Genomic DNA, 53,367 nt, shown 5'->3' with positions numbered 1-53,367 from the left:
TGTCGTGTTTTTGACCCATGCTTCTAGAACCATGCCAGCATCCCATTCCGATTTCTCGCGGACACGAATGGGCAGGGGGGCTTCAGCTTGCTCTGGCTCAGGCGTAGATACCAACGCTGCTATCTCCAGTTCAGGAAACATCTTGCTCAACGCTGACTCCATGTGTCGCGCCTGCCCTTCGCTATCGAAGCGAGCCAGCTGTTCGCTCCCTGTACGCTGAACGTCGTTCACTTCCAAGATATCCATGTCGCTCTCCTTTCGTTAGGCAGGAAAACCGCCCGCAGGCGGCATGGTCTGGTTCTGGTTTACTTCCGGTGCCTGGACCCTCACGGACCCAGCTTGGTTGCAGCACCCACGGCGCTCCACATTAGCGTTTAACGCCGATGGCTGTAGGTGCCTGGCGCGTTGCCGTGTGCTTAAGCGATAGCGAACTAGTAGCCATAGGTGGCTTGGGCTTCGACGTATCGCAATTTGTACGCCGGCCATGCTGCCTGGCCACTGATACCTCTAGATATGACGAAGCCGCCCGAGGGCGGCTACATAAGAAGTGCTTTTGTTCTCAGAAGGGGGTATTCGACTAGCTCGGTCCGCCCCATCCCTCGCGCTCTTGCATGGATTCCTGCTTGAGCTGCTGTTGAAGAGACATCACGGACTCGTTTGGATTCTCGCTGTTTTCCTGCTTTAGCGCTACGAATGACACTGCCGCTCCTGCGATCAAGGCACCGAACAAAACTATACGCATCGAGATTCCCTTCCCTGCGTTTTTTCTGAATGTGTATGTACAGCCTATAACTACAATGAGAAATATGCAGTCACAATTTCTCATACTTTTGGGTTAGTTGCTAAGGGGCTTCCATTGCGCCTTGAGCTTGGCAACCGAGTCAGTCTTAGCAGTTTGAGTCGCCGTGGGCCTATTGGCGTCATCAGGTGCCTTAAGGTCCAATAGCCAAGGCAAGATGTATTGGCCCGCTCCTTCCCAAGAGCAGTTGCGGGCCATGATGATTATTCTTAGAATAAGCCGCCTCAAAGGCGGCTATGGGGTCTAAATCCTGTACTGAGCTATTCGGGTTTCATCAGGTCCAGCCATTCGCTGTACGCACGGGCATAAAGCTGTCCTTCGACTAGCTGGTTCTTAGCATCAACGGCTTGGTAGAAGACTACCTTGTCTCCGTTCAGGGTGCCTACGCCTTCGGCGATGCCCATGACTTTGAAACGGCCTCCGCTGGAACGGTGTCGCCATATCTTGTTTCTGAATTCCAGCACCTTCCCCATAGGCGAGACTCCGGTAGCAGCGTCAGCTCTCTCTTAGTTCCGCAATGAATTGAGGAAGCTCATCTGGAGGCAGCGAGGGTGGGGCGCCTGCCGCGTCCCTGATTTGGCTGATAAGCGCTATCAGCGCATAGCCATCTCGCTGCTCAAGCTGTGACTTCATTTCATCCATGCGATAACGCCAATCACGTACGGTTTCTGGAGTGACCTTTAAACCATCAACTACCAAGAATTCCCGTTCCATATGTGCCTCCTATTGTTATGCATTATCGGCTGGAGTCATTAGAAGATAAGCCAGACAGGAGTGGGCGAAGAGCAACGTGACCATTTCGTGACAAAGAAACCGTCTCTGGGCAGAGAAACATCAGCTTATGAAGCATTAGCTCATTCAGTAATTGTTATCGTCAACGTGATGCTTCGATATTCATGCCACGGCGCTCAGCTGCGGCACCTCACCACCCAGCTCCTCGATCAGCATATCGATTACGCACCCAAGGCGATGGCCATCAGCGTAAAATCCATCTCAAGCCTCAGGACAGGATCTTCGCCATCGTCGGCCTGGCTGGCCTCATCGAGGAGGGCATCGGCAAAGCGCAGGCTCTTCAGAGCCAGGTCATCTCTCAGGTCCAGCGACACCTGCTCGTCGATGTTATTGCTCAGTTCTCCAGTGCTTATTCAAGTTAAACAAGAGTATATGAAGCGCCACGTCTGCCGGGCTTGGCAGGCCAAGGAGGGGCGGTGCCATCAGATACATGGCAATGGTCGGTTCGCCCTGCGAATTGCTAGTCGAAAGGCAGGATAGTTTCACCTAAACGTCTTGCCTTATCTGGAAATAAACAACAAATCAGCAAGGGCTAAGCGTTTCGTTGGGTTCGTGCGCACGGGAACCCGAACGTTTGAAGACCATTATAATAACGATGGTGGCGCAGTAATCAGATTTACCGAGGAATGTTCGTCCCCCGAATACCCCCGAATACCAGTAACAGCGGCGCACCGAGCGCACCTGATTTATTCTGCAAGTCATACCTGTCTGCCTCGGTAGCTTGGCGCTTTCCCGACCGGCATCCGATTGCGGCGTGTCGAGCAGGGGACAGTTCGACACAAAGCGGGCAGCTTATAAATGAGTCGCAAGGTTTAATGAAATAAAATCTTGCTAAAGCAACCTTTATTTCAATAACCAAAAGCTATGCTAAGAATCGACATAAATTTGACATTGAAGTGTCATGCTATAGAAATTCTATCGCAAGTATACAGCCCTGCCACTACTGCATGGAATGTTTAGATATGGCCAGCCATATCGAATAATAAGAAAATATGGTATTTCTAATAACAATGTAATTAGACGCTATACAAAGAGTGAGCAGGCATGGCACAGAGCAGTCTTGAGCAGCGGTTATCGACTGGCGTCCGAGGCGTCGATGACATTCTTGGGGGAGGGTTGATCGAGAACCGAAGCTACCTGGTTCGCGGCGGCCCGGGGTCAGGCAAAACGACGCTTGGCTTGCATTTCCTGACTGCCGCCAATCAAGATGAGCCGGTGCTGTTTATTGGTTTTCAGGAGCCGGAAGCACAGATCGAAGCCAATGCCACGTCAGTGGGGCTGGATGTTACGAACGTCAATTTCCTGAGCCTGATTCCCGACGAGCACTTTTTCACCGATCAGCAGGGCTACGATATTTTTTCTTCCGGGGATGTCGAGCAGGAACCGCTGGTGGACGCCATCGTTCAAGCGGTGAATGAGCTTGCCCCCAAACGGGTATTTGTCGACTCCTTGACCCAGCTGCGCTTTCTTTCTGCAGACGCCTACCAGTACCGCAAGCAGGTCATGTCTTTTCTGCGCTTCCTCACTCAACGTGGGGCGACCGTTCTTTTCTCGTCCGAGAGCAGCCAGGACATGCCCGACGATGATCTGCAGTTCATGGCCGATGGCGTGCTCAATTTCGACACCGGCCAGGCCGGCTCCATTATTCGAGTGACGAAGTTCCGGGGCTCGGGGTTCGTCCAGGGACGGCATCACATGCGCCTTGGCACGACGGGGATGCAAGTCTTCCCCAGGTTGGTTCCTCCTCTAACCCGGACCCCCAGCGATGAAGACAAGCTTTGGGGCAGCGGCGCTTCGAGGATCGACGCCATTCTGCATGGGGGATTCGAAGCCGGTACCATTTCGATGATCACCGGGCCGGCCGGCGTGGGCAAGTCGACATTGGCCGCTCAGTTTGCGGCCGCCGCTGCACGCAAAGGAGCGGCCAGCGCCCTGTTCCTGTTTGAGGAAGACGCCACCATTTTCCTGCGCCGCACCCAGAGCCTTGGGTTGGGGCTGCACCAGGCGGTACGCGAGGGGACCGTGGCTATCGAGCCGGTCGAGCCCATGCGCTATCTGGCCGACGAATTCACGTCTGAGGTTCTCCAGCAGGTCACTCAACGGGGCGTTGAGCTAGTCATTCTCGACAGTGTTGCCGGGTTTGGTCTCACGCTGGGCGGTGAGGAAATCGAAGAACGCCTGCACACGTTCGCCAAGACATTGGCGAGAATGGGCGTGACCGTCATCCTGGTCAATGAAACTCAGGCCGTCACCGGCCAGGAGTTCCAGGCGACCGAGAAGGGCTTCAGTTACCTTTCCGATAACCTGGTTTTTCTGCGCTATATGGAATCGGCGGGGGAGATGAAAAAGGCCTTAGGGGTGCTCAAAAAACGCTTGAGCGGCTTTGATACTGCCCTGCACACCTATGATATCGGCGAAGGTGGGCTGATCGTGCATGAGCCGATAGAAGGTTTGCATAGTGTGCTGTCGGGCATGCCTTCCCAAGACCTTGGCTGACCGGAGCGGGAACGATGGCAACCGTCCTACTCGTGATGAAACGGCCGGGCAATGCGCGGGTGATGGCAGATGCCCTGGAGGCGACCGGTCATACCGCGATCAGTGCGTCGAACCATGAGGCCCTGACGGCGGCGATAACCCAATCTGGCGACCGCCGTATCGCGCTCGTGGACATTTCAGGCTTTGGCCCGGCTGACTGGCGGATGTGTCAGACCCTGAATAGCCATGAGGTGCGCTTTATCGTGCTCTGCACCGCGCAGGAAACCCGCCAGGGAGGGCAGGCGCTACGCTACGGTGCGGCCAGTTTTCTACAAAAGCCAGTGAAAAAGCCCGTGCTCCTGGGGGTACTTTCGGACCTGGCCGGTGAGACCCCAGCGATGCAGTCAGTCGGGAACGGATATCCATGAAAACAAGCAGCAGCAATCAAGCGGTCTTCTGGCGCGGCATAGCGGAGGAAGACAGCAACCCAGTATCATCCGTCGCTCATCGGGAGCGGATCCTGGTGATGGTGGGGGCCAGTGGCAACCGCAAACAGCTGATAGAACACTTGAAAACGCGTTATCACGTGCTCATCCCTGACGAGACTGGCGCTGTAGACGATATCGGGCAGGGTAGCCCAACAGAGGCTTCGTTCGACCTTGCCATCCTCGATCCAGCGGGCGCGGTACGCTGGCGTCAGGTGCTCGCTGAAGCGAGAAGCCATGCGCAACCCGTCTTCCTGCCAGCCATGTTGATTGCCTCACGCAAAGACCTTTCCCGGGCATTGCAGGCCTGTGGCTCGCTCATCGATGAGTTCCTGCTCACCCCGATTGACCCGAGTGAGCTGACACAGCGGGTTGACATGCTGCTACGAGCGAGACGCCAGGCACTCACCCAGAGCACACGGCTTGCCTATCTCACCAGTCATGATCAGGGATCAGGATTGCCTAACAAGACGCTATTCCTGGATCGCTTGAGCCAGGCCATCCAGGATGGGACGGTGCTGGGGCGGCAAGTGTTTGCCATGGTCATCCATATTCCCCTAACGCCGGTTTTAAAATCCCTGGGCAACCGGGCATTGGAAGAGGCGGGTCTCGTTTGCAGCGAGCGCCTCAAGGCCCTCCTGGGCGACAACTATTCCCTGGCGCGGCTCTCTACCGACGAGTGGGCCCTGATGCTGCGTGCCGGTGCCTCTACCAGCGATGCACTTGAGGTGTTTCAAACCCTTCAACAGCTTGCAGCCAGCCCCCTCGATGTCAGGGGGGAGCGCGTGCATATCACCCCCGCCGTGGGCATTGCCGGTTACCCTGACGACGCCGCAAACGCCGCTTCCTTGCTGGACTGCGCGGGCTCGGCGCTGACCCGCACTGAACGGATGCAGCATCCGACATTTTATTCGCCTACTGTGCAGCGCCAGGCGCTGGCACAGATACGAACCGAGGCAGGGCTACACGAAGCCCTGGCGCTTGACCAGTTCGAACTGTGGTTCCAGCCAAAGGTGAATTTGAAGGATCGATCATTGACCAGCGTGGAGGCGCTGATTCGGTGGCGCCTGTCGAGCGGTGACCTGGTGCCGCCAAATAAGTTTATTCCGATAGCCGAGGGCAACGGCCTGATTACCCAGATTGACCGATGGGTACTCGAGAAAGCCTGCGAGTCCATGCGGACTTGGCAGGCCCAAGGCGGTCCAGCCCGGGTGGCGGTCAACATTTCTGCCCAGCATCTGGAGCAGGATGATTTCGTCACGACCGTCGAGCAGACCCTGTCACATTTCAGCATCTCCCCGGCGGCCCTTGAGCTCGAGCTCACCGAAACCGCCCTGGCAGACCTGAACCAGGACAATATTGATAAACTTCGAGCACTGCGAAACAGGGGAGTGGGCATTGCGCTTGACGATTTCGGTACCGGCTACTGCTCACTGAGCTACATTCATCAATTGCCCATTACCACGCTCAAGATCGACAAGTGCTTTATCGACAATATCGTCACCGAAAGGGCGGATGCGGCAGTCACCCAGACCATCGTATCGCTGGCTAAAAATTTTCATCTCAAGCTGGTTGCCGAGGGCGTCGAGACCGAAGAGCAATGCCAATGCCTGGTTAGCCTCGAGGTTGAAACGGGACAGGGCTACCTGTTTGCTCGCCCCATGCCTTTCGCTGAATTGCAGCAATGGATAGAGCATGGCAATTGATAGGGCTACGCTTGCCCTTATAGGTCGGGAACATCCTGCTGCGAACCGTGAAGTGGGGCAAGGTGCAGCCAACCGATATAACGGAGACAAGCGACTGCAGGCATCATTATTAATCGCCAGAATCGCGGGTTAGGTGATGACCTGCTTCACGCTGGCAGGGCTATACTCGGGGCCGACGCGGACGGGAAATGATGTTTGCTTCTGGGTAACCCCTGCTCTGCTAGTGAATGACGTGGAGCGGCACTCGCATTGTGTGGCCTGGAACACAATCCACCCTTTCATTGCGTGTAGCTTACGCGTCCCCCAGCTGGAAGTACCGAGTTATTGTAATAAAAATGACTTAATATTTAGTATTGCTAATACCTAATATATGACATTTTTCATATCGATACCCGCTATCTACCTTGCTATTCTCCTATGGTAGTGCATGGAAGTACTGTGATTAAACGCATGGAGGTAGTAATGTTTGAGAAATATGAAGTTGTTCCTTGCCTTGCTGAAGATTGCGTTGATGAGTCCCCAGGCAAGAGGTTAAAGAGTTTTTCATTATCCGGGATAAGACATTGGATACTTTCCTACCTGGAAGATATGAATCTTTATCCGAAGCTGCAGATTGTTGCTATCAACTGAATAACGATCGTCCCTAGGGAACTTAATCAATGCCGACCCATGTGGTCGGGCTCTCCTTACCGCATGCTCTCTTGCTCGATAAGATAGACCGACGGACACGCTTATCAATAAGCGAGGGTAGTGGGGCGTTGAAATGCAGCTTGGACAACGTTCACGTAGCTTCAATGTATGGTGGGACAGGGTATTCTTGAATACTGGGAAAAGCCTCTATCACGCTTGGCGAGCCTGTAACGACATAACTTCATCATCCATCTCGACACAACGTCCGGCTTCGAGCGCCTCACGGCGCTTGCGGGTCTTACCAGCCCGTGACGGAGGCTGACAGATGCCACAGATAAAGTTGCGTGATGGCGTGTGCGCATGAGCCACAAACTGGCCACTACAACTGGTACATTTATTGAGTTCGAGCATGCCACTTTCGAAGAAACGTACCAAGGTCCAGGCACGCGTCAATCCAAGCACCGGTTCGGCGCCTTCAAGAGCCAACTGCTCCAGATAGAGCCGAAATGCCCTGACGAATGCGCCCATGCGGTTACAACCGTGATCTTCCACCAGCCGCACATAGATATTGAAGAACAGCGAGGAATGGATGTTCGGCAACCAGGTAACAAACCAGTCGGTGGAGAACGGTAGCATGCCCTTGGGGGGCGACATGCCGCGGACTTCCTTATAAAGCTTGATAAGGCGCGCACGGCTCAAATCGGTTTCGGTCTCGAGAACCTGCAGCCTGGCACCGAGTTCAATCAACTCGATGGCCATCTGAACCTGCTGCATTTCAATGACCAGACTCTTATCGGCCATGTCGGCTTACCCCGCCTGAACGTTAGAGCGAGTCGACACCGAGGCCATCAGAAGCGCGGCATGCGTCTGGCCCAGCCCCTGCTCACGCGTATCGGTGGTCAGCTTCAAGAGCTGCTCGGGATCATCGAAACACAGACGGCACAGTAACTGGTTGGTCCGTGATAACTGGCCCAGCTGCTTGACGGAAAGCGACGCCAGCATGTCTGCCATGGGCTCGCTGATCTTGAGGCGGAACATGGCAGTGGCGCGATCTTCATTTATGAGACGCTGCACCAGCAACAGGTACGAGAGATTAATGTCCTGAATGTCATTCAGGAGGCTATCAATCAGCATGTTGGTCATTCCCTGCGTTTGCGTAAACGATGACCTAAGGCCATTCGGTTATTTTCAGATGTCTACAAAAGGTGACATCCATGTTTCGTTGTGTATCTATTATGAGACATATCTGTGAGGATGCGCAACACATAACACGCGAGAAGTAGTGAATATTCTAATGTTATTGACGAAACGCAAGGTTTTTAGCGTATCTTGCTGTTTTTGTTGCCTCTTCCCATCAAGCTAGGGACTGCCATGGCAGGCGTTACGAAATTCCGATCATGCTTGGGCATTGATTGAAGTTATCGCTTCGCCTGACACGCTCGCTGGGCGCTGGGCGCTGGGCGCTGGGCGCTGGGCGCTGGGCGCTGGGCGCTGGGCGCTGGGCGCTGGGCGCTGGGCGCCACGGCGCGATGACCGTTAGCTGCTCAACGGCTTTTCTGGATTCTTTGCTCGGGCACTGAATGGCGGGCTTTGCCCGAACGCTTCGGCCCTTAAACGCTTCAATGCTTAGAAGGCGGCCTAACAGCGCTCGACAGTGGCGAGATAATGGCGCACTCGAACGCATCCTGTCACGGGATTCGGTGTTGCTAGTACTATTCTTAACTAATAACTGCAGCCATTAAGATCCGGACCGCCATCGAAGGTGAAATCGCAGCCGTAGTAGAAGGTCATATCCCGATCGAAGCAAGTCTCTGCTTCAGCGATGCGCTTGGCTGCGGTGAATGAAGCTGGCGGAGCAGACAGGGCTGGGACAGCAAATGTAAAGAGCAATGTAGCGACGATTGGCAGGCGCATGGAGTCCCCGCGTGGCAGTAAAAGACAAATTGTATCGGAAAGTGAAGAAACGGGACACGCTGCCGATAGGAGCTGATAGGCCTGCTACGACCCAAAGCGGCCATCTCGACAAAGATAGCAAGTACCCCGGCCCGGTTATGCCTCATGCACTATGATTGGTGTTATACCGTCTAGTTATACTTAACATTACGGCAGGAGACGGAGTAGTATATTTCAAAAAACCAATTGTATGGTTGGAGGAAAGATGAACAAGGCGAGAAATATTTCTAATTTGATTGGGCGTGCTATTTACGGGCTCATCAGCTTGAGCCTGGGTATTATCAGCCTCACGATGATGGGCGTTGCCCTATGGGATATATGGGTTTCGGTACATGAAAGAACCTTGCTTATTGCAGCTCTTCTTAATGCCATCGGCTTGATCGTGATTGGAATGGCTGTCTTTGATGTATCAAAGTTTTTTTTGGAAGAAGAAGTGTTTAGCAGCAGCGCTACAAAGTCGCCCGCAAAACAGAGAGAGGCTTTATTAAAATTTTTTGTCATAATTGCCATTGCCATAAGCCTGGAATCCCTAGTCTTCGTGTTTAAAGCAGGGACAGAAGATATTACCACATTGATCTACCCCACTTTCTTGTTGATTTCAGCTATTCTGGTGGTAGTCGGTCTTGGTGTATACCAAAGGTTGACTCGTGATGATGATAAATAAGTGAAAACGCAAACCGGCTATTCCTCGTTATTGGAGATTTTCCTGATTCAGCGTAAGGCCCACCAAGCGCGCTTGATGTCCCTTACGCTGAACGCTAAAGCGGACTCTGCATAGCCGGCCTCTGACAGGGGAGGAGCTAATCTTTTGTCTTGCTCGCTGCCTTCTAATAATGCTTTTAATGTTACCTATGATAACCCGATTATACCCAATTTTAGCGCTGGCCAGGCTGTCCTTAAAATATCGAGCAGAGTCGTTATGATTACACCCCCCAGTTCGTATGACTAACTGTGTGGTCCCGAGGAGTAATGATCCGGCCTTCATTAATACGGAACGTGGTTATTCCAATGCAGGCCGTATGCTTCGGATAGGCATAACAAAATGCGCAGCGCACGCATACAAACAACATAGCTCAAGGTCGAGTGGTATATAGCATGTCCTTTGATGGCTATACTCCGTTATCGATTTTCCACCTTGGGGCCGTTGAGGCCTACGGGGCAAGCATCACTATATAGGTATCGGGATGCATGTGTAATATGTGTAATTCCTGATTTCCCCCTTGGCTAGTTTATATAGAATGACTGTTTTTGAAGAAGACTTGATATGAACTGTACTATGGCCCGAAGGCTGTCTTCAAGCCAGCATAGGATGTCGCTGAGGCGGTATCAGATCAGATCATGCGCCCTCGTCGAACAAGCATTGGTGCTCGACGGCCGCCAAGTAACCCGGTAACGCGGCTTTTCGGACAGTAGCCGGTGAGAAAGTAATCAATTGGGGAAACACGGCTTTTTTTGGGAAGTTAAATAAATTCTGGGCATGCCCCCCTTGTTTATATAGGTGTAGTGCATTTTGCACAATGGTTAAATAGTTATCGTTTGGCATGTCGGGATTGTATTGGCTTAGTTTCGTGCCATCATAGTGCCTTTTTTGAGTTCCGAGAGCTTTGCAATTAAAGAAATTATGTATTTAGGCGAAGATGTAACATATCAATTTCTTTGAGTTTGAAATCAAATTGCTACTATCAGCAGCAATGGGCATCACGATAAGACAGTCATCAAGACGCGGGATCCATGGCAAGGCAAACTGTTTCGGTGAAAGAGAAACGTGCCGCTATATCCAGATCTAACAAGATGTGATCCTCACCTGATCGTGTCTGCATCAATGCAGCCGCCCGAAAACTTGATATTCGTATTCAACAGACTAGGTCAGCAACTTCACGTCGGGAACCTACCCAGATACAGGCCAGCCAGAGCTGGGGAATTACCAACACCGGGCTGTGTAGGCTTAAGAGCGCCTTACGAACTCTTACTCCATAGTGGTTCGCCAACCGATAGCTGAACCAGTTTCCAGCCCACCGATACCACACAGATATCGCTCGAAGTCGGCGACCAGGTGCTACGGCTCACTTTCAAGGGCGGCTCTCAGGATCTGGTCTCGTTCAGCTTGGAACGAGACAAACAGCAAGTCCTCAACGAGGGGGAAACCCTGGTTTGTGGAAGCTAAGGATAGCTTGACCCTTGTTGCGGCGCCGTCCCGAAGGGGCCTCGGAACGGCTTGGCGGTGAAAGTCCTCTCTCCTGTTTGATTGTTCGCGTCTTGACTTTTATCCTGATCGGCTCACTATACCATCCATATGGATGGTAATGAGATGTCTATGGGATGGTGAAGACGACAAGGATGGTTCCCCTATTAGTTCAACGAGGCATAACACATGAGCGTGCATGAGCTGCGCCGCAAGACCGGCGACTCCAGCGAGAAGATCACCATTAACCTGGGGGTCGTCGATCTGGGGCAGATCGATCTGCTGGTCCAGGAAGGGTTCTATTCCAATCGCACTGATCTGATCCGTACGGCCATCCGCAACCAGCTGGCGACCCACGCCGAGGTGGTCAGGGAGACCGTGACCCGCAAGGCCTTCGTGCTGGGGTTGGAACATTACAGTCGCGAGGATCTAGAAGCACGACAGTCGGCGGGCGAGATGTTGCAGATTCAGGTCTTGGGCATGGCCAGCATTGCCGACGACGTATCACCGGAGCTTGCCCGCGCCACCATCGAGTCGGTGGTCGTGTTGGGCGCCCTGCATGCCAGCGCGGCGGTCAAGGCCGCCCTGGCAGATCGAATCCACTGAATCATAGATAGGGAAATTGACGATGATTGACGCCACCATGACGAAGCGAATGGAAGAAGCGACGCGGCTGACCCGCGCCGGGAAGCTGCACGAGGCCATGGCCGTCCTGCAGGGCGCGACACCCGGGGAGAACCAGGGCACGAGGGGTGAGGAGACGCCGAATAAATCGTACCGCAAAGGCAATATCTTCGAGGGGAGCTGCCAGGTCCTCGGCGAGGAGATGGCGGCGTCCAGGCCAGCATCTGCTGAGGCGGCATCTGACCGGACAGGTGAATCGACAGCGCGAGCGACGCCTTTTTCCACGTTTGACCAGGCCAGACAGCCTTACACCGGGAGTTTCCCGAACGGCGATATTGGGGTGCCTGCAGCATGGCGCGACAAGTGGCTCAGATTTCGAGGCGCCGGAGCGCAGTCCGAGCATGCTCGGGGCACCACCGAGGAGCTACTGCCCGGCACATTCACGGCCGGTCGCTTTACCAACCGGATCGGCACGCGCGATTACAAGCTGTACATCCCCAGCGGCCATCACGGTCAGGCACTGCCGCTGGTGGTCATGCTGCATGGCTGCACGCAGAATCCTGATGACTTCGCTGCCGGAACCAACATGAACCGACTGGCCGAAGAGCAGCTGTGTTGCGTGCTCTATCCGGCCCAGCCGATGACCGCCAACAGCTCGAAGTGCTGGAACTGGTTCAAGGCCGAAGACCAGCAGCGTGAGGGTGGTGAGCCAGCGATCCTTGCCGGCATGACCCGTCAGATCATCGACACGCACGGGCTCGATGCGGGTCGGGTCTATGTCGCCGGGCTCTCGGCAGGTGGGGCCATGGCGACGACCCTGGCAATGACCTATCCGGATCTGTTTGCGGCGGTGGGCGTGCACTCCGGGCTGCCCCACGGCGTGGCCCAGAGCCTCCCCGATGCCCTGGGGGCGATGCAGGGCGGCACGGGTCCCCTGGGAGGCGGTGCTGCAGCGCGAGAATCCGGGTGGGTGTCGGAGGTGCCCGCCATCATCTTTCATGGCGATCGTGACACGACCGTGCACCCCAGCAATGCGGATCGCGTTGCCGCCCAGTACGCCGCCATGCGTAAAAAGGGCGAAACGGCGAGCGAGCAAGAGGGCAACGCCAGGGTCACAGTGGAACAGGGGCGGGTAACCAATGGCCATGCCTATACGCGTACCTCGCATCATGATGCCAAGGGCGAGCCGCGTCTGGAGCAGTGGCGGATACACGGTGCGGGCCACGCCTGGGCGGGAGGGAGTGCAAGGGGAAGCTATACCGACCCCAAGGGCCCCGACGCCGCGAAGGAAATGCTGCGCTTCTTCTATCGGCATCGGCAGGGCGAGCGTGGCGCGAGCTAAGGCATCACGGACTCGCCAACAGCGGGCCCATGGCGACCATCATCGACGAAACCCACTGATATCGAGTAGGGGGCCATGCTTGATATACCGTTATCTTAGGGCTTACAACTTCTTCTAATAAAAATGTTTCGCTTCAGCTTGGATATCAGCTGCGAAGGTCAGAAACCAAGCTCCAAACTGCTGGAACCTATTTGGAACCTGGAATTTCTGTTTGCCGGTGAAACGAAAAAACCGCCACCCGGCATGATCCGGAAGTGGCGGTTTTTCTTGGTAATTCTGGTCGGAGCGACAGGATTCGAACCTGCGACCTCTGCAACCCCATTTTGACGACGTTAGTAGTCTAAGCCTTTGATGCGGTTAGGAAACTAGCCGTTTTGAGGCGAGACAGAAACGGCCATTTCGCTCTATATAAATCAATGAGTTCTAGCTGGGTTTTGGGACAGCTAACAGGGCGCCCATGTTGTACACGTTACCCTTGGCTTGCTGCCAGCGAGTGCCATGCCCATCGAGATAGTGCTGGGTCATCTCTTCATCGGCATGTCCCATCAATACCTGGATGTCACTGACCGGCACACCCTTGAGTTCAAGCAATCGAGAGCCCAGCGACCTGATCTCATGAAAGGTCGGCTGAGCTACAGCGGGCAGGGCGGTAATACTGGCTACCTTTGCGCGTAACTTGGCGAACTCTCGCGAGATCATATCAGGCGTTATGCTGCTCCAATGCTCTCTCTTTTTGGCCTCGGCCGAGATGCGTTTCGGTGAGCGGTGCACGATGAAAGGCGACACTGGTGGCAATCGTCGGCTGCGCTGAATCAGGTCTTCTAGGGCGGGCGTCATGGTAATTGCTACGAAGGCTGTCTTGGATCGTTCGCGCGTTTTCTGGCGCACATAGTGCAGTGCACCTTCATAGATATGATCGTAACGAGCCGCGACCACTTCGGCGCGACCGAACAGGCAAGTCAGGGCCAATTCCATGGCAATCTTGAACCAGTCCGGCGCCATGGCGTGAATGGCCTGGTACTGCTCGACAGTGAGGCGTACACGCTGCTTGGTGTAGGCTTCATCGCTTTTACGTGTCGGGGCGACGGGGTTGTTGTTCATCCAGCCTTTCGTCTGGGCAAAGGTGAATATCTGCGACAGCACTGAACGATACTGGATGTAGGGATCGCCCTTGTAATTCTCGTCTAGGTATTCGGCGCACCACCTGGTGTCGATCTGGTCGAGGCGAGTGTCGCCTCGATCCTTCACTATTCTGCGAGTGCGATAGTGCTTGTTTTGCTTTGAGCTGGCGCTCAGCTTGGGATGGGCGTCGACTCGCTCCTCTAGAAAAACCTTTGCGGCATGCTTCAGCGTGACGCCTTCAGTCCCCATGACCCGGGCGACCAGGTCGGTATCGTGAGCTAAGCGAGCATTCAGCACGCGTGCTGCCGCCTGCGCTTTAGCCTTGTCCGACCCCATGCCATGCCAAGTGCCAGTCGCTGGGTTCCTGTACGTATAGAATCCCCGGCTTTCGTACAGGTTGGGCTCTAGGCTCCGCTTACGGCGAGTCCGCGGGCGTGCTGCCATCAGGATACCCTCATGCTCTTGAGCACATCATCGGCCAGTTCGTTGCCGGTCTGCATGCGCTCAGCATCAAGATCGATATACCAGCTCCCCCCGATCTTCTTGGCAGGGATCACCCCGTCGCGGCACCACCGCCGCACTGTTGTCATACCTGGTGGCGTACCGGCAAAGCGGGCGCGGCGCCATTGATCGGGGTCCATCAATTTACCTGTGGCCATCTTTCTTTAATCTCCAGAATACTTTCCCATGCCGTAGCCCATGGCCTGGTCATGCGCTTTCGCGCGCTGACGCTCGGCGTGAGCTTCGGCCGCTTCTCGGACCCCAGGGGTATGCAGTAGCTGGTAGTAGCGCTGGCGCCATTCGTTGCGCCGGGCACTGATCATCGCGATTAGGTCCTCAAGCGGCAGTGCCTCGCCATCCTTGGTGGCGTAGCCGGTGCCGTGGCAGTGGGAACATGGCCCCGAGTGGAACATGCCTCGATATTCGCCAGATCCATCGCACTGGGGGCATGGTCCATACGGTGGCGGCATCCAAGTAGGCGATTTTGATTTGGCCATGAGTCAGGCAATCACCTCGACAACAGATCAGAGCGTGGCAATCAGGCAGAGCGGGGCGTTGTTACCATCATCACGAACGACAAATGCATGCGTTGGCGCTGCCGGCGTAGTCTCGCCGCCCAGGCCCTCGACCAGACGCTCGATGACGCCACTCAGTGCGCCGGCTAGGGGGACGAAGCCGGTTTCGAGTCACTGGACAGGGGCGTCGAGTCGCTGGGAGGGGCGTCACGGACGCGGTAGAGGTGTAGGTTCTTGAACCACATAGAGGGTCTCCGGGAAAGAGGCCCGACCGGAGCCGGGCAAGGAACGGGAAGAGCTAACTAGCTGAGGTGCGACCAGCGCACCGGTCAGCCTTGGCATGGCTCACCGCTGCGATGAATTAGGAGTCAGTAATGCTTGGTAAGGAAAATCGGTAAGAAGAATTTGCAGAATGCAAAGCGGACTTAGGTTTAATTCCTGCGCCATAAACCAGGTGGTAAGTTACGGGTCTATAACAATGACGAAAGGCAGGAGGCCTAATGTTCAATCGTTCCAGGAGGGTCATTTGCCCTCAGTGTTCCGGCGATAATTTCTGGAAGGGGAACCCAGCCCCAGACGATGTTCTCTCCTGCCGGTACTGTGATTCTCCGATCACTACCTATGACGACTACATAAAGAGCTTTGTCCGTGCTGAAGCGGCACGTGTGCTTGCGCAGTTCATGGAAACGGACTCAGAAGAGAAACTGTCCATAATTAGGGCCGATTTGGCCAGGCCACGGCTTGCTAGGACGCCGAGGCCGCGCTCGCTATTCAGGCACTAACGTACAAAGGTTATTTAAAAAGCCCCGGCATGGCCGGGGGAGGTACGCAGGGAACTGAAGGGTGCTGCATCGCGATGAAAGCAGCGGGCTGGCGCCGAGGCGGCGACACTCCGCTGATCTCGAAAAAGGCCCCGGCAAGGGGAGCCAGGGCAATCGACTATGCGAGAGATGCTCGGGCGAGCGTCGGAAATGGCTAGCCGGCAGTGTCTAGCTTCATCCGGCTCCCATGCCTGACTGTTGCGCGCATTCAGCCATTTCCGATGGCCCGGTTTTCTCAGCCCCGAGCGAGGGCATTATTGATGAGCTGCATGCCGGGGCTCAGATAGCCACGGCATGAAAGGGCTCATGTGGCCACTCCATCCTCCAGTTGAAGGTAGAGCGGATCGAACCCGCCGGCCTGCTTCAGCTTTTCCAAATCAAGGACATGCACTTGCTTTCCCTGGGTCTCAATCAGGCCATCGGCACGCAGGGCCTGGAGTACCCGGTTCATGTGAACTGAGCTGATGCCGGTCGCGTCCGCCAGCTCACTCTGGGTGACCGGCAGATGAAAGGTGTCATTCTCAACCAGCCCCACTGCAGACAGGCGCATCAGGAGTTCGCAGAGAAGATGGGCCAGCCGGGCATAGGCCGCCCGTTGACCGTTGTTGAGCAGCCACTCCCGGTGGATCGAGGCGTGTACCAGCGTCTCACGCCATAAGACGGCAGTAAGGCGAGGATAGCGCTCGTACAGGCGGCGCAGGTCCTCATGCTGGATGAACCCGACCGTGCAGGGGAAGATCGGGGCGAGGCTGATGTCCACGACCTTCAGGTGCAGGCTTTGCAGGTCGGGGATGTCTCCGGGCACATGCAGCGCCAGGATCTGGCGCTGGCCCTCGAGGGTCAGCTTGTAGACATAAGTGAAGCCCTCCAGCACCAGGCAGCACTGAGATGGTTGATCGCCGGCACGCACGATGTCTTGATCTCTCTCGAGGGGCACGACCTGCATGGGTAGGTCATGGAGCGCCTGCTTCTCCTCGTCGGAGAGGGAAAAGATGCTGCTCAGCTTGCGGACCATAAAGGTGCCGGGAGAGGAAGAGTTTGCAGGCATATAATCTAGGCTCCATATCGGTAGCAGGAGTGAAGTCTTGGCCACAATATCACTACTGAATTGACGTACAGTTAGTGTGTCAGACTTGGTTCAGGACTCACACCCCGCTGGACGGGCCCAGCACCTTGCTCACTCAATAGCTAACTACGAGGCATCCGAAAGCCCTCTCCACCTTCATAGCAGTGAAGCTCCAGTGGTCCCGACAGAAACATGAGTGTCGGCTCATGCCAGAGGGCTTACCGATGGCCAGCAGATAACGCGCTGCTGGCGCCGCGGGGGTCCGAATTGTTAAAGAGCTACTGCATCAGGCAGCGCCCGGTAGGCGCTCTCGGATACAGGCCGCCATGCGCTGGTGGCTGCGAGGTCACACGGTGTGGACTTCAATGCCGGGTATCAGTCCGTGGCGCTCGTAACGCCAGCGGCGGTCCTCGTGGCGCTCCGCTCGGCGCTTGGCACGATCGGCAAGGTAGTCGGCTGTCTTGCCCTTCGGGTAAACGGTTTCGGTGTCACCTTCTCCGTCGTAGAAGTAGATACAGCCCCGGCCTACTTCGATCAGCTGCTTAACCATGCTGGCTCTCCTCCATGCGGACTTGCCCACGGTTGACGACTAGTTGCCAGTCGTAGCGCTCAGCGATCTGTCGAACGGCACGCAGGCCGGTCTGGTAGCGCAGCCGCTTCTTGCCGCGTGGGGTCTCGATGACGATTAGTTGCTTCATGCCTAAGCTCCTTCCAGCAGGTCCTTGAGGCGACGCAGTGCAGCGGCCAACTCATCAGTAGCGTCCGGTTCGGGGCGGCCAGCCTTGGGCAAGTAAATCGTTGTGCGCCATAGCGATTTTTCTCCGCCCGCGGGGTAGGCGCGCACGTCGAGCTGCTGGCAATGGCCGTAGTAGTCGACCCAAGCGTCGTAACGACTGGTCTCGCTGACATCGATAGCAAGTTCTTGGATTTTCATGACCAGCGCTTTCTGCGCGCTGGTGACGTAGCGGTGCTGGGTCATGCCATTACCCCGGACTCGGTGCGCACCTGGCGAACGATGCGAACCGGCATACGGGTACGCTGTACCGGCTGGGGCTGGGTACTCTGGAAGAAGGTGCTGATGATCAGGACAAGCAGGAGAGGAGCAATCCAGCCTCGGCATATGGCTTTGGCAACGGCATCGGCGGCGCGATTAGCGTCAAGCCAGAAGTAGAGGCTTTCGGCTGTGCTCTTGATGGTGGTCGTGGAAACGCCGCGCGCTTTGGCGATTTCCTTTTGCGTCATGCCTGCCGCCAGCCCGGCGATCACTTGTGCCTGCTTGGCAGTCGGTAGGCCTTTCCGCTGCGTGCCAATTATGCAACGCCACCCTGCGAAGTCGATCGTCTGTTGTATTGTCTGCTCCATGTTGTACCCCTGCGCTTTGCTAACGAACTTGATTAAATAATACGTATACGTATTAGTTTGTCAATACCATTTCGCATAAGCAAGGGTGTAAAAAAACCGCCTCAGGGGCGGGTTGAGAAGAAGTTGTTGGGCTTGCCTAGTGGGATTCCATGGGGAACTGCATTGCGGCTAGAGAATGGCGGCCTAGGTTCAGTGCGTCCTGGGGCGTAGGCTCATCTTCATCTCGACCGCCACGCCGATCAGACGGCAGTTACCGTTGATGGGGATTAGTGGGTAGCCTGGGTTGAGCGGCTTGAGAAACTTCTGGCCGCCATCGATTACTAGGCGCTTGAACGTGGCTTCATCGCTTCCCTCCAACTGTGCCACGACTAGGCTACCGTTGAGGGCTTCTTCCTCGGGATCGACTAGGATCATCATTCCTTCGGGCACACTCAAGCCGGCCGGCGAAGTCATCGAGTCGCCGCGGACCTCCAACCAGAAGGCATAGCCCTTGGCCTGGTAGTCGGTCGCCACGACTTCCTGCTCGCAGCCCGGCTCGTAGGGATTGACCGCTTCCGTCCACTGTCCGGCCTGAACCCAGTTAATAATGGGATAGACGTACTGCTGACGTGACTGGAGATGAGCTACGGAACTGACGTTGTAATCGGCCTTGGTCTGCATGGGCTCATTTTCTCCAGACGAACCATAGGAGAGAAAACTACTGGAGGTTCCAAGTGCCTTTGCAAGTTTATCCAAGTTCGTATGTCTGGGTGACTTGCTCTCACCTGTCAGGATACGATGAATAGTGGGTTGCGTTACGCCAGACTGACGTGCCAGCTCATTCTCCCCCAAGCCTTTGTCTTGCATCAGCTTTCGTAGGCGATCGCCGACGGACGATTCATCTTTTTCCCTATTCATGTGTCCTTAAGTCCAAGTGCTGACGCATGCATTTTATTCGAAAGCGTATTGTTAACGACATCTTCTTGCCGGCGCCAATACGTTTGTGTATGCTTCGCACTAATACGTTTGTGTATTAAAAGGATACGCATGAAGCATTACACCGCTCGTGAAATGGTCGGTGATCTCATCGCATTTGGCCTGACGCAACAGCAGATAGCCAAGCGAATCAGGGTCTCCCAAGCCACGATCGCACGCGTTCATAAGGGGGCTGATACCCGATACGAATCGGGTACCCGTCTTGCGGCCATACATAGGCAAGCGTGTCCAGAAAAGTACGTCTCTCAACACGATTCACATCCTAAACGAAATGAGTCGGAACAGAACGTCACTTGAAAGAGGTGAGTATTTATACAGGTACGCAACTAGGGGGAGCACATGAGCACACCACACGACATTCCAAACTACCACGAAAATACCAAGACTAAGTTGTTTGCGATTGAAACGCGTCTGGCGCTGGACATCGAAGCCGCCGAGAACCGAGGCGACGAGGCCCGAGCATTGCTTCTAGAGGAGCGTTATTGCCATGCCTTCGTGGCTCGCCTTGATCAAACCGAGCCGACCGACGAAACCTCGGCAAAACGCATGCTCAAGACCCGGGCGGACTACTTGAAGCGCGCCGCTGAATGCCGCCGTGAGCGGCTCGGGCTGTCCGAAGCGGTGCTGGCATGAGTTTGGCCATTCATGTTGCCTTGCCCGCGCTCGGCATTGTCGGGGTGTGGGCCGTGTTATTCGGAGGTGCGACGTGATCACCGCGCAAATGCTACCAGCGCTGCTTGGCAGGCCGGTAGCCTATCAGCCCGTCTTCGCACGGCTGCCAGGCGTAACCGTGACGGCAGCCATCTTCCTCAGCCAGGCGCTGTTCCTGACCAACACGCCGACGGCTCAGCGCCGTGGTGGTTGGTTCTACAAGGATCAGACCGGCCCCGAGGACAGCTGGCAGGCCGAGACCGGCATGACCGCCAAGCAACAGCTCAACGCTCGTAAGCAGCTGGTCGGTCTGGGCGTGCTCGAGGAACAGCGTCGGGGCATGCCAGCCAAGACGTGGTACCGCGTCAACCTGGAAGAGCTGGCGCTACAATTGATCGCTGTGCTGTCGCCCGAAAATGGTGATGCCCAGCCTGCAGGCCCCGAGCTAGACCAGACTCGCCCAAAGGGAGAAACAAGAAACGCCCAAGCGGAGAATCAAGAGACGCCCAAAGGGAGTGTCCAGATTGTCCCAAACGGCGATTTCTCTACAGAGACTACAACAGAGAATCTCTCTCTCAACGCGGGTGCGTCGATCTTCGACCGGGCAGCTCAGCAGGACGACGACGGCCAACCATTGGCCGCCGGTGCCCACCAGTTCGCGATGACCTTGGACTGGCAACCAGATCCCGAGTACTTCGCCGTTGCCTGCCAGCGTGCCGGACTGCCTGCCGACACTGTCCTTGCTCCACACCAGCTGGCCAAGTTCACCGCACACCATGCCGACCAGGGCCGACGCTACGGCGCCATGGCGTGGACTGCCAAACTCGTGGACTGGATCCGCAACGACCTTCGCCACGAAGCCCAGAAGCCTGCCCCTAACGCCGGAGGTGCCAACCATGCAAGCCGCCACTCAAATGCCGGCCAACGCCAGCGGTACTCCAACCTGTCACCCACAGAAGCTCGTCGCCTCGCTCAACAGCAAGGCAGCGGCCAGCCAGGCGGAACGTCAGCAGGGCATGTCTACGACGGCGAATGCGAAGCCGGTTACCCAGGGCACGGTTGATCAGGTGTTCGTGGCGCTGGGCCAGCTGTACGGCACCCACTGGCGTCGCCGCTGCATGGATAGTGGCTGGGGGCAGCAGATCGACGGGCAGTGGGCATGCTTCGATGCCACCGGTGAATGGCACGGCGCCCTGCAGCACCTGAGCGAATCCCATGTGCGGTGTGGCCTGGACGCCTGCAATGAGCGCGCCGAACTGGCCGTGGCCAAGGGCGACACTGCTTGGCCGCCTGAGAGCGCGATGCTGTTCGCCAAGCTGTGCCGCCTGCGCCCTGAGCCCTTGGGGCTACCGAGCCTCGAGGCAGCATGGCGCAATGTCCAAGAACACGCCTTTGCTGGCGCTCTATTCATTCATGAAGGCGTCGCCGCAGCTGCCGGGCATGTCGATCTGCATAACATGCGCAGTGCTACCTACAACCAGCTGGCCGAGCATCGTCGGGTGTTCAAGCACTACTACGCGAGCAGCAATCGCGACTGCGTGGTGGAGCGTGTTGCTCGGGGTGAGACGATGCGCCCCCAAGCCGCGATCGGTCACGACAGCCAGCTCAGCCGTGCCGAGCTAACGGCCCGTGTTAGCGCCGAGCAAGCTGCTCAACGTGTGGCCGAAGCCGGTTTGCCTCATCGAATGAATGCCAGCCAGGGTCTGGCGGCACTGAAAGCAGCAGCGGGGAGGGTGTAACCATGCAGACCATCGCAGTACCCATTGGTAACGAGGTCAGGCACGGCGCTTTCATGGATCATCTGCAAAGCGGGGCACTCGATCGTCAGCAAGGGACAGCATGCCTGACCGAGAAGGGGCTCCTCGAGGCCGAGCGCACCATGCTGGAAGTGAGTGCGTGAAACCGATCGATGAACAAAACGCCGTGCTGCTTATGCTTCGTCGCGCCGGAGGTACGCCAGAGACTATCACCGCCGAACTCCGTGCTGGCGGGGTGGCGATGACACTGCACCAGGTGCGCCAAACGCTGGCCCGTCTCAAGGCTGACGGGCTGGTGAAAGTGGCGGGAGATTCGCAAGTGATGGGCAAGGTGGCGAGCCCGATTCATGTATTAACCGCCGCAGGCCGATCCGAAGCTGAACAGTTACCGGAGGGGGAATGAAAAAACCAACTATTACCGCCTTCCAGGGCAAGGTGTTGTCTGCCCTATATGCCGAAAGCGTGGAGACGCGCCGGGACGTGACGACAGTGATGGTTTGCATCGCAGCCAATGCCGGTACCGAATCAAATCAGCGTAAGGTGATTGCGACACTAGGTGAGCTTCGCGAGCTAGGACTGGTGGTGTCATCTGATGGTGGCTGGGCATGGACTACTACTGTCGACGGTACCCAGGCTGCCCAGAGGATTCAGTCAGGTTCGATCAAATGGTGGCCCGCGAAAGCCGCTGAGCCCAAGAAGAAACATGGCACGCTACTCCCGGTGAAGGATGGTGCGCCTCGTCCAGTGACATGTCCCGATGACGTATTGGCCTCAGCCGATGTCGCGAAACAGGAAGTGCTGCCGCCGGTCGAGAACTTAGGGAGGTTCGAGCGTGTCGCCCCCGATTTTCGAGACGAGCTGCTCAAACGTGCAGCTGTCATGGTTCTTCAGCTGCTGGCGCAGACCAAGGGAAAGTCGCCGTCACCTGAGCGCCTCGAGGAGCTGGCCTGGCTGCAAGACACCGGACGCATGATCGAGCAGGCGGGAGGCGTCCATGTCTGAAGCAGGTAAAGGTGGAGCACAATCCCGCCGGGCCGCACTTCTCGGTACCAATGAACGCTTCCGTCTCTACCTGGACCATCGCTGCCGGCACGGGCATGGCCTGTCTGAAACCCAATTGCCCGATGGTACCCACACCGAGCAGGACGTGGCGGATTTCCTGAGGAAGGCGTGTGGTGTTAAGAGCCGCGCCGAGATCGACTACAACGACCGGGCCCGGGCAATGCTTGACCGGATCGTGGCCGACTATCAGCGCTGGGAGCGTGCGCAGAGGAGAGCGGGATGAGATGTTATGGCAAAGCACCCCTTCAGCTGTCCGGTCTTCTGGTCTGCTTAGTCCAAGCCCTGTTCGGTAGCGTTGAGCCAATTGTCGCAGTGAGCGCCACCACTGGCCCACTCATGAGTCAGCATTGCTACAAAGACGGAGTCAGTTGGTTTCAGCAGGCGCATAAGTTCATTGCTGATCTCACTGGCCTTGGCCTCAGACTGAATCAGCCAAAAGGAGTCCATTACCCGGCAGTGTGGATGCGACTCGAGGCGTTCAAAAAAGTCTTTGTATCCCTGGGGATGGTTCAGCTCATAAGAAACTGTATAGATATTCATAGGGAGGCTCAATCCTGCAGCGAGGATAGGGAAGCAACACGCTACAGAGGGATGCATTGGCCTGCAAAGTCTGGGCTCTCAGAACTTGATAAATGTCACGTAAAAAGCATCAAAGCGTGGTTCTGCACCCTTGCTGCTCGGAAGGGCTCGCTTGAAGGGGAGGCTGTCTGATGGCGAAGGCAAGGCAGGCATGGCGGCAGCGGTCATTGGCTGCGGTTCCGCTAGCTGGCCCTGGGCGAGGCTCGCCTCAATCGTCCTCATCGGCAACTTCTCGACGTCAACCTCGCGTCGATCACGAAGGCTTGGAACAAAAGGTGCTGATTCGTTGGTTGTTCGCCGAACAACAGCGCGGTACCGAAGTCGGCCAAGCCTATGCCCATACCTACCATGTGCCTAACGGCGGCCAGCGCAACAAGAAGACTGCGGCAGATCTCAAGCAGCAGGGCGTAAAGGCGGGCGTATCCGACCTGGTCGTTAAAGTGGCGCGCGGTGGCTGGCATGGCCTGTATCTGGAGTTCAAGGCAACGCCTCCGCACCATGCGGCTACGGCTGTCTCTCAGCGCGAGTGGTTGGCGCTGGCAGAAGAGGAAGGCTACTGCGCGGTGCTAGCGCGCGGGTTGGAAGAAGCCAAGGAGGTGCTTCGTGAGTATATGAGCTGGCCGGCTACCGAAATATTGGGTGACCGGCAGGCGATGGAGAACGGTACGGAGTGGCGCAAGGCCAAATAAAACAGCCCGACCTCCAGGGGAAAAAGGAGGCCGGGCTATGCAGCGTGTAGCTGCAAAAAAGGGCAAGTCGTTCTGGGAATCCTTGGCGTCAATGGCATCCTGCCTTTGGTCGCCTGCCTTCCCAAGATCCGGTCATCCTGACCGCGCTCTTCCTGAACTGGCAGCCCATCCTTGGCCGCTGCTTACCGTACTCAACAGGCTAGAGGCCTGAGCCTTCCTACACAAACGCAGTCATGTTTAGAAAAGTTACACGGCATAACACAGGTTAGAAACGCTTGGGGAATGGGGGGGAGCTGATGCGACACATTGAGGACATGGGGATCGGTGAGCTGCTGGGTATTATTCGCAGGTTGCCGGAAGGGGAGCGCCGGGAGCGTGCGCTGGCTGCCGCGTTGTCCTTATTGGTTGAGATTGAGATTGAGTGGCGCTTGGATCTACGTCACCAGAACGTGGGCTTCCACAACGTAAGCACGATCGGAAACATGGGTGAGGGCCGCGGCGAGATGACCGGTGCCGTGGATCATGTCGGAGAGGCTGCCGAGCGGTACCGGTACGAGTGCCGCTGGCGCTCCATGGCCAAGGCCTTGCTGAGGCACGTGAACGAACGGCAGCGGATGGCGCTATTGTTGACTGGGTACGCCATACCTGAGCAGCGCAATGCCAGCCAGGCCATTAGTGGAATCGAGCGTCACAAGGCGGTGCTGGCAGGTGATCGGGGGCTGACCCTGACGGAGGTATGCGATTCTCAGCTGGTGATCTTGAAGCGGCTAGGCTGGTCGGCCATGGCCGGCTACGGTGTAGGCGAGTGGCCGGCGGTCAATCTGCAGAGCTGGGGCCTGGCGCCTGGGCGCTTCGATGCCCGGGCTCAGCGTGAACTGATGCGCGACTTGAGGCAGTCGGGCAAGCAGGCTCCGTTCAAAACGGTGGAGTCGTTGAGAAACACAGGAAAAAGAGGTAGGGCTCGTTTGCAAGGGCTTGTGCTGCAACAAGCCGAGTGCGCGCTCGCATGAAGGTAAAACGGATAACCACGAGAGTGGTTATCCGAACAGACTCAGATTTCAAATACTTTGGTGTTCGGTAAGACGTACGAAGGGGCACGCTCCCTTGGCGACGAGAATAGTGAGTCAGGCTTGTCATTGGAGGTTCGCCTAATGTCCGATGTGCCTGGCTTCTGCATTCTCTCTACTGCTTGGATTGCAATCACTTCTGGTTCGCCCAGCTCCTGCGTGGATAGATAAGCGAGTGCCAAGGAGAGGCAGCCCAGAGTCAGTGCGGATAAAAGGAGCCTATCCATTTCTCCCCCTGTTGATAGCGATAGAAAAGGTAGGCTACACGAGAGGCTGGAGAGGATGAAGCCTTAAACTGGCCTTTCTGTTAACCACTCGTTTCATGCAGCTATGCCTATCGAGAGAGGCGAGGCGGAAGTGCCAGAACGAGGAAGGAACACACAGCCGAGCAAGGGAACCGCCTCGCCTCTATAATAAGGTAGAGCAATATGAGAGTTATTGCATACTGTGGTTTGGCTCGCTTTTTTACTAGCCAATCTTGAGACACGGAACGCTGAGATAGCCTACTAGGTGGCTGTGGCCATTTGCGATAAGGACGTTATGTATAAGGAAATGCAAAAAGCTCTGGTTTTTTCCATCGTTAGCGTATTGCTAGTTAGTCCTATTGCCCAGGCAGATGAGAATGCTCAATCTTTAGGGTGGGTTGAGAAGGCAAGCATCGTACCATGGGGGGCTGTAGTAAAAGCCAAGCTGGATACTGGTGCACTGACCTCGTCTCTGCAAGCTGAAAATATTGATGCTTTTGAGAAAAATCACGAGGAGTGGGTTCGGTTCACAGTAGAGGTCGAAGATGAAGCCAGCAACGAAGTGGTAGAGCGACGCTTTGAAAAACCCTTATTCCGCGATCTAACTGTACGCGGCGCAGGTGGCAAGGAAGAACGCGCCGTCGTACTCATGAATATTTGCATAGGTGAAGAGATATACGAGGAGCAGTTCAGTCTGGAGGATCGTGATGACATGATTTACCCAGTGCTGTTAGGCCGCCGTACGATCCAGAGTCTGGGGCCTGTCGACGTCACTAAGACGTTTACTCGTGATCCAGGCTGCAATGAAGACTCTCCTGTACAGAAACACATCGACAAGGAATATGACGAAGATATAGGTGACTAGTCTATGTCTCGCTTAACCTTGGCCTTGAGGTTGATTCGAGAAATTCTTGCTGGGGTACAGTATAAGGTGCCTTGCGTTCGGTGCTGGTACTATATGTTGTAATTCCGACCGGTTGGTGATACCTTTCAGCTAAGCTTGTCATTTTTGCGCCTCGGCTACCTACCCGGTAGCCGAGGCGCTTCTGTTATGTCCCCGGTTGCGACCTCAGCGCTCCCTTTCACCCGGCTGGACGCCATCCTTTCCTTTTCCCCATTGTCGTTTCATCGCGCACCGCCGCGAGGCGTAACCGTGCCAGAAGTTCAGGACTGTCTATGAAACTCGATACCGGCCGATTGATCGCCTATGGCGGCGGTTCTGGCGTGTCCGCCACAAGTCTCGCAGCGAAAGCGCAGACAGCCAGCTTCGCTATTACTCCCGAGCCCAGCGGGCTGGTATCTCTCCTCAATGTGCCGTTAGTGACGTTCGGTGGGGTCCAGGTGCTGATGGCTGACCTGGTAAGCGTTGGTGGCTTGGCCGCTGTGTTCCTGCGGCTGTCTTTCGACGTTTGGCGCCACTTCGACCAGCGGCGGCGCCAGGGTGATAAAGATGCGCCTGAATAAACGATTGGCTGCCGCGGCCGGCGGCGGAGTACTGGCTCTCGCTTCGATCGTAGTGAGCAACTTCGAAGGAACCGAGCTGCAGAGCTACCGCGACGCGGTCGGCATCTGGACGGTCTGTACCGGGCACACGGCAACCGCTCAGTCTGGCCAAGTGAAGTCACCCCAGGAATGCGCGGCGTTGTTGCGTTCCGACCTTGGCGCGGCCCTTGAGGCGGTAGATGAGCAGGTAACCGTACCGATCGCTGTCGAGACGCGGGCCGCGCTGGTGTCGTTCGTGTTCAACGTCGGTGCCGGTGCGCTGAAGAACTCGACTCTGCTTCGAAAGGTCAACGCTGGCGACATCGAGGGGGCCTGCAACGAGCTGCCTCGCTGGGTGTATGCCAGTGGCGAGCGTTTACGTGGCCTGGTGAGACGCCGGGCCGCCGAGCGGGAACTGTGCCTGAAGGGGGTGCGCAATGCTGATACGCCTGGCGCCGTGGCTCGTGACGATCATAGCGGTCGTTTTCGCTGGTTTGACCTGGCGACTGGCTGATCTCCGAGCCGAAGCGCTGATTCTTGAGCGGGACCAGGCCCTAGAGGCTGCAGCGGTGACTCAGGACGCGCTGGCCTGGCAGAAAGCGCAGACCGAGGCAATCAGCCAAGCGTTGAGCCGCCGCGATGTTCGCTTGGAAGCGATCGCACAAAGCATGGCGGACAAGCGCCAGTTACTCGACACCCTGGAGCGTAACGATGCGGAGACGCGTGATTGGGCTGATCAGCCTCTTCCTGATGGCGTTACTGGTTGGGTGCGCCAACTCAGTGACGAAGCCGACGCCAGTGCTGCAGCTGTGCACGGTGCCGCCGCACCTGGTGAAGCCGTTGCCGGCTCCGAGTCTGAGCAACAATAGTAATGTCGGCTTGCTGGATTTGCTGGCCGCATACGAACAGCAGCGTCGGCGGTTCAACGTCGATCGGGCTAGCATTGTCGAGATTCTGGCCCATGATGTCAGCGGGGAAGAGTGAGGCCTGAGCTCTGTGCCGGTCTCATGAGTCTAACGTGACATCCATATGCCAAGCCCCGCCATCCGATTGAGCTTTTGTGTTAGGCACAAAAAAGCCCGAGCTTCACAGCTGGGGCCGTTCTTCTACACGCTGAGCTTGCCGCAAGCATTGACTTTCTCCGTCCCTGGAGACTGCCTGGCCATGAGGAGTCTGGCTACCAATGCCTCAACGACACTAGGCAACGTAGTAGACAGTCCTTCGTGCCATCAAGTTTTGATTGTTCTTTTCCTGTAAGCCTGCCATACGCCGGCTGCCGTGAGGTAGTAAAGCGGTCTGTTCAAAGCCCTGCCATCGATGGGACTTTTGCGTTAGGCATAAAAAAAGCCCGAGCTTCACAGCTGGGGCCGTTCTTACACGCATTTCGCCTCTCTTAAGCATTGGCATTCTCCAGCTTTGGAGCAACACTTGGCCACGAGGACTTTAGCTGCCAATGCCTGAACCACATTAGGCAACGTAGTAGACGATCTCTCGAGCTTGCAAGGTGTGTCTAGGCTCATTCATATAAGCAAAAAAACCCCGCTCGTAAGCGGGAAGTGTGGAAAGCCCTGAACACGTAAGCTTTTTTTGTTACAGCCTACTGTCAGCAGATCCCATGGGTGATAGTGGTTTCAGCGGAATCAGTAGGCTCATATTTACTCTAGATCACAAAATGTTACTTTCAAGAAAATTTTCCTTGCCACCTCCCGTACCTACACCCGGCTTAGTGAGGTGACGCCGGCCTTTGAGCAGGACCTCGCTATGCCTGCCCATGCTCCAACCATAGCCCAGCGAATAACCGGTCTATTACTGCCTTGGCTGTTGCTGTCAGTATGGGGCATTGGCCGCTGGGCTCTAGGTGGAGGGTGAACCACTTTGTAGCCAATGTTGAGTGTCGCCGGCTACTCAGAAGGCCAGTAAGCCTTCCTCCAAGCCTGCCGATTCAACTCATTGGCCTTGGTTTCTGCTTCTAGGTAGGTCTTAAAGCTCTCGCTCAAAAGACGACAATTATCGTCCTCTGGATCACACATCAAAATGCCCCATCGATGCATGCTCGGGGCAGTCCGGTTGGCGAGGGCTGTCGGATGGTAGGTGATATTCAAGCGGCTTCCTTCAAGGTGAGGAAGCAGGGTATCAAATCCGTTCGTGGGCCAACCTTTGATGAACCCTTGAAAAGCATTGTTTTTCGCGGCACATAGTGATGCGCCGTTTGAGCTATGGCAGCGAATTGACGACCTCAGCTATATGCAGCATTGCTATCGATTGTTATTACTTTGGAGCGGAACGAGGCAGTGCTGCGTGTAAATATTGATCAGCCACTTGGTGGGTAAGGATCATTTCCGTAGCTGTTCTTGTCTCGAATCATCCCGTCCTCGCCTTGGATTAGCAGCTCTACTCCTAACTGCTTCGCCATTTCACGGCCAGCCTCGATAGCCTCTTCCTGCGTTTTGGTGATCTGCGCTGGCTGCTTGCTGCTTTCTTTGCGTACGGCCCACTCGGTATCACCGTGTACTACTACCCAGATATTGTCAGCCACGAAGCGCTCTCCTGCTCGATGAATGCTCTGTCAGCATCGTATCTATGAGAGCGATGCGCAAACCGCGAGGAGGTAGCCATGCAGCTTGCCACCAACATCGAGCTGCAAGGCGTCGAAGAGCTTCGCCAGCAGCCCGCCCGCCCATGTACAGGATCAAATCCCGTTCGCGAATGCGTTGGCGCTGATGAGTGCCGCTCATTGACGCGTCGGCGAGATAATCACGGGTCCTTTCCAAGACTATGTCTAGCCCACGGGGGCGCAGACTCCCGGTTGTTGGCAAATTTTTGAGCTTCTTAGATGCTCCACCACAGGTAGTAAGGATGCCTAGTGGTTGAGCGGTTCGTGACCTGAGCGACTTGTACATCGGGAACATCATTTCGGGCCGTTTCATGTACAGGTCAAAACGGGGGTGGCTGAGCGTATGAGGTAGGCATCATGGGTGAAGTCATTGACCGACAGGATGCCTACATCTGGTCCATTAGCCGGATCGCCGAGGCGTTTCGCATGGATCGCCGTACAGTGACCAAACGGCTCCAGGATGCCGGGGTGACTCCGGCCGGGAAAAAGCGTGGCAATCCGGTCTACTCCCTAGCCGATGCCGGCCCGGCGTTATACCAAGAGCGAGGCGAGGTGGGCGGGGGGCTCGATCTCGACCAGTTTCCTGACATGCGCAAGGCTTGGTACCAATCAGAGAACGAGCGCCTCAAATACGAGAAAGAGATCCGGCGCTTGATCCCCGATGACGAGTTTGCACGTGAGCTCAGCACGCTGGCCAAAACGGTCGCGGCGGGGCTGGACTCGCTGCCTGACATGCTTGAGCGCGACGCAGGTCTGTCTCCGGAAGCGCTCGAGCGGGTCCAGGCCACGATCGATACGTTGCGCGAGCAGATGTACCAGGCCGCGGTAACGGATGCTGAGGGGGACGATCATGAATAGCACTGCCGATGCAGCCGCTATTCGCCGGGACATCGCCACGCTTCTGCGACCACCCCGGCGCGTCAAGGTCAGCGATGCGGTAGCCGAGTCGATGTATGTGGTTCACGGCAACGGAACCAAGTCGCTATGGGACCCCAAGAAAGCTCCCTATGTCATCGAGCCAATGGACTGCCTGGGCTCACGTCGGTATGACGCCGTGGTCTTCGTCGGACCCGCACGTACCGGTAAGACGATCGGCCTGATCGATGGCTTCGTTTGCTACAAGATCATCAACGACCCAGGTGATGGGCTGATCGTTCAGATCAGTGAAGAGAAAGCCAGGGAGTACAGCAAGAAGCGCCTTGAGCGAGCCTTCAACGCCTCGCCCGATATTGCCAGCCGGTTGAGCCCCCGCGGCCACGACAATAATGTTCACGACAAGACGTTTCGAGCAGGCAACTATCTGGCCATCAAATGGCCCTCTAAGAATGTTTTCGCCAGTTCGGATTACCAGTTCGTATTGCTGACCGACTACGACCGCATGGTCGAGAACGTTGGCGGTGAAGGGTCGGGCTGGGTGCTCGCTAGTAAGCGTACCCAGTCGTTCGGTTCAACCGGCATGACCTTGGTCGAATCCTCTCCAGGACGGCTAATCATCGACCCGGACTGGCGACAGCCCAGTGATGAACCGCATCGGGCACCACCGACCACCGGCATCCTCGACATCTACAACCAGGGCGACCGCCGCCGCTGGTATTGGCAATGTCCGCAGCCACGCTGCCGGCACTGGTTCATGCCGATCAAGGAGAACTTCAACATGCAACGCGGTCACGTCTTCTGTCCGCACTGTTCAGCCGAGCTGGAGCATACCCAGAAGCGCAGCCTCAACATACATGGCCGGTGGGTGCCGGAGGGCTGCGAGCTCACTATCGATGGCGAACTGATCGGCACTCCCCGCGAGACACGCATCGCCTCATTCTGGATGGAGGGGCCGGCGGCGGCACTGCAAACGTGGCAGTCCCTGCTGACCAAGCTCAAGGCGGCCGAAGAGACGTTCGAAGTCACCGGCAATCAGAAAGATCTTCAGTCAGTCACTAACGTCGACTGGGGCCGTCCGTACCTGAACAAGGTCACGACTTCCCAGCGTTCGAGCCTGCATCTGCTGGAGCGGTCCGAGGACGTCGAGCGGCGTACCGTGCCGCATGGCGTGCGCTTTCTGACGGCGGCCGTCGACGTGCAGGGTGGCAAAAACCGGCGCTTCGTGGTGCAGGTTCATGGCTGGGGCCGAAATCGCGAGATGTGGGTCATCGACCGTTTCAACATCAGCGAGGATCGCGGCTCGGACAACGATCAGGAGCCCCGACCGATCAACCCGGCGACCCGTCCCGAGGATTGGGACCTGCTGACCCGCGATGTCCTGAACCGGTCGTATCGGCTCGCCGACGGCAGCGGTCGCAGGATGCCCATTACTGCCATGGCGGTGGATACCGGTGGCGAATCCGATGGCGACGAGTCAGTCACCTCGCAGGCCTATGACTGGTACAGACGGCTGCGCCGCGATGGCCTGCAATCGCGTGCCTATCTGGTCAAGGGAGGCAGCTCCAAGACAGCCAACCGGGTCTCCAAGACATGGCCCGACAACACCAGCCGCAAATCGCGCCGCTCCCGTGCCCGGGGCGATGTGCCGCTGTACATCCTCGGTACTGACCTGCTCAAGGATACCGTCGTCGGGATGATGGATCGTGACGATCCCGGTGCGGGCTACATGCACACGCCCAACTGGCTGGGACGGTGGTGGTTCGACGAACTGACCTACGAGGTGCGCGACCCAGCCACGGGCAAGTGGAGCAAACCCGGCAAGCGCCCCAACGAGGCCTTCGATCTCTGCGTCTACAACCTGACGGTGTTCATCCTGCTTGGCGCGGAAAAGTTCGTCTGGGATAACCCACCGCCCTGGGCCATGGAGTGGGAGCGCAACGCTCTGCTGTTTTATCCGGATGGCGACAGCGAAGCCTCTGATGTCCTGCCACCACCCAAGGTGGCTCCAAGGAAGCGCCGCCGGCGCGTCGCCAAACCCCGTATCTAGGAGAATCCCATGGCCTACACCGCAGACGACCTGGCGAGCATTCGCCGGGCCATCGTCGAGCTGGCGCGTGGCCAGCGGGTGACGACGGTCACCCATAACGGCCGCACCGTTCAATACGCCCAGTCCGACATCGATGCGCTGCGCGACCTGGCACGCGAGATCGCCCTCGAACTCAAGCATGCCGGAGGCCGGCGTCGCTCACGCACACACTATGTGACCACTTCGAAGGGGCTCTGATGACCACGACAACCAGTAAGCCCCGCATGCGCATGACGATGCGCGGCGGTCAGCTCGTACCCGTCAGAGCCCAGTCCTACGAGGGTGGTTCGGCCAGTCACCGCATGGCCGGCAAGGGTGCTGTGGCGAGTGGGCCGAATGCGCCGATCGCTCGCTCGTTGCCGCTGCTGCAGTCGCGCAGCCACAACGCCATTCGCAACAACGCCTACGCACGCAAGGCGAAAGAGGCCTACATCTCCAACCTGGTTGGCACCGGCATCAAGCCACAGTGGGGCGATCCCACGACCCAGGCGCTGTGGGATCGCTGGGTGGGAGAGTGCGACTCTGATGGAGTCGATGACTTCTACGGTCTGCAATCGCTAGCGGCGGGGTCCCAGTTTGAAGCTGGCGAGGCGTTGGGACGCTTTCGCTATCGCCGCGTATCGGATGGCCTCTCCGTCCCGCTGCAGCTGCAGGTGATCGAGTCCGAGCATCTCGATCCAGCCTATTCGCAGGCCTTCGGCGGCCGATTGATCAAGATGGGTATCGAGTTCGGTCCCATCGGTCAGCGTACCGCTTACCACCTTTGGCGGTACCACCCGCACGAAAAGCTGACCAGCGAGCTCAACACGCGGGTACCGGTACCGGCCGACAGCGTGGTGCACATGTTTCGTCGCCAGCGCCCGGGGCAGTTGCGCGGCGTTCCGGAGCTCACCTCAGTCATCGTGCGCCTGTACGAAATCGACGAGATGCAGGATGCGCTGCTCGCTCGGCAGAAGCTGGCCCAACTGTTCGGTGCCTTCGTCAAGCGAAAGACCAACCCGGACATCGAGGACGACACGCCCGAGTTCGGCACGCTGGTCACCATGGCCAGCGAAGACGGTGTAGAGCAACTCAATGAATTTACGCCGGGTGGCATTCACTACCTCGAGGACGACGAGGAGGTCTCGTTTTCTAATCCGCCGGACATCGGCGGCAACTACACCGAGTGGCTGCGTAGCGAGCTGCTCGCCGTGGCCGCCGGGTCCGGCATCACCTACGAGCAAATGACCGGCGACCTCAAGGGCGTTAATTACTCCAGTATCCGCGCCGGCCTGCTGGAGTTCCGCCGCCGGGTCGAGGCCCTGCAGGCCCAACTGATGGTCCACCAGTGGTGCCGTCGTATCGCTGCCAAGTGGCTCGATGTGGCCGTGACGTCCGGGGCCCTGGTCATTCCCGATTACTGGGCGCGTCGTGCCGGGCTGCTGGCCATCGACTGGATCGCATCCAAGTGGCAATGGGTCGATCCACTCAAGGAAGTCACCGCCGACCTGCTGGAGGTCCGTGCCGGTTTCAAGCCACGCACTGAGGCGGCAGCCGAGCGCAGCTGGTCGATCGATCAGCTCGATGCCGAAATCTCCAAGGGTAACGCTAGCGCCGACCACCATGGTCTGGTGCTCGACTCCGATCCCCGCACGACCGCTAAGAACGGCGCTTTGCATCAGGCCCTTGAGGGGCTGGCCAACGATCCAGACAGTGAGGATGAAGACGCATGAAATGGTTTACCGCCAAGGCTGCAGCAGGGGACACCCGCCGGGCGCAGGTCGTCATCGACAAGCCCATCGGTAGCGACTGGGCACCGGACTGGATAAACGACCTGATGGGTGACAAGCCAGCCCGTGAGTTCATCGATGAGATCGAGGCGTTGGGTGAGCTCGACGATATTGATCTCGAAATCAACAGCCCAGGAGGCGACGTCGCCTCGGGGATTCGCATCTACAACTATCTGCGCAATCACCGGGCGAATGTTCACGTTCGGATCACCGGCATGGCGGCGAGCATCGCTACCGTGATCATGATGGCTGGGGATACCCGCACCATGGGGGTCGGCGCAACGATCATGACCCATCGTGCAGCCTCCCTAATGATTGGATTCTTTACCGCCCAGGAAATCAAGGACTACGCCCAGAACATCGATGTAATCGACGCAGCGATGGTCGATGCCTACGTCGCGGCTACCGGCAAGACGGCCGAGGAAATCGCCGAATTACTCGATCGGGGCGACACCTTTATGGGCGCTGACGAGGCGATCGGATGGGGATTCGCCACGGACAAGGACGCCAAGCTGAAATCGGTGGCCTGTGCCGATCCCAAGCTGTTTCAGAGCCAGATTCAGCAGCAGGGCAAAATTCGCCAACTCGAGGCGCAGCTTGCCGCGCTAGGCGGCTCGAACCAGACCATGACGGCCTCAGGCGCGCTGGCGCTGGCCTTCGATATCACCCCAGAGGAGGCCGAGGCACAGGCCGCTGACCTGGGTGACCGGATCATTGCGTTGCGGCGGCAGTCGCCCACGAGTGCTGAGGGTAGCCCGCTAGCATTGGTTGCCAAGGCGCTGGATCTCGACGTCGAGGCCATCCAGGCGTCACCTGAGACTGCAGTGCAGGTCATTCAGTCGCTGCGCAGCGCCGAGCCCGGACAGGCCGTCAATGCCGAGCGCTCGCGCATCGTGACGATCGTCAAGGCATGCCAGACCACCGGTCAGAATCAGCTCCTCGAGAAGCTCATCGACAATGGCATGGCCGAGGCGCAGGCCAGCGAATACATCTACGACGTCGCGGCGGCCAGCGGCAACAAGCAGCACATCAACGGCTCCCATTCGCCCGAAGGCGGGCACCGTGTCGGCATCGATCACAACAAGATCTATGCCCGGCTCAACCGCAAGACCCCAGCCAACTAAGGAGACTGATCCATGGCGATCCACAAAGAACCCCGTCGAGCCGGCGAACATGTCGTATCCGAGGCCAATGGAGCCCGCTCCCGTGAACAGGCCACGCTGGCAGCCGGCAACTGTGCCGCTGGCACCGTGCTGGCCCTGAACGCGACCGGTGATTACGTCCCGCTCGACCCGGTGGCGACCGACGGCACCCAGACCGCCAAGGCCGTGCTGTATGCCCCGGTGGATGCCAGCACGGCGCCGCAGCCCTGCGTCGTGCATGTTCGGGCTTGCGAAGTTCATGAAGAGGCCCTGACCTGGCCGGACGGTGCCAGCCAGGCTCAAATCGACACGGCCACCAACGACTTGGTCGGTCTCGGTGTGATCGTCCGCTAATCCCCTCCAGTAGCTGCCCGTCAGGGCGAAAACACCCGTTCCGAAACCTGTAGAGAGAGGCCAATCATGGGCATCTTTGACTCCGATATTTTCACCCTTTCGTCCCTGACGGCTGCCATCAACGAGGTCCAGTACGTTCCCAACCAGATCGGCGGCATGGGGTTGTTCGAGGCTGAGGGGATCAGCACGACCAGCCTTGTCATCGAAAAGGACGGTGACACCCTCGGCCTGGTAGAGAGCAAACCGCGCGGTGCGCCTGGCACTGTCGTTGGCGGCAGCAAGCGCACCGGTGTGTCATTCCAGACTGCACACTTGCCGACGACAGCGACCGTTCTGGCCGATGAGGTACAGGGGGTTCGCGCCTTTGGTGCCGAGGACCAGCAACAGGCGGTGCAGGCCGTGGTCAACAAGCGTTTGGCCAAGATGGCTCAGCGCATCGACATGACTCATGAGTACCATCGGCTGGGCGCTATCCAAGGCAAGGTACTCGATTCCGACGGTAACACCGTACTGTACGATCTGTTCCAGGCATTCGGCATGACGCAGAAGACCGTCGAGATGAAGCTGGACACCGCCACCACCGACGTGCAGAGCATCTGCCTCGACATCCACGAAGGCATTGAAGATGCCCTGGGCGGCTTGTCTTACACCGGGGTAACGGTGTTATGCGGCAAGAGCCTCTGGCGTAAGTTCATTACCCATAAAGCGGTGAAAGAAGCCTACGAGCGCTGGGAAGCTGGGGCGCGGCTGCGTGCCGATCCACGGGAGGGCTTCTACTTCGGTGGATGCTACTGGGAACGTTACCGCGGTGGTGGTCAGGTCAAGATCGGTGACAAGGAAGCTTATGCCGAGCCTTCCGGTGTGCTGGATCTGTTCATTACCCGCTTCGCGCCGGGCGATTACATGGATACCGTGAACACCCTCGGTCTGCCGTTCTACAGCTCATCCAAGCTGCTCGACCACAACAAGGGCGTGGAACTCGAAGCGCAGTCCAACCCTGCGCACCTCTGCACCCGGCCCAAGGCCATCATCAAACTGCTCGAGAACACGGCATGAGTTTCGCCGATCTGACCGGCCGCCTCGATGAGGCGGTCATGTCTCATTTGGCCGACTCTGCTTCAGCCACCTACACCCCGCAGGACGTCGAACCGCTCACGGTCAGCGTCATCATTGATCGTGATGTGGAGCGTGTCGTGGGGGGCATGCAATCCGGCACCATGGAGCGACGCACCGAACTCACCGGCTATAGCCGCGAATTGGGCGAGGGTAAGCGTGGCGAGACGGTGAGCCTGGGGCGCGAGACGTGGCGCCTGGTAAGCAAGTCCACCGATGACGGCCACCTGGTCACGTGGATCGTAACGGGAGGGTAGATCATGGCACAGATCGACACGCAGTCTCTGCATATCCGTATCGACCGCAGCGGCGTGCGCCGGGTGCAGTCCGATCTGGCGCATATCAGGAACGGCTATGAGCAGGCGATGGCGCGAGCCATCAACCATACCCTGACGGTGACCCGCACCGAGGCTGGCCAAGCCATCCGCAAGCAGGTGAAGCTGAAAGCTGGCTATGTCCGCGAGCGCTTGAAGGTCAGCAAGGCCACCCGGAGCAAGCCGACCGGCAGCCTGGCCACGCCGAGCCGGGGAGTTCTGCTGACCCGCTATGCGCATCGCCAGTACGCCAACGGCGACATCGGCGTGAAGGTGAAGCCGACCGGCGGCTACAAGCGGATGCCGGGCGCGTTCTTTATCGGTCCGCTGAAGCACAGCGGCGCCACGGCCATTGCTTTTCGTAACCAGTATGGCCCCGGCCTGGGGCGCACCGAGGGGCTGCGTATCACCTACGGTCCCTCCGTCAGTCAGGTATTCACGGACGTGAAAGATGACTTGCACGCTCTTGGTGGCAACCGGCTGATGCAGCGTCTGCAACACGAAGCTGAGCGCCTGCTGGCACGCTAAAGGATCCCCGATGCCAACCATTCGTGAGCAGGTGATTGCTGCGCTGGCGCAACGCCTGGGCGCGCAGCGCGCCAATACCGTGATCGAAGCCTTGCCCGCGCGATCGCTATGGGATTCCAACGACAGTGACGTGGAACGTGCCGATTTCGGACAGATGGCCGTGACCATGACACTGACCCTGGAAACCGTACACCAGGCGGACAACGACCCGGGACGCTGGAGCGAACAGGGCAACGCCATCCTCGGTCAACTGATCATCGATGCCACCGGCCAGGACGTCACGCTGAGCGGACTGTGCGACGACATCGCCTATGCCGGTGGCACGATCTACTACCCCGAAGACGGCAGCGAGGTCATCGGCGTCGACATCAATTTGGCCGTGCGCTTCCGTTTCGATGTCGGTGATCCCTTCACCAATAGCATGTAGGCCCTTGGCTGGGCCGCCCATCAACCCCGGGGCGGATACCCGTTCCATCCCAGACCATCATCTTAGGAGGATGCCCCATGGCCATCACTCGCAACCCCTTGCTGCAATACGAATCCGGCCAGGCGTTCAACGACTGGGAGCCCATGAGCGATGCCGGCGATGACACCACGTTCTCGGCTACTTTTGCGCCCTGGTCGGGGCGCGCAGGTTTCGAAACGGACGTGCGCCCGTTCGGCCTGGCCACGGGAGGGACGATCAGCGCCGGTAGCGGCAACGATGCCGTTAGCGTGGCTTCCCTGACCGCCTACATGCCAACCGTGGCAGGTGCCGACAGCACGGGCCTGGTAGTCGTGGCGTCGGGTTCCGTCAGCGTGACCCGTGCCTCGACCAGCACTCACATCATCAACTCCATCATCGTGGACGCCTCGGGCGCCCTGGTGGCGGTGCAGGGCAGCGAGGGTACCGCGTTCACCGAGACGCGCGGCGAAGCCGGCGGCCCCCCGTTCATCCCGGTGGATTCCGTGGAAATCGGCCAGGTGCGCCTGGCGACCAGCGCCGCCGCCCCGGTGTCCGATACCGAGATTTTCCAAGTGGTCGGTACGCACCGCGAGCGCTACGACCAGCCGGTATGGCATACCGACCCGGCCAGCGGTGACGTGACCTTTGCCAGCGAGCTGCCCGGCATTCACACCGGGGGCGCACCCAAAAAAGTCATGGTGCGCGGTTATACGCCCATCTTCGCCGAGCTGCCCCGCGTGGCCGCCTTCGTGCCGGCTGACGAGTCCAATACGGTCAACTCGACGCAGATTTACGGCGGCACCCTGGGCAGCGTGTCCAGCTCGCTAAGCCAGGCGTCATTCACCCACTACGGCAACGATGGCATCACCGACCCGATTATCAAGCTGAAAGGGGAAAAGCTCTGGTTCAAGTGGTTTCAGGACAAGTCGAAGCTGGCCCACTCGCTGACGCAGGGCATCGTCGGGGTTGCACGCACCTACCCGGCGGGCGATCACGTCAATATCGCCGTCACGGTCAGCGCCGAGCAGGCTACCGTGGACTTCGACGAATAACCCTGCCTGTCACTCTTTGTTCACCTACCACGTGAGCCTCGGGCTGTACTGGCATCATATGGAGGAGTGCCTCAGCGCAGTGCGATTCCATCACCATGCTGCGCTGACATCTGCAACAAGTTCTTATGAGAGCCTTGCATATTAGGTGTCGTTATTTGTGACATGGCGGCTTTAATCAAAGCGATGTGAAAAACCTTGGCAGGTAATAAAATTGTTCATTAATACCAATGACTAATGAGTTTTTTTGTTGGGCTGTCCTATGGCTGGCTGTTTTTAGTAAGTGTTAGCATCCTCTGTTCAGTTGTGGTTGTAGAAGTGAAAAACTTCTTCGTCCATGAAGTTGTGATTAGCAATAAACTTTGTGTGGTAATAAGGGGTAATAAAAAATATTTTTTTTATTGCCTCGAAGCATGATTGGGAATATTGTGATCATGTATTCCTTCAAGAGTCATATTTATGACAAACACGAAACTGAAAACTACTTCGCTAAAACTTAAGTCCCCTTCGTTAGAACAGCTTAGCTCCACTTCATTTAATAACGAAGTTCTAGATTTCTGGGCCGAGCGAGCGCGGATGCAACTGACTGCGATGCGCGCAATATCTGACTATCTTGGCTGAGCCGTCCGGCTGCCTGAAAGAGTCGTTAAATCAACTGATATACACCGCTGCTAATGAACTAGAAATAGGTTTCTGCGATAGGGAAGTATTGAGGTAATGAATATTCGGCCTCGTAAATCGGTTCTCTATGCTTTGACCGATGCAGAAGCACCCACCTTCATGGTCTGACAGACACAGCGTCGATGTAGTCATTTGCAGCAACCATATAGATTAAGGCCGATGTGATAGCTGACAAGGATGCGTAATCAGGTAACCCTAACCTATCCGTAAGCCCCGCCAAGTGCGGGGCTTTTTGTTGCTTATTCTGAGGTATTAGCCATGGAATTCGATATTCAGAAGTTCACCGGCACGGTGTTCCGGGCGCGTGAGGAAGACGTGGAAGTGCCCGACCTGGCGCCGTACTTCAAAGGCCTGGGCGACCAGGGTAAGCCGGTGTGGCGGGTGCGTGGCTTGACCGGCGCGGAGCTGGCCAAGGTCAACGAAGCCAAGGAGCGCAACCGTGCCCGCTCAGCGATTGCCGATGGGCTGTTATCCAGCCAGGGCGAGGCCGTTACGGCTGCCGTGCGCGAATTGCTGGGCGAGGGCGACGCCGTGCCCGATGACCTGGCCAAACGCATCGAAATGCTGGTGATCGGTAGCGTGGCGCCCGAGTGTACCCACCAGCTCGCCACCAAACTGGCCGGCGCCTTTCCGGTGGAGTTCTACCAGCTCACCACCAAGATTACCCAACTCACCGGCATGGGTGGCGAGCCGGGAAAGCCGAAGCGCTCTTCAAGCAAGGCGACATCCGCACCGCCCTCCAGCTCTGCCACTTGAAGGGCGAATTCCTGTACCGGGTGCGCCCCGATCTTTTCCCCGTTGCCATGCTGACCCCGCTTGAAACCGAGCTATGGGGGCTGTTTTTCGAGGAACAGAAGGCGCGGCAAGAGCAATCATCGTAGGAGCCTGGCATGGCCTCGCTGGAAAATACCGTTTCGATCATCTTTGAAGGCGTGGACCGCATGGGCGCGGGCATCGACTCCGCCACTCGGCGCATCGACAGCCTGACCGGCTCGGTGGAGCGCATGGCCACGCCGCTGGCCACGGTCACGAAAGGCCTGCTGGTCGCCGAAGGCGCCGCCATCGCGCTGGGCGTAGCTTATGCCACCAAGGCCTACCAGGCGTCGGTGGCTTTCGAGTCCGCGCAGAAAGACCTGGCCAAGACCCTGGACGACGCCGATGGCCCGGTGGAGCAATTCACCCGGCGCGTTACCGAGCTGTCCAACACCTACGGCGAGTCGGCAACCAATATCCTGCAAGCCATGGCCAACTACCGCCAGGCCGGCTTTACCGCGCAGGAGTCAAGCCAGCTCGTCAAGAATGGCCTGGACCTGGTCATTGCCGGCGACGTGGAGGCCGCCCAAGCCAGCGAGTACCTGGTGGCCATTCTGAAAGGCTTCCGGGCACCGGCCAGCGAAGCCGGCAACATCATGGAAGTGCTGAATGCCACCAGTAACACCTACGCCACCAGCGTGGGCGAGCTGGCCAAGGGCATGGCGGGCATTTCCCCGATTGCTAAGGCCATGGGCCTGGATTTCATCGAAACGTCCGAAGTGCTGACGCCGATAATCGAGGTGTTCCGCTCGGGCGATGAGGCGGCAACCGCGCTCAAGACCGGCCTGTTGAAACTGCTGGACGATTCCAAGCCGGTGCAGGAAGCCCTGGCCTCCATCGGCGTGTCACAGCGCGACTCCAACGGGGCGCTGCGCGAGGGCAAGGACATACTGGCGGACGTAGCCGCCGAATTCGGCAGCCTGGACGAGTCGCAGAAGCTGGCCTTCAGTTCCCAGCTATTCGGCATCGATCAATCGGCGCGCATGGTCACGGTCATGGAATCGCTGGCCAATAACACGGCGGACGTAAACAAGGCGCTGGCCAATTCCACCACTGTGGCCGAGGAAGTGGCCATCAAGCTGAACAGCGCCGAGGGCGCCGGCAAGCGCATGAGCGCGACCTACGAAAACCTGGCGCGCACGCTGGGCACTCAGTTCCGCGACCAGTTCGCGGGCATCGTGTCCGGCATGGCCGAGGTATTCGAGGTCATGGAGGCTGAGGCGGACGGCGGGGCGTTTGACGCCCTGTTCGATTCGATCAACCCCAAGCTGGCCGAGATCGAGCGCCTGGCCCGCGAAGTGGCCGCCGCGCTACCCGACGCCCTGGCCAATGCCGACTACAGCGGCTTTACCGAAGGCCTGGACGCCCTGTTGGGCAACCTGGACGAGCTGAGTATCGACGCCAGCGACTTGCAGGCGGTCATCGAAGGCCTGGGCGAAACCTTCAATACCCTATCCAACTTCACCGCCGGGGTTGGCGAAGTGGTTGCCGGCGTCATGGCCGTGGTGCGTCCGCTGGTCGAGGCGTTCCTGGACATGGATGCCGACACGCAACGCCTGATCGGCACCGTGGGCGCGCTGTCCTCCGCCGCCGTGATCGTGGCACCGGCCATCAGCGGCATCACCGCTGCCATTTCCGGCCTGGCCGGGTCGGGCGGCGTCATCCCTGGCGTGGTTACAGCGCTGGGCCGTCTGTTGCCCCTGCTGGCTGGCCCGGCGGGGCTAGCCATTGCCGCCGCCACCGCCGGGCCTGCCGTGGCGGACCTGGCCGCGTCAATGCTGGGCTTCGATACCCGCGCCGAGCGCATGGCCAAGGCGCAGGACGGCCTGGCGGAAGCGACCGCCGGGCTGAATCGCCAAGTGTCTACTTGGGGCGAGCTTAACGAGCTGATCGAATCCGGGGCGGTGACGTGGGACTACGCCTCGGGTCGATACGTCGATGCCTCGGACGCCGTGGTAACGGCCACCGACCATATCAATCGCGTCATGGAGGAAAACCAGGCACAGCTCGACGTGGTGCCCAACCGGCTGCGCGAAATCTACGCCAACCTGGAATCCACCAGCGGCGCCTTGCAGGACGGCACCGGCCAGTGGCAGGCCAATGCCGAGGGCGTGGAGGCGTGGAACCAGGCCGTTGCGGGGGCGTTCAAGCAAACCGAGGAATACAGCCAGGCGGTCATCGACAACAGCCAGGCCTTGCTCGACCAGGCGGCAGTGACGGACAAATCCGCCGGCTCGTGGAAGAAGGTTGCCGATGGTGTCTATGAGCAGCGCGACGCCTTCGCCAACGTCAACGATGTGCTGGCCGAGTACCGCGACCAACTGGCCAACGGGCTAATCACCCAAGAGCAGTTCGATGCCATCGAGAAGTACGCCAGCACCTTGAAGGGCGGCAGCGAGACGGCGGCCAAGTCGATGGATACGGCCACCGAGGCTGTGAAGAAGACCGACACCGCGCTGGGCGGTGCCGCCGACAAGGCCGAGGAATTCGCGCTCAAGTGGGAAGAACTGGCCAGCAACGAGCGGCTAAAGACCCTGGAGCTGGGCGCTGAGATCCAGGTGGCCGAGATCGATGCGCAGGTGCGCCAGGTCGAGGCCGTTTTCGATTCGCTGAACACCACCATCACCAGCACGGGCGATACCCTGACCGGCCTCTATGCGGCGCTGGATAGCGACAACCTATCCATGTCGCAGGAATGGGCCCTGGAGCGCGTGTTGAAAGAGGAAAACGAACGCCGCGCCGAAGCCGTGCGCCTGCAAAACGAGCTGACACAGGCACAGATCGACCAGCTACGGGCCAAGACCAACGCGCTGCGCTCGGGTGACGGGTTAATCCGTATCAGCTCGGACGGCCTGGAGCCGGCCCTGGAGACGGTCATGTGGCAGATCATCGAAAAGGTGCAGCTACGCGCCAACGCCGAAGGCGCCGAGTTCCTGCTGGGACTGTAACGAGGATTCCCCATGCACTACCAGATTGGCCTGGCCGCCCTGACGTTTGACCCCGAGGGCGCCTTACTGGTGCCTTGGCGCGACGGCACCGAAACCGATTCGATCAGCCGCCGCATCACGCGCACCGCCACGCTAGACGGCGGGGCCGCGATTTCCAACCGGGGCTATAGCCCCGCTGACCGCACCATAACGCTCTCGCTCGACGGCCTGCCGCTGGCCCTGGTGGACCGTGCCCGCCGGCTGCTGCGTCTACACGGCAACCTGACCGTCTCGCTGCGCGAGGGCACCTTTGCCGGCGTGCCCAGCGAGTACAACGAGAAACAGCAAACCCTGACCATCTTGCTAACCGCCGCGCTGTAGCGGCTACGGGGCCGATATGAATTTCGATTTCATCAACAATTTCTCGACCCAGCTTGCCAGCGCCGTGGCGACTGGCGACACCACCCTGACCCTTCAGCAAGGCGGCGCCAGTTTCTCGGAGGCCACCGCTGACAAGCGCTTTGCGCTGACCCTGACCAACACCGAGGGCGCGCTCGAGATCGTCTATGTGACCGGGGCCAGTGGCAACACGCTGGCCGTGGAGCGTGGACGCGAGGGCACCACCGTGGCGGCCTGGGCATCCGGTGATACGGTAGAGGCGCGCCCCACGGCGGGCACTATCCAGGCGGGCATGGTGCAATGGGGTGTGCTGGGCAAAGACCAGGTGCTACTGTCAGGCGGCGACCGCGAGGTGCATGGCGGCAGCCTGGCCGATGATTTGAGCATTGGCCACGTCTGGCCCGAGCCGGTGAGCTGGATTGAGCTTGCTACCAGCGCGGGCACCAACCTGGTGAACCGCCTGGTAAAGTCACCTGACGAGCAATACGTGGTCATCCTGGGCGGCGGCGGTTCCTCGCAGGTGGGTGCCTTGGTATTCGACACTACTAACTCAAGCCGAGTGGCGGTGCTGGATGACGGCGCCGGCAACGCGCCGGTTACCGCCGTGTTTTCGCCCGATGGTACGCGCCTGGCCATCAGTTACGACACCAGCTATCAGGCTTTGATCTACGACACGGCCACCTGGACAGTGGCGCAAACCATCGACTCTGCCGCCATCACCGCCAGCGGTGAGTTCGCAACCAGCAACTTCGCGCCGCAAAGCCTGACGTTTACAGGAGACGGGGCGCAACTGGTCATCGTCACCGAAGGCGGCACCGTCACGCGGGCGGCCGATTCGACCGTGTGCCCGGTGGTGGTGTATACCCTGGCTGACGCCAGCGTGTCAGCGCCCACCCTTACCGGCGTTGATTTCAGCGCTATCACGTCGCGCGAGGTGGTCCTGGTGCCGTCGCGCAACAAGGCGATAGTGTCGTGCTTTTGGCCAGGGTACACCTACCCGGTGGCCGTGTTTGACTATGACACCCTGGCCGGCACCTGGACACTGGACGCCACGGTGGCCAATGCCCTGGCGGACGCCGTCGATGAGCAGGATGGCGGCGGTATCGCCGTGCAGGCGCAGCGCTATGTTTGGGTTCCGACCATGGGCGGCATTTGGAGCGGCGTGCCGCTGTATCGCGTCATCGACCTGGAAACCGGCGAGGTGTTCTTTGATGATGCGCTGACCGCGCAGAACCTGGATACCGCCTATCACTCCATTGCCCACGACACTGCCCGAAACTGGCTATGGTTGGGAACGCGGAGTTATGTCGTGGTCGTGGATATGGTGACCCGAGAGGTGGTGTCGCAAACCTATAACCCGACGATCAAGGCCACCAATCTGGAGTCATCGCCGCAATGGTCGTTTTCGCTGTACCTGGAGAAGTACGGACGACTGTGGGTATCGACCCGCCAATTAAACCGTGTGTATACGGTAGACCTGGAGTGGCGGTTAGGGCTGGGCGGTCAGGCCAAGGCCGTGATTGGCGACCTGACCGGCACGGGGCTGCGCATCGGTGGCAATGCCACCAGGAATACCACGAACAGTACGGCCATCGGTGAGAGCGCGGCGGTAAGGTACAACAGCCAAGGCGCGATTGCGCTAGGCAACGCCACGGTAGACAGCTACGCACCATATGCGCTGGCCGTGGGCGAGGGCGCCATGGCCGACGCCCCTTATGCGGTGGCCATTGGCCGTGACGTGACCGTGACCGTGCCAGGCGGCAAGCGGGTCAATGCCATTGACTACCTGCCCGACACCGTGACAGACCCCGCCTCCAACGGCGCGGCAAACGCCACTCGCCGCGCGGCGTCTCAGCAAGTCGTGGCCAGCGACGCGCTCAACCTGGGCATGAGTGGGGCCACTACGTCCCTGGACTTTCCCGCCGGCACGCTGTTTTTCCCCGAGGCCGTCGATGTAGTGGGGGTGGTGAATGCCGTCTTCACTGCCTCGCCCAGCGGACGCAGCGCCGTGAACACTAGCAACTCAATCGCGGTGCAGTTCAGTCCTGACGGCAGCCTGTTGGCGATGACCCATGATGCCGGCACGACAACCAAGTATGTCATGGTGCAATCGACGGCGGATTGGAGCCAGGTTGCCGACCTGGCGACGGATGGATTTGTCGAAGCCATAGCCTTTAGTGCCGATGGCAGCCTACTGGCCGTCACCACCACCGCTAGCCACCTGTACGTGTTCAATACCGCCGACTGGACGCAGGTGGTGGACATCACGCTGATGGCTGGCTCGCAGGCCAACGCCCTGGCATTCAGCCCTGATGGCACGATGTTGGCGGTGGGTATCTATGACCCTGCCATCACCCTGTACGAAACAAGCGGGTGGACGCTAGTGGCCGGCACGCCCACGCTCGCCAGCGGCGATTATGTGACCGCGATCACCTTTAGCCCGGACGGTAAGCAGTTGGCGGTGGGGCATTCCAGTTCGCCACGCCTCACGCTATACAACGTTGCCGATTGGACGAAGGTTACGGGGGTGCCGTCACAGGAGGCGCGCGTCCCTTCGCTGGCCTACAGTCCTGATGGTCAATTCCTGGCGGTAGGCGTGACCAGCAACCCTTACTTGCGTGCCTATGAGGTGGTTACCTGGGCCAAGGTGTACGAGGAATCCACCGTGGGCGCTAACGTTGTCGATCTGGAGTTCACGGCAGACGGGGCCACTCTGTTCGCAGTGCAATCCTACAATGGTGCGCTCATGCTCGACGCGACCAGTTGGGTGGAGCTGTCCGGCAGTCGCATATCGGGCAACTTTACCTCCGGCAGCATTGCACCCAATGGGACAATGGTGGCGGCAGGCGGCCAGTACGACCCTGAAAAAGTCATGCTCGTGGATTCCCCTGATCTGCCCTGGCCAACCCTGAATATCGGCACAAGCTCCGCCGCCCCCGACACGCTGGCTGCAGCCCATACGGTAGGGCCGGGTAGCTTTCGCCGGGGTGCGCGCTCACGCATCGCCCTGGAGCCAGGCAAGGGGGTAGCTGGCCTTTACGCCACGCCCGCCGAGACAGTAGGGCTGGGCGCCGAGGTGAAGCTGGTCTTCCACGGGTATGTGATGGAGCTGTGACATGCTCAATAGTCAGCCGCTCAACACGGCGGTACTCAACGGCGGGGCCGATAGCGGCCCCGACCTGGGCAGCGATTGGGAGCGATACGCCCCCATCGAGCGCCAAACCATCTATGTGCTGGACGTGGGCGAGACGCGCATTCCGATCAGTAGCGTGCAGGCCACCATGCGCACCACCGGGCAGTCGTACCTGCAAGCCGTCATCCCCAGCGGCAACGCCTGGGCGGCCACCCTGGAAGGCTTGCGCGGCCAGGTCATGCAGCTACGCAAGGGCTACCGCTACAAGGACGGCTCACTATCCCCCCTGGAAATAATCGCCGCCGCGCCCTTCGACAATGCACGCGGTGACCATGGCCCCACCAGTGACAGCCTAACCATCTCGGGGTATGGCGCGTTTACGGTGGTCACCACCCTGGAGCGCACCTTGAGGGCGGTGCGCTACCGCAGCTTGCAGGACGGCGTGAGGCGGGTACGGGCCGGCGTCGACCTGTTCTTGCGGCCTGGGCATACCGCCATCGACAGCGACGGCACAGTGTTCCCTGTGGCCACCATCCAGTATTTCATCAATGGCCAGACCGAATTCATGGAGGTGCTGGAAGATGGGTAAGGGCCGCATCGTGGCGTCGCTGGGGGAGGGGCGCTACACCGTCGAGCTGCTGGAAGATCGCACCCGCGCCATGACGGCGCGGGCCAGGGCGCAGGACCGCCTAGCGCAGATCGAGGTAGACCTGGCCAGCATGGAAGACCAGGCCCAAGCCGCGCAGCTCGGCGTTGACCAGGCCGCCAATGACCAGGACCGGGCTATTGCGCGTTATCAGCAAGAGATTGCCGAGGATGGCACGTCTACGGTGGGCCTGGCGGCAACCAGCGAGGCATTGCTGGCCGCTACCAGCCAGCGCGACGCCATACGCTTGGCCATTGGCCAGCTCAAGGCGCAACGCCTGGCGGCGCAAGCCCTGATAGCGCGCATCGATGTGCTGCCGGCGCAACGCGAGGTCGATGCCTGGTGCGCCGACTTCACCGACGACCTGGCCGGCGAGGTGGCCACCGCCGAGGTGCCCGGTGAGGCAAAGGCCGTCATGATTCGGCCCGGCTTTGACGGCGGGGCAGCGTGGAACGGTGCCCGCGATGGTGCCTTGCAGCCCGCCCTGGCCGGCACCTCGGCCAGCGTGTTTTATAACCTGGCCATGTTGCCTGGCTGGCAAAAGTGGCGCCCCACCTATCGCCTGGCCACGATCACCGCGATTAACTACGAACTGAACACTTGCAGCATTGAGCTGGACGCAGCGACAAGTAGCGCCCAAGCATTAAACGTGAATGCTCAGCGCCACTATAGTTCCGTGCCGTGCCAGTATATGTATTGCCATGTGGCGGTATTTGAAGTGGGCGACCGGGTATTAGTGACGTTCGACCAAGACGCGACAGCGCCACGCATCATTGGTTTCGAAAGCAACCCGCGTCCGTGCTTGCTGTTGTCTGGTGGTGGCTCGATTGGTTGGCCTAATCCAGATATAAATAACGCGATTGATAGCGTGGCTACCGCCAGCGACTACTGTTCACCTTTTGATGGCATTAGGCACGATTACGAGGATTCGGATCATTACCCCAATCCTTATCAGTATAAATACTTTGGGGTACATGACGGAATGCATTATTACCGCTCAACCGTACATGGCCCCTGGCCTTACACCCTTTCCCAAGAAGTGGATTACCCCAATGAAAGCGAAGGGACTAGCCGCACCGATACGTATTCGCTGACCTATGGCACGGATGGCGACACCTTGACAGGTAGCCGGTACGGTGGGCGCTCGTTCTACGATGTGTCTTTCCGTGCACCGTACACGCTAAACGGTGAAGCCAAAGAAATCAGCGTAGTATTGCATTATGAAAGTAACGCGTCGGTCAGTTGGCGTTTGGTTGAAGAGGGCGAGCGGACATATGCTATTTCCACCATCGAAAGCTGGACAATAGAGAACACGCTGACGGTGAATGGTGTCGTTTTCGATTTAGTCAACGACGCCCGGCGAACCTCACTTAATCCGTCACGGCCCCGTGTTTGGCCTGAAACTTCAGATGCTCTTGGTCACAAGGAAGAAATCATACTTATCCAAGTGGCGGATGCCGATTTCACATTTCAATACCACTCAGAGAATCGCGGCATTTATATAAGGGTAGGATTCTACGGCACAACAATTAACAGCATTGAAGCGCGCAACTATGGCAGTCATGGCGATAACTACGCGGCGCATCACGATCTGTATTATGTGGCGTTTTTGGTAGCGCATGACGGCAGCGTGTCGCAAGTCCCGGTCGAAGACTTGCCCGAGGACGCGCTAGAAATTACGATCATGTCCGCTGGTTAATCCATTGAGCTAGCGGCCAGCTATTCTGCGCGGCAGTTAGGGCCGCCCTGTTCGTAAGTATCACCCTCCGCCGCGCCAAGCTTTCGGGAGGGCCGTTGGAGACGCCGCACCACCTGCCCCGCCACCTGATTCTGCGTCCTCCGCCACACCGCTTCCTCAACCTCGAATAGCCACTTGATCAGGTAGACATGCGTCCCTAGCTGCCACCAGTCGAGCATATCGCAGTCGCTCAGGCGGCAGCGCCCCGACCAGATCTGGCCCTGCCAGACTGCGTGATACTCGATCCAGTCGCTATGGGTCGCGGGGAAGCGCTTAGCATTCTTCCAGCCCTTGCGCTCAAGACGCTTGCGCCATTGAGTGACTTCGTAGCGGGTAGACACGGATGTGTTCGTGCTGCTTGAAGCTGCTAGGCTAATTTAAACATGAGAATGCTTCAGAACGAGCGTTATATATTATGCTCGTTGCGCTATACTCCCAGTCAACCCGATTGGCCTTAATGTAGCTTGCTACTACCTGATGAATCTACTGTCTGGTAGGCCTCTCCAGCGGACATCAACTATCGAGGCATAGCAAGGCCGGCAATTGCCGGCCCCTTACTTCCACCTTGGCTTAGAAGTGGTAGTTCATGCCCAAGCTAACAGCGGTTACTTCGTAGTCTGACTTGTCCAAGTAAGACACATACTCAAGGTTAGCTGAAATCTGGCGAGTGAAATGCCCTTCAATACCTACGCCGTAAGAAAAACCGGAGTCACTTTCGCTTGCCTCAACCCCATATCCCGGGGCAGAAAGAGTAGCCTCCCCCTGGGTGAAGCCGACGAGGCCGTACAGTGATACCGGTGAGTCTCCCAGCGGCAGGTAGCCAACGCCATATGCGCCGATCAGGTGGTCAATCTCACCTTCCACGTCGATACCTGACACACTAACGGTATCATCGGCGATCCCGGTGCCGACGCGACCTTCAAGGGCGAAGTTGTCCACTACGAAGTGGCCGAAGCGAGCAACGATAGCAGCGGGTTCTACGTCGATTGACGTGCCACTTTCATCGTAGGTGGCCCATGCGTACTGACCGCCAGCATAAGAACTGCCCGCTTGAACGTCGGCCAGTGCGGAAGATGAGACAAATACGGCGGCAGCAGCAACTAGATACTTTGCGTTCATGAGACATCCCTTGCTATTTATGATTAGCTTGCTAATACAGCGGGATGAAATTAACATTTCCTAATTAAAATTAATATACACGAAGAAGGTGTACTGATGCATATCGAGGCTATATGCCGCATGATTGCGCCAGCGTAAGACATCGCCTACAGAAAGTATCGACGATGTCTCGCATCGTTTCACTGCCCCCTGCCAGGATGGCGGGGCCCCTTCTAACTGCCGCACCAGGCTTCCCCGCCCAGCCCTTCTTCATACGAGATAGCCCGGCCGGCATTGATCATCTCATCGCCCAGGCTCAGCTCGAGCACATAGACCTCAGCAATCAGCCGGAAGAATGAGCCACGTTCTATCTTGCGTAGCTGCTCTACGGCGAAGATGCGGGCCTGCGATGCCATTTCCTTCTCCCGCCTTTCTCGGCTTCCGTATCGCAGCGTGAACGACGCTCCGGCGCCTGGATGCCATTACTTGATACGCTCGCCTATGACGGGCGGCCACTCATCGACGTTAGCCGTAAAGGCGTCGCTATCGTACACAGCGAGAACATCGCTCACCGTGGCGCTGCCGTATTCATTTTGGGCTACAGCGCACAGGGACATTGCTAGCAATAAGCCAGCGACCATAGCTTGCATAGCGCAAACAAGGCCTTTTGTGGAGAATGGGCCCTGTCGTTCTCTAATTACAAGCTTTCTCAATGAAATCCACTGAAGTCACTCAAGTATTGAAAAGCGCTATCGCTATCACCAAAGGGAAGGGTGTTGAGCACGTAGCTATAGCAGATCTGGAAGCCTATGCCGATATGTTACAAGAGACAGTAGCCAGTTCTCCAGAGGGCATAGCCCTTGGAGAAGCGGCTCTGGAAGAGTACAAGGCCAATCTCTCTTCCTGGGTATCCTCGAGCCAGCAAAGGCATGAGATGGACTTAGAAATGCTGAGGGCGATCATTACCGTCGGCCAATCGGCATTAAAAGGCGCGCTGCTTATAAACGGTGGTGCTGCCGTAGCACTACTCGCATTCATAGGCAAAATATGGGGAAATACCGACACTCAGCCAACACTTATCGCTTTATCCGCTGCGCTTCTGAGCTATGTCTTCGGCGTGCTCTCTGCAGCAATGGCCGCTGGGGCCACCTACTTTGCCCAGGCAGGCTATGCGAATGAGTTCGGCCGCTTTAGCCAAGGAGTTGGCCGCGCGGGGCATATCGCTGCCATAGGCTTTGTTTTTGGCGCGTACTATCTATTTGCGCAAGGGTCGTGGATGGCATTCAAAGCTATTGGGGTTGGTTAACTAGACCAGTAAGCAGGCAGCTAGCGTAAGCGACCTTTCGGAGCAGGGGAGGACAAAGCGCATCTACTCCCCCTCCTTTAAATCGAACATCCCTACCTGCTTACACCCTCTGCACCTAATCACCAGCAGCGCATTATCGAACACGGCTACCGAGAAATGCTCGGTGCTCTGCGTGCTGTCTCGCTGCCACACGTCTCTCTTACTACATGCTCGGCATATGAGTACTAGGCCGGCGTCGGTGTCGATGAATTCGGGCGATGGTTTCATGCGTGCAGAATACCACCTGGCACCGTTGATATGCCGCGTGATGCTCATCGGTCGCAGTTTGGTCGCAAAATGGTAGGTATAGATGCGGCCATTAGAAACATCGGTAGCTGCTCAACGGCTTCTTCCGGATCCTCTGCTCGGGCACTAAATGGCGGGCTTTGCCCAATCGCTTCGGTCCTTAAACGCTTAGAAGGGGACCTACAGCGCTTTCGACAGTGGCGAGACGATGGCGCACTCGAATGCATCCTGTCACGGGCAATGGTGTTGCTAGTACCATTCTTTATTAGTTAAACATATAGTGAAATATTTGAAATGTTTTGTGCTGCAGTTTGTTTACATTCTCGGTGTGAGCTAAGCGAAACAAAGCGCAGCAGATGCTGTGTTTGCATAATCCTTAATTCAAGCTATCTTGAAATTATCTGGCGCGTAGCGCTAGTGTTGGTTGCTTACGTATAGTCTACTTAAAGCATCCAGCATAAACGGAGTTACCATGATTTAATAACAGGAGGTTTATCATGGCTGATAAACGCAAAGATGAAGGGATGTCCGTGAACGAGGCGGGTCAGAAAGGTGGCAAGGCGAACGCTGAGAGCCATGACCGCGAGCACTTTGAAGAGATCGGTAGCAAGGGCGGCCAGAATAGTGGCGGTAACTTCGCAAATGACCCTGAGAGAGCTTCTGAAGCTGGGCAGAAGGGCGGTCAGCATAGCGGGGGGAACTTCGCTAATGATCCCGAGAAGGCCTCTGAAGCAGGCCAGAAGGGCGGCAAGCATAGCGGGGGAAATTTCGCTAACGATCCGGAAAAAGCCTCGGAAGCTGGTAAGAAAGGTGGGCAAAACAGCAACAGCGGTGGCCGTAATTCCTAATCGTTCGGCTATCAATAAGAGCTGTTAACGTAGCAGCGAGCTGGCAACAGGGGCAGATATTTTTATCTGCCCCTGTTGCTTCTCCAGTAGCACTGATAATAATTACTCAGCTTCTCCTATCCCTTTCATAACGCCTGCCATATCCTCGTATTGCTCGTCTGGCATGTTTCGAATCACTTCGAGAACGTCTTCTTCTGCGCCGTTATCCTTGGCCTGTTTTTCAAGGTCCGCCCGCGATGCAGGAAAGTTGGTGCCTTTTAGATGATGAGTCACGTTTGCAGGTGAATGCCCTCCGACGCCTCGGGTCATATCTGCCTCCTT

General features: G+C 57.9%; 63 protein-coding genes and 1 pseudogene. 40 read left to right on the top strand and 24 right to left on the bottom strand.

The window, feature by feature from the left end; genetic code table 11:
• The 5 genes from F568_RS0120420 to F568_RS25880 all read right to left on the bottom strand — a co-directional run.
• Nucleotides 1-246 (bottom strand): hypothetical protein (locus tag F568_RS0120420; RefSeq protein ID WP_026300685.1); only part of this gene is annotated, 246 nt, incomplete at its 3' end.
• 331 nt (nt 247-577) lie between these two features.
• Nucleotides 578-742 (bottom strand): hypothetical protein, encoded by a 165-nt coding sequence (locus F568_RS25100; RefSeq protein WP_019018510.1) that lies wholly within the window; start codon nt 740-742, stop codon nt 578-580.
• Between the two features lie 317 nt (nt 743-1,059).
• Nucleotides 1,060-1,272, bottom strand: a complete 213-nt coding sequence (locus F568_RS0120410) for a hypothetical protein (protein WP_019018512.1) — start codon at nt 1,270-1,272, stop codon at nt 1,060-1,062.
• A gap of 22 nt (nt 1,273-1,294) precedes the next feature.
• Nucleotides 1,295-1,513, bottom strand: a complete 219-nt coding sequence (locus tag F568_RS0120405; RefSeq protein WP_019018513.1) for a hypothetical protein — start codon at nt 1,511-1,513, stop codon at nt 1,295-1,297.
• A 239-nt stretch (nt 1,514-1,752) separates the two neighbouring features.
• Nucleotides 1,753-1,905 (bottom strand): recombination-associated protein RdgC, encoded by a 153-nt coding sequence (locus tag F568_RS25880; protein WP_019018514.1) that lies wholly within the window; start codon nt 1,903-1,905, stop codon nt 1,753-1,755.
• Between the two features lie 730 nt (nt 1,906-2,635).
• Here F568_RS25880 and F568_RS0120395 point away from each other — a divergent pair.
• From F568_RS0120395 to F568_RS25090, 4 genes are all read left to right on the top strand, one after another.
• On the top strand, nt 2,636-4,087 hold the full coding sequence (locus tag F568_RS0120395; RefSeq protein ID WP_019020623.1) for an ATPase domain-containing protein: 1,452 nt from the start codon (nt 2,636-2,638) through the stop codon (nt 4,085-4,087).
• Nucleotides 4,088-4,101: 14 nt separating this feature from the next.
• Nucleotides 4,102-4,494, top strand: a complete 393-nt coding sequence (locus F568_RS23450; RefSeq protein WP_019020622.1) for a response regulator — start codon at nt 4,102-4,104, stop codon at nt 4,492-4,494.
• Complete coding sequence (locus F568_RS23445; RefSeq protein ID WP_019020621.1) at nt 4,491-6,257, top strand: putative bifunctional diguanylate cyclase/phosphodiesterase; 1,767 nt, start codon at nt 4,491-4,493, stop codon at nt 6,255-6,257. Before F568_RS23450 ends, F568_RS23445 begins: the two co-directional genes overlap by 4 nt.
• A gap of 462 nt (nt 6,258-6,719) precedes the next feature.
• A complete protein-coding gene (locus tag F568_RS25090) occupies nt 6,720-6,887 on the top strand; it encodes a hypothetical protein (RefSeq protein ID WP_019020620.1) in 168 nt (55 codons plus the stop codon).
• Between the two features lie 210 nt (nt 6,888-7,097).
• On the opposite strand, the gene flhC is transcribed toward F568_RS25090, so the two are convergent.
• Together flhC and flhD are read right to left on the bottom strand one after the other, a co-directional pair.
• Entirely contained in the window at nt 7,098-7,688 is a 591-nt protein-coding gene (gene flhC, locus F568_RS0120375; RefSeq protein WP_019020619.1) for a flagellar transcriptional regulator FlhC, read from the bottom strand.
• A gap of 6 nt (nt 7,689-7,694) precedes the next feature.
• Nucleotides 7,695-8,021 (bottom strand): flagellar transcriptional regulator FlhD, encoded by a 327-nt coding sequence (flhD, locus tag F568_RS0120370; protein WP_019020618.1) that lies wholly within the window; start codon nt 8,019-8,021, stop codon nt 7,695-7,697.
• 274 nt (nt 8,022-8,295) lie between these two features.
• Between flhD and F568_RS26160 the strand changes: the two genes are divergently transcribed.
• Entirely contained in the window at nt 8,296-8,427 is a 132-nt protein-coding gene (locus F568_RS26160; RefSeq protein WP_268247007.1) for a hypothetical protein, read from the top strand.
• A gap of 182 nt (nt 8,428-8,609) precedes the next feature.
• On the opposite strand, the gene F568_RS0120365 is transcribed toward F568_RS26160, so the two are convergent.
• Entirely contained in the window at nt 8,610-8,801 is a 192-nt protein-coding gene (locus F568_RS0120365; RefSeq protein ID WP_019020617.1) for a hypothetical protein, read from the bottom strand.
• 244 nt (nt 8,802-9,045) lie between these two features.
• On the opposite strand from F568_RS0120365, the gene F568_RS25485 reads away from it, so the two are divergent.
• From F568_RS25485 to F568_RS0120350, 3 genes are all read left to right on the top strand, one after another.
• A complete protein-coding gene (locus F568_RS25485; RefSeq protein WP_189459529.1) occupies nt 9,046-9,504 on the top strand; it encodes a general glycosylation pathway protein in 459 nt (152 codons plus the stop codon).
• A 1,707-nt stretch (nt 9,505-11,211) separates the two neighbouring features.
• Complete coding sequence (locus F568_RS0120355; protein WP_019020615.1) at nt 11,212-11,628, top strand: ribbon-helix-helix domain-containing protein; 417 nt, start codon at nt 11,212-11,214, stop codon at nt 11,626-11,628.
• Nucleotides 11,629-11,650: 22 nt separating this feature from the next.
• The gene (locus F568_RS0120350) at nt 11,651-12,988 is read left to right on the top strand and encodes an extracellular catalytic domain type 1 short-chain-length polyhydroxyalkanoate depolymerase (protein WP_019020614.1); all 1,338 of its coding nucleotides are present in this window, start codon (nt 11,651-11,653) and stop codon (nt 12,986-12,988) included.
• Nucleotides 12,989-13,411: 423 nt separating this feature from the next.
• On the opposite strand, the gene F568_RS0120345 is transcribed toward F568_RS0120350, so the two are convergent.
• The 10 genes and pseudogenes from F568_RS0120345 to F568_RS26510 form a co-directional block, all read right to left on the bottom strand.
• The gene (locus F568_RS0120345; RefSeq protein ID WP_026300683.1) at nt 13,412-14,554 is read right to left on the bottom strand and encodes a tyrosine-type recombinase/integrase; all 1,143 of its coding nucleotides are present in this window, start codon (nt 14,552-14,554) and stop codon (nt 13,412-13,414) included.
• Complete coding sequence (locus tag F568_RS0120340; protein WP_019020612.1) at nt 14,554-14,769, bottom strand: helix-turn-helix domain-containing protein; 216 nt, start codon at nt 14,767-14,769, stop codon at nt 14,554-14,556. The genes F568_RS0120345 and F568_RS0120340 overlap by 1 nt, the downstream gene beginning before the upstream one ends.
• A 6-nt stretch (nt 14,770-14,775) precedes the next feature.
• Nucleotides 14,776-15,024 carry a hypothetical protein gene (locus F568_RS23440; protein ID WP_019020611.1) on the bottom strand — a complete coding sequence of 83 codons (249 nt, stop codon included), beginning with the start codon at nt 15,022-15,024 and terminating at the stop codon, nt 14,776-14,778.
• 1,227 nt (nt 15,025-16,251) lie between these two features.
• Nucleotides 16,252-16,995: a Crp/Fnr family transcriptional regulator gene (locus tag F568_RS0120325; protein ID WP_019020609.1), complete on the bottom strand. Its 744-nt coding sequence runs from the start codon at nt 16,993-16,995 to the stop codon at nt 16,252-16,254.
• 364 nt (nt 16,996-17,359) lie between these two features.
• Nucleotides 17,360-17,563 carry a hypothetical protein gene (locus F568_RS0120320; RefSeq protein WP_019020608.1) on the bottom strand — a complete coding sequence of 68 codons (204 nt, stop codon included), beginning with the start codon at nt 17,561-17,563 and terminating at the stop codon, nt 17,360-17,362.
• The gene (locus F568_RS25080; RefSeq protein WP_019020607.1) at nt 17,556-17,711 is read right to left on the bottom strand and encodes a hypothetical protein; all 156 of its coding nucleotides are present in this window, start codon (nt 17,709-17,711) and stop codon (nt 17,556-17,558) included. Before F568_RS25080 ends, F568_RS0120320 begins: the two co-directional genes overlap by 8 nt.
• A gap of 2 nt (nt 17,712-17,713) precedes the next feature.
• Entirely contained in the window at nt 17,714-17,992 is a 279-nt protein-coding gene (locus F568_RS0120310; protein WP_019020606.1) for a hypothetical protein, read from the bottom strand.
• Complete coding sequence (locus F568_RS0120305) at nt 17,989-18,375, bottom strand: LuxR C-terminal-related transcriptional regulator (protein WP_019020605.1); 387 nt, start codon at nt 18,373-18,375, stop codon at nt 17,989-17,991. Before F568_RS0120305 ends, F568_RS0120310 begins: the two co-directional genes overlap by 4 nt.
• Nucleotides 18,376-18,564: 189 nt before the next feature.
• On the bottom strand, nt 18,565-19,035 hold the full coding sequence (locus tag F568_RS0120300) for a LexA family protein (protein WP_019020604.1): 471 nt from the start codon (nt 19,033-19,035) through the stop codon (nt 18,565-18,567).
• A 45-nt stretch (nt 19,036-19,080) separates the two neighbouring features.
• Nucleotides 19,081-19,272: pseudogene (locus F568_RS26510) on the bottom strand (helix-turn-helix domain-containing protein); the annotation flags it as partial.
• Between the two features lie 417 nt (nt 19,273-19,689).
• On the opposite strand from F568_RS26510, the gene F568_RS0120290 reads away from it, so the two are divergent.
• The 7 genes from F568_RS0120290 (at nt 19,690) to F568_RS0120260 (ending at nt 23,043) form a co-directional block, all read left to right on the top strand.
• Nucleotides 19,690-19,983: a hypothetical protein gene (locus F568_RS0120290; RefSeq protein WP_019020602.1), complete on the top strand. Its 294-nt coding sequence runs from the start codon at nt 19,690-19,692 to the stop codon at nt 19,981-19,983.
• 73 nt (nt 19,984-20,056) lie between these two features.
• The gene (locus F568_RS24070; RefSeq protein WP_019020601.1) at nt 20,057-21,064 is read left to right on the top strand and encodes a DnaT-like ssDNA-binding domain-containing protein; all 1,008 of its coding nucleotides are present in this window, start codon (nt 20,057-20,059) and stop codon (nt 21,062-21,064) included.
• The gene (locus tag F568_RS0120280) at nt 21,018-21,740 is read left to right on the top strand and encodes a hypothetical protein (protein WP_019020600.1); all 723 of its coding nucleotides are present in this window, start codon (nt 21,018-21,020) and stop codon (nt 21,738-21,740) included. The genes F568_RS24070 and F568_RS0120280 overlap by 47 nt, the downstream gene beginning before the upstream one ends.
• A 2-nt stretch (nt 21,741-21,742) precedes the next feature.
• A complete protein-coding gene (locus F568_RS25075) occupies nt 21,743-21,901 on the top strand; it encodes a hypothetical protein (protein WP_019020599.1) in 159 nt (52 codons plus the stop codon).
• Nucleotides 21,898-22,161: a hypothetical protein gene (locus F568_RS0120270; RefSeq protein ID WP_019020598.1), complete on the top strand. Its 264-nt coding sequence runs from the start codon at nt 21,898-21,900 to the stop codon at nt 22,159-22,161. Before F568_RS25075 ends, F568_RS0120270 begins: the two co-directional genes overlap by 4 nt.
• Nucleotides 22,158-22,760 (top strand): hypothetical protein, encoded by a 603-nt coding sequence (locus F568_RS0120265; protein ID WP_019020597.1) that lies wholly within the window; start codon nt 22,158-22,160, stop codon nt 22,758-22,760. The genes F568_RS0120270 and F568_RS0120265 overlap by 4 nt, the downstream gene beginning before the upstream one ends.
• On the top strand, nt 22,753-23,043 hold the full coding sequence (locus tag F568_RS0120260; protein WP_019020596.1) for a hypothetical protein: 291 nt from the start codon (nt 22,753-22,755) through the stop codon (nt 23,041-23,043). The genes F568_RS0120265 and F568_RS0120260 overlap by 8 nt, the downstream gene beginning before the upstream one ends.
• Nucleotides 23,044-23,090: 47 nt before the next feature.
• Here F568_RS0120260 and F568_RS24065 read toward each other — a convergent pair whose 3' ends face one another.
• Nucleotides 23,091-23,360, bottom strand: a complete 270-nt coding sequence (locus F568_RS24065; RefSeq protein WP_019020595.1) for a hypothetical protein — start codon at nt 23,358-23,360, stop codon at nt 23,091-23,093.
• A 314-nt stretch (nt 23,361-23,674) separates the two neighbouring features.
• On the opposite strand from F568_RS24065, the gene F568_RS0120250 reads away from it, so the two are divergent.
• The 6 genes from F568_RS0120250 to F568_RS0120225 all read left to right on the top strand — a co-directional run bounded on the left by F568_RS0120250 (nt 23,675) and on the right by F568_RS0120225 (nt 27,751).
• The gene (locus F568_RS0120250; RefSeq protein ID WP_019020593.1) at nt 23,675-24,088 is read left to right on the top strand and encodes a VRR-NUC domain-containing protein; all 414 of its coding nucleotides are present in this window, start codon (nt 23,675-23,677) and stop codon (nt 24,086-24,088) included.
• Between the two features lie 296 nt (nt 24,089-24,384).
• Nucleotides 24,385-25,098: a hypothetical protein gene (locus F568_RS0120245; RefSeq protein ID WP_019020592.1), complete on the top strand. Its 714-nt coding sequence runs from the start codon at nt 24,385-24,387 to the stop codon at nt 25,096-25,098.
• A 597-nt stretch (nt 25,099-25,695) separates the two neighbouring features.
• Nucleotides 25,696-26,265 carry a retropepsin-like aspartic peptidase RloA3 gene (gene rloA3, locus F568_RS0120240; protein WP_019020591.1) on the top strand — a complete coding sequence of 190 codons (570 nt, stop codon included), beginning with the start codon at nt 25,696-25,698 and terminating at the stop codon, nt 26,263-26,265.
• 311 nt (nt 26,266-26,576) lie between these two features.
• Nucleotides 26,577-26,864 carry a hypothetical protein gene (locus F568_RS0120235; RefSeq protein WP_019020590.1) on the top strand — a complete coding sequence of 96 codons (288 nt, stop codon included), beginning with the start codon at nt 26,577-26,579 and terminating at the stop codon, nt 26,862-26,864.
• A complete protein-coding gene (locus F568_RS0120230; protein ID WP_019020589.1) occupies nt 26,851-27,396 on the top strand; it encodes a lysozyme in 546 nt (181 codons plus the stop codon). The genes F568_RS0120235 and F568_RS0120230 overlap by 14 nt, the downstream gene beginning before the upstream one ends.
• Nucleotides 27,347-27,751, top strand: coding sequence for a hypothetical protein (locus tag F568_RS0120225; protein ID WP_169338689.1), 405 nt, complete (start codon nt 27,347-27,349; stop codon nt 27,749-27,751). Before F568_RS0120230 ends, F568_RS0120225 begins: the two co-directional genes overlap by 50 nt.
• A 1,442-nt stretch (nt 27,752-29,193) precedes the next feature.
• On the opposite strand, the gene F568_RS0120205 is transcribed toward F568_RS0120225, so the two are convergent.
• Nucleotides 29,194-29,418 (bottom strand): DUF2188 domain-containing protein, encoded by a 225-nt coding sequence (locus tag F568_RS0120205; protein ID WP_019020584.1) that lies wholly within the window; start codon nt 29,416-29,418, stop codon nt 29,194-29,196.
• Between the two features lie 435 nt (nt 29,419-29,853).
• Here F568_RS0120205 and F568_RS0120200 point away from each other — a divergent pair, with 435 nt between their 5' ends.
• The 17 genes from F568_RS0120200 to F568_RS0120115 all read left to right on the top strand — a co-directional run bounded on the left by F568_RS0120200 (nt 29,854) and on the right by F568_RS0120115 (nt 49,470).
• A complete protein-coding gene (locus tag F568_RS0120200; RefSeq protein ID WP_019020583.1) occupies nt 29,854-30,354 on the top strand; it encodes a DUF1441 family protein in 501 nt (166 codons plus the stop codon).
• Nucleotides 30,347-32,419, top strand: coding sequence for a phage terminase large subunit family protein (locus F568_RS0120195; RefSeq protein ID WP_019020582.1), 2,073 nt, complete (start codon nt 30,347-30,349; stop codon nt 32,417-32,419). Before F568_RS0120200 ends, F568_RS0120195 begins: the two co-directional genes overlap by 8 nt.
• Nucleotides 32,420-32,428: 9 nt before the next feature.
• Complete coding sequence (locus F568_RS0120190; protein WP_019020581.1) at nt 32,429-32,656, top strand: phage head-tail joining protein; 228 nt, start codon at nt 32,429-32,431, stop codon at nt 32,654-32,656.
• Nucleotides 32,656-34,170: a phage portal protein gene (locus F568_RS0120185; protein ID WP_019020580.1), complete on the top strand. Its 1,515-nt coding sequence runs from the start codon at nt 32,656-32,658 to the stop codon at nt 34,168-34,170. The genes F568_RS0120190 and F568_RS0120185 overlap by 1 nt, the downstream gene beginning before the upstream one ends.
• Nucleotides 34,167-35,351 (top strand): head maturation protease, ClpP-related, encoded by a 1,185-nt coding sequence (locus tag F568_RS24055; protein WP_019020579.1) that lies wholly within the window; start codon nt 34,167-34,169, stop codon nt 35,349-35,351. Before F568_RS0120185 ends, F568_RS24055 begins: the two co-directional genes overlap by 4 nt.
• A 12-nt stretch (nt 35,352-35,363) precedes the next feature.
• A complete protein-coding gene (locus F568_RS0120175) occupies nt 35,364-35,723 on the top strand; it encodes a head decoration protein (protein WP_019020578.1) in 360 nt (119 codons plus the stop codon).
• Between the two features lie 66 nt (nt 35,724-35,789).
• On the top strand, nt 35,790-36,779 hold the full coding sequence (locus tag F568_RS0120170; protein WP_019020577.1) for a major capsid protein: 990 nt from the start codon (nt 35,790-35,792) through the stop codon (nt 36,777-36,779).
• Nucleotides 36,776-37,093, top strand: coding sequence for a head-tail joining protein (locus F568_RS0120165; protein WP_019020576.1), 318 nt, complete (start codon nt 36,776-36,778; stop codon nt 37,091-37,093). The genes F568_RS0120170 and F568_RS0120165 overlap by 4 nt, the downstream gene beginning before the upstream one ends.
• Nucleotides 37,094-37,096: 3 nt before the next feature.
• A complete protein-coding gene (locus F568_RS0120160) occupies nt 37,097-37,678 on the top strand; it encodes a phage tail protein (RefSeq protein WP_019020575.1) in 582 nt (193 codons plus the stop codon).
• 10 nt (nt 37,679-37,688) lie between these two features.
• Nucleotides 37,689-38,105 (top strand): hypothetical protein, encoded by a 417-nt coding sequence (locus F568_RS0120155; protein ID WP_019020574.1) that lies wholly within the window; start codon nt 37,689-37,691, stop codon nt 38,103-38,105.
• 77 nt (nt 38,106-38,182) lie between these two features.
• On the top strand, nt 38,183-39,175 hold the full coding sequence (locus F568_RS0120150) for a hypothetical protein (RefSeq protein ID WP_019020573.1): 993 nt from the start codon (nt 38,183-38,185) through the stop codon (nt 39,173-39,175).
• Nucleotides 39,176-40,111: 936 nt separating this feature from the next.
• Nucleotides 40,112-40,609, top strand: coding sequence for a hypothetical protein (locus F568_RS0120145; RefSeq protein WP_019020572.1), 498 nt, complete (start codon nt 40,112-40,114; stop codon nt 40,607-40,609).
• A 134-nt stretch (nt 40,610-40,743) separates the two neighbouring features.
• Nucleotides 40,744-43,614: a phage tail tape measure protein gene (locus F568_RS0120135; RefSeq protein ID WP_019020570.1), complete on the top strand. Its 2,871-nt coding sequence runs from the start codon at nt 40,744-40,746 to the stop codon at nt 43,612-43,614.
• A gap of 12 nt (nt 43,615-43,626) precedes the next feature.
• Entirely contained in the window at nt 43,627-43,974 is a 348-nt protein-coding gene (locus F568_RS0120130; protein ID WP_019020569.1) for a hypothetical protein, read from the top strand.
• A 16-nt stretch (nt 43,975-43,990) separates the two neighbouring features.
• Entirely contained in the window at nt 43,991-47,107 is a 3,117-nt protein-coding gene (locus F568_RS0120125) for a WD40 domain-containing protein (protein ID WP_019020568.1), read from the top strand.
• 1 nt (nt 47,108) lies between these two features.
• Entirely contained in the window at nt 47,109-47,714 is a 606-nt protein-coding gene (locus tag F568_RS0120120) for a hypothetical protein (RefSeq protein ID WP_019020567.1), read from the top strand.
• Nucleotides 47,715-47,784: 70 nt separating this feature from the next.
• Nucleotides 47,785-49,470 (top strand): hypothetical protein, encoded by a 1,686-nt coding sequence (locus tag F568_RS0120115; protein WP_156817517.1) that lies wholly within the window; start codon nt 47,785-47,787, stop codon nt 49,468-49,470.
• A gap of 20 nt (nt 49,471-49,490) precedes the next feature.
• Here F568_RS0120115 and F568_RS24050 read toward each other — a convergent pair whose 3' ends face one another.
• From F568_RS24050 to F568_RS0120100, 3 genes are all read right to left on the bottom strand, one after another.
• Nucleotides 49,491-49,850, bottom strand: coding sequence for a hypothetical protein (locus F568_RS24050; protein WP_019020565.1), 360 nt, complete (start codon nt 49,848-49,850; stop codon nt 49,491-49,493).
• Nucleotides 49,851-50,079: 229 nt separating this feature from the next.
• A complete protein-coding gene (locus F568_RS23425) occupies nt 50,080-50,628 on the bottom strand; it encodes a porin family protein (RefSeq protein ID WP_019020564.1) in 549 nt (182 codons plus the stop codon).
• Nucleotides 50,629-50,840: 212 nt separating this feature from the next.
• Nucleotides 50,841-51,023 (bottom strand): hypothetical protein, encoded by a 183-nt coding sequence (locus tag F568_RS0120100; RefSeq protein ID WP_019020563.1) that lies wholly within the window; start codon nt 51,021-51,023, stop codon nt 50,841-50,843.
• 296 nt (nt 51,024-51,319) lie between these two features.
• Between F568_RS0120100 and F568_RS24045 the strand changes: the two genes are divergently transcribed.
• Together F568_RS24045 and F568_RS0120080 are read left to right on the top strand one after the other, a co-directional pair.
• Nucleotides 51,320-51,913 carry a hypothetical protein gene (locus F568_RS24045; protein WP_019020561.1) on the top strand — a complete coding sequence of 198 codons (594 nt, stop codon included), beginning with the start codon at nt 51,320-51,322 and terminating at the stop codon, nt 51,911-51,913.
• A 782-nt stretch (nt 51,914-52,695) separates the two neighbouring features.
• Nucleotides 52,696-53,046 (top strand): con-10 family general stress protein, encoded by a 351-nt coding sequence (locus F568_RS0120080; protein ID WP_019020559.1) that lies wholly within the window; start codon nt 52,696-52,698, stop codon nt 53,044-53,046.
• A 102-nt stretch (nt 53,047-53,148) separates the two neighbouring features.
• On the opposite strand, the gene F568_RS0120075 is transcribed toward F568_RS0120080, so the two are convergent.
• On the bottom strand, nt 53,149-53,367 hold a 219-nt coding region (locus tag F568_RS0120075), incomplete at its 5' end, for a DUF2795 domain-containing protein (protein WP_019020558.1).

It is taken from the genome of Modicisalibacter luteus DSM 23508 (assembly GCF_000378505.1).
In the GTDB taxonomy this organism is placed as follows: Bacteria; Pseudomonadota; Gammaproteobacteria; order Pseudomonadales; family Halomonadaceae; genus Modicisalibacter; species Modicisalibacter luteus.
This window is presented reverse-complemented; position numbering and strand designations above follow the sequence as displayed.

What these genes read in the sequence shown, in the direction of transcription:
- F568_RS0120280 (WP_019020600.1), top strand. Translation starts at nt 21,018, where the DNA reads ATGTCTACGACGGCGAATGCGAAGCCGGTTACCCAGGGCACGGTTGAT.
- flhC (WP_019020619.1), bottom strand. Translation starts at nt 7,688, where the DNA reads ATGGCCGATAAGAGTCTGGTCATTGAAATGCAGCAGGTTCAGATGGCC.
- F568_RS0120185 (WP_019020580.1), top strand. Translation starts at nt 32,656, where the DNA reads ATGACCACGACAACCAGTAAGCCCCGCATGCGCATGACGATGCGCGGC.
- rloA3 (WP_019020591.1), top strand. Translation starts at nt 25,696, where the DNA reads ATGTATAAGGAAATGCAAAAAGCTCTGGTTTTTTCCATCGTTAGCGTA.
- F568_RS0120200 (WP_019020583.1), top strand. Translation starts at nt 29,854, where the DNA reads ATGGGTGAAGTCATTGACCGACAGGATGCCTACATCTGGTCCATTAGC.
- F568_RS0120115 (WP_156817517.1), top strand. Translation starts at nt 47,785, where the DNA reads ATGACGGCGCGGGCCAGGGCGCAGGACCGCCTAGCGCAGATCGAGGTA.
- F568_RS0120235 (WP_019020590.1), top strand. Translation starts at nt 26,577, where the DNA reads ATGAAACTCGATACCGGCCGATTGATCGCCTATGGCGGCGGTTCTGGC.
- F568_RS0120080 (WP_019020559.1), top strand. Translation starts at nt 52,696, where the DNA reads ATGGCTGATAAACGCAAAGATGAAGGGATGTCCGTGAACGAGGCGGGT.
- F568_RS0120310 (WP_019020606.1), bottom strand. Translation starts at nt 17,992, where the DNA reads ATGACCCAGCACCGCTACGTCACCAGCGCGCAGAAAGCGCTGGTCATG.
- F568_RS0120195 (WP_019020582.1), top strand. Translation starts at nt 30,347, where the DNA reads ATGAATAGCACTGCCGATGCAGCCGCTATTCGCCGGGACATCGCCACG.
- F568_RS23450 (WP_019020622.1), top strand. Translation starts at nt 4,102, where the DNA reads ATGGCAACCGTCCTACTCGTGATGAAACGGCCGGGCAATGCGCGGGTG.
- F568_RS0120230 (WP_019020589.1), top strand. Translation starts at nt 26,851, where the DNA reads ATGCGCCTGAATAAACGATTGGCTGCCGCGGCCGGCGGCGGAGTACTG.
- F568_RS0120120 (WP_019020567.1), top strand. Translation starts at nt 47,109, where the DNA reads ATGCTCAATAGTCAGCCGCTCAACACGGCGGTACTCAACGGCGGGGCC.
- F568_RS0120320 (WP_019020608.1), bottom strand. Translation starts at nt 17,563, where the DNA reads ATGGTTAAGCAGCTGATCGAAGTAGGCCGGGGCTGTATCTACTTCTAC.
- F568_RS0120245 (WP_019020592.1), top strand. Translation starts at nt 24,385, where the DNA reads ATGCGACACATTGAGGACATGGGGATCGGTGAGCTGCTGGGTATTATT.
- F568_RS0120300 (WP_019020604.1), bottom strand. Translation starts at nt 19,035, where the DNA reads ATGCAGACCAAGGCCGATTACAACGTCAGTTCCGTAGCTCATCTCCAG.
- F568_RS25485 (WP_189459529.1), top strand. Translation starts at nt 9,046, where the DNA reads ATGAACAAGGCGAGAAATATTTCTAATTTGATTGGGCGTGCTATTTAC.
- F568_RS25080 (WP_019020607.1), bottom strand. Translation starts at nt 17,711, where the DNA reads ATGAAGCAACTAATCGTCATCGAGACCCCACGCGGCAAGAAGCGGCTG.
- F568_RS0120305 (WP_019020605.1), bottom strand. Translation starts at nt 18,375, where the DNA reads ATGGAGCAGACAATACAACAGACGATCGACTTCGCAGGGTGGCGTTGC.
- F568_RS24045 (WP_019020561.1), top strand. Translation starts at nt 51,320, where the DNA reads ATGAAATCCACTGAAGTCACTCAAGTATTGAAAAGCGCTATCGCTATC.
- F568_RS0120325 (WP_019020609.1), bottom strand. Translation starts at nt 16,995, where the DNA reads ATGCCTGCAAACTCTTCCTCTCCCGGCACCTTTATGGTCCGCAAGCTG.
- F568_RS0120160 (WP_019020575.1), top strand. Translation starts at nt 37,097, where the DNA reads ATGGCACAGATCGACACGCAGTCTCTGCATATCCGTATCGACCGCAGC.
- F568_RS0120260 (WP_019020596.1), top strand. Translation starts at nt 22,753, where the DNA reads ATGTCTGAAGCAGGTAAAGGTGGAGCACAATCCCGCCGGGCCGCACTT.
- F568_RS0120135 (WP_019020570.1), top strand. Translation starts at nt 40,744, where the DNA reads ATGGCCTCGCTGGAAAATACCGTTTCGATCATCTTTGAAGGCGTGGAC.
- F568_RS23445 (WP_019020621.1), top strand. Translation starts at nt 4,491, where the DNA reads ATGAAAACAAGCAGCAGCAATCAAGCGGTCTTCTGGCGCGGCATAGCG.
- F568_RS0120190 (WP_019020581.1), top strand. Translation starts at nt 32,429, where the DNA reads ATGGCCTACACCGCAGACGACCTGGCGAGCATTCGCCGGGCCATCGTC.
- F568_RS24065 (WP_019020595.1), bottom strand. Translation starts at nt 23,360, where the DNA reads ATGAATATCTATACAGTTTCTTATGAGCTGAACCATCCCCAGGGATAC.
- F568_RS0120290 (WP_019020602.1), top strand. Translation starts at nt 19,690, where the DNA reads ATGAGCACACCACACGACATTCCAAACTACCACGAAAATACCAAGACT.
- F568_RS0120395 (WP_019020623.1), top strand. Translation starts at nt 2,636, where the DNA reads ATGGCACAGAGCAGTCTTGAGCAGCGGTTATCGACTGGCGTCCGAGGC.
- F568_RS25075 (WP_019020599.1), top strand. Translation starts at nt 21,743, where the DNA reads ATGCAGACCATCGCAGTACCCATTGGTAACGAGGTCAGGCACGGCGCT.
- F568_RS0120405 (WP_019018513.1), bottom strand. Translation starts at nt 1,513, where the DNA reads ATGGAACGGGAATTCTTGGTAGTTGATGGTTTAAAGGTCACTCCAGAA.
- F568_RS0120100 (WP_019020563.1), bottom strand. Translation starts at nt 51,023, where the DNA reads ATGGCATCGCAGGCCCGCATCTTCGCCGTAGAGCAGCTACGCAAGATA.
- F568_RS0120170 (WP_019020577.1), top strand. Translation starts at nt 35,790, where the DNA reads ATGGGCATCTTTGACTCCGATATTTTCACCCTTTCGTCCCTGACGGCT.
- F568_RS0120350 (WP_019020614.1), top strand. Translation starts at nt 11,651, where the DNA reads ATGATTGACGCCACCATGACGAAGCGAATGGAAGAAGCGACGCGGCTG.
- F568_RS23425 (WP_019020564.1), bottom strand. Translation starts at nt 50,628, where the DNA reads ATGAACGCAAAGTATCTAGTTGCTGCTGCCGCCGTATTTGTCTCATCT.
- F568_RS0120265 (WP_019020597.1), top strand. Translation starts at nt 22,158, where the DNA reads ATGAAAAAACCAACTATTACCGCCTTCCAGGGCAAGGTGTTGTCTGCC.
- F568_RS25100 (WP_019018510.1), bottom strand. Translation starts at nt 742, where the DNA reads ATGCGTATAGTTTTGTTCGGTGCCTTGATCGCAGGAGCGGCAGTGTCA.
- F568_RS24055 (WP_019020579.1), top strand. Translation starts at nt 34,167, where the DNA reads ATGAAATGGTTTACCGCCAAGGCTGCAGCAGGGGACACCCGCCGGGCG.
- F568_RS0120365 (WP_019020617.1), bottom strand. Translation starts at nt 8,801, where the DNA reads ATGCGCCTGCCAATCGTCGCTACATTGCTCTTTACATTTGCTGTCCCA.
- flhD (WP_019020618.1), bottom strand. Translation starts at nt 8,021, where the DNA reads ATGCTGATTGATAGCCTCCTGAATGACATTCAGGACATTAATCTCTCG.
- F568_RS0120155 (WP_019020574.1), top strand. Translation starts at nt 37,689, where the DNA reads ATGCCAACCATTCGTGAGCAGGTGATTGCTGCGCTGGCGCAACGCCTG.
- F568_RS0120150 (WP_019020573.1), top strand. Translation starts at nt 38,183, where the DNA reads ATGGCCATCACTCGCAACCCCTTGCTGCAATACGAATCCGGCCAGGCG.
- F568_RS0120165 (WP_019020576.1), top strand. Translation starts at nt 36,776, where the DNA reads ATGAGTTTCGCCGATCTGACCGGCCGCCTCGATGAGGCGGTCATGTCT.
- F568_RS0120340 (WP_019020612.1), bottom strand. Translation starts at nt 14,769, where the DNA reads ATGGCCACAGGTAAATTGATGGACCCCGATCAATGGCGCCGCGCCCGC.
- F568_RS23440 (WP_019020611.1), bottom strand. Translation starts at nt 15,024, where the DNA reads ATGTTCCACTCGGGGCCATGTTCCCACTGCCACGGCACCGGCTACGCC.
- F568_RS0120145 (WP_019020572.1), top strand. Translation starts at nt 40,112, where the DNA reads ATGGAATTCGATATTCAGAAGTTCACCGGCACGGTGTTCCGGGCGCGT.
- F568_RS25090 (WP_019020620.1), top strand. Translation starts at nt 6,720, where the DNA reads ATGTTTGAGAAATATGAAGTTGTTCCTTGCCTTGCTGAAGATTGCGTT.
- F568_RS0120130 (WP_019020569.1), top strand. Translation starts at nt 43,627, where the DNA reads ATGCACTACCAGATTGGCCTGGCCGCCCTGACGTTTGACCCCGAGGGC.
- F568_RS0120175 (WP_019020578.1), top strand. Translation starts at nt 35,364, where the DNA reads ATGGCGATCCACAAAGAACCCCGTCGAGCCGGCGAACATGTCGTATCC.
- F568_RS0120345 (WP_026300683.1), bottom strand. Translation starts at nt 14,554, where the DNA reads ATGGCAGCACGCCCGCGGACTCGCCGTAAGCGGAGCCTAGAGCCCAAC.
- F568_RS0120355 (WP_019020615.1), top strand. Translation starts at nt 11,212, where the DNA reads ATGAGCGTGCATGAGCTGCGCCGCAAGACCGGCGACTCCAGCGAGAAG.
- F568_RS0120410 (WP_019018512.1), bottom strand. Translation starts at nt 1,272, where the DNA reads ATGGGGAAGGTGCTGGAATTCAGAAACAAGATATGGCGACACCGTTCC.
- F568_RS0120125 (WP_019020568.1), top strand. Translation starts at nt 43,991, where the DNA reads ATGAATTTCGATTTCATCAACAATTTCTCGACCCAGCTTGCCAGCGCC.